The following is a 56658-nucleotide window of genomic DNA, read 5'->3' on the forward strand; positions in this document are numbered from 1 at the left end:
CGAGCAGGCGCATGTCTCCGCTCTGGATGTGCGGCATGGAGTCGGAGATATCGGTACTGCCGACCTGAATATGGCCGCCGAGCAGCGCCGTGGCGATTTCGCCGCCGCCTTCCAGGGCTACATAGCGCAGGTCGCGCGGGTTGATCCCGGCGGCCTTGGCGATCAGCGCGGTCTGCATCCAGTCCTGGCTGCCGACGGTACCGCCGGAGCCGATCACCACCTTGCTCGGGTCTTTTTTCAGGGCTGCGACCAGATCGTCGAGGGTCTTGTAGGGCGAATCGCTTTTCACTGCGATGGCACCGTAACTGGTGCCCACCGCCGCCAGCCAGCGCACGGCGTTCTCGTCGAAGCGGCCGAACTTGCCTTGTGCCAGGTTCAGCAGCGAACCACTGGACCAGGCCACCAGGGTGCCGGCATCGGCCGGACGCTGGGCGACCACAGCGTTATAGGCCACCGCGCCGACACCACCGGGCATGTAGGTGACGCGCATCGGCTTGCTGAGGATCTTCTCGTTGATCAGGGCGCTTTGCACCAGCTTGCAGGTCAGGTCGAAGCCACCGCCGGGCGAGGCCGGGGCGATGCATTCGGGGCGTTTCGGTTCTGCGGCCAGGACGTTACCGGCAAGCAGCAGGCAACCGGTGGCGAGGGCAATACGGCGCAGTGAAAAAGTCATCGTCTATCTCCGTGAGCATTATTGTTGTCGGGGATTACCACAGCGCAAGGCTGTAACTCACCAGCAGTCGCACTTCGTCGGCATCGCGGGCGAAGTTGGAACGGAAGGTGGCGTTGCGCAGGCGCACGGCGACGTTTTTCAGGGCGCCACTTTGCACCACGTACTTGAACTCGGTGTTGCGTTCCCACTCCTTGCCCTCACCGCCATCGGCCAGGCTGACATTATCGCCGCTGATGTAGCGGGTCATGAAGGTCAGGCCGGGGATGCCCAGCTTGGTGAAGTCATAGTCGTAACGAGCCTGCCAGGAGCGCTCGTCGGCGCCGGCAAAGTCGTTGATCTGCACGAAGTTGACCAGGTACGGGTCGGCGCCATCGACATAGGGGAAGGCCGTGTCGCCGGACAGGTGCTGGTAGCCGGCGCTGAGCTTGTGGCCATTGAGGCCGTAGCTGAGCATGCCGTTGAGCGCGGTGTTGTCGATGTTGCCGCCGCGAGCCTGGCCCTGGTCGTCACTGAAGGCCATGCGCAGGTCGGCGCCGAAGGTCCCCGGGCCCCAGGGCTGGGAGGCGATCATGCCGACGAAGTGCTGACGGTAGACATCGTCGAGCTGGGCCCAATGATAGCTGCCGGTGATCTTGTCGGTGAATTTGTAGTCCAGGCCGGCCATGTCGAAATGGTTACCGGCGACGGTGCCGAGAAAGCGGCTGTTCTTGTTGTTGAGGGCAATGTCTTCGTTGTTGGTGCTGTCGCGGTCACGGGCTTTTTCCAGGCGCCCGCCGGTGAAGGTCAGGTTCTTGATCTCGCCCGAGGTCAGCAGGCCGCCCTCGAAGGTCTGCGGCAGGATGCGCCCGTCGTTGGGCTGCAGGGTGGGCAGTTCCGGGATCAGGGTGCCGACCTTCAATTCGGTCTCGGAGAGTTTCACCTTGCCGGTCAGGCCGAGCTTGGAGTACTCGTCGGCGGCGCGGCCATCGTCATGGGTCGGCAGCAGGCCGGTGCCGGTGCGGTCGGGGCTGGAGTCGAGCTTGATACCAAGCATCCCCAGGGCATCAAGGCCAAAGCCTACAGTACCTTCGGTATAACCTGACTCGAAGTTGAGCATGAAGCCCTGGGCCCACTCGTCCCGTTTGGACTGCTGGGCGCTGGTACCGTCGCGAAAGTCGCGGTTGAAGTACATGTTGCGGGTTTCGAAGCTCGCCTTGCTGTCATCGAAGAAGGCGGCCTGGCTCAACGGGGCGACGCCGGCAAGGGCGAGGGCGCTGGCAACTGCGGTCTGGCGGGAAGGGCGTCGGGTAGGCGCGTACGCCTGCGGCTGCATGGACAGCATCGTGGAGTGACTCCGTTATTGTTCTTATTAGTTCGGACCTTGGGTCCGGTTTTACGGCAAGCAGAGTGAGCCGTGAGAGGATGCTAGGACGTGAACCTTTCGCTAACCTTTCAGCAGCTTTTGATTGCTGCGAAGGCTTCACAGGCGGGCTGTCGGCTGTACACTCCGCGCCATTGAACGCGACGCAAAGGGGAGAGATCGATGCGTGTGCTGCTCGTCGAAGACCATCTGCAACTGGCCGAAAGCGTGGCCCAGGCCCTGAAAAGCACCGGTCTGACCGTGGATGTGCTGCATGATGGCGTGGCCGCCGACCTGGCCCTGGCCAGCGAGGAATACGCCGTGGCGGTGCTCGATGTCGGCCTGCCGCGCATGGACGGTTTCGAGGTGCTGGCGCGCCTGCGCGCCCGCGGCAAAACCGTGCCGGTGCTGATGCTGACCGCGCGCAGCGACGTCAAGGACCGGGTCCATGGCCTGAACCTGGGCGCCGACGATTACCTGGCCAAACCCTTCGAACTGACCGAGCTGGAAGCGCGGGTCAAGGCCCTGTTGCGCCGCAGCGTCCTCGGTGGCGAGCGCCAGCAGCGCTGCGGGCCGCTGGTCTATGACCTCGATACCCGGCGTTTCACCCTCGGCGAAGAGCTGCTGACCCTGACCTCCCGCGAGCAGGCCGTGCTCGAAGCGCTGATCGCCCGGCCCGGGCGGGTGATGAGCAAGGAGCAACTGGCCGCCCAGGTGTTCGGCCTGGATGAAGAAGCCAGCGCCGACGCCATCGAAATCTACGTGCACCGCCTGCGCAAGAAGCTCGATGGCCATCCTGTGGCCATCGTTACCTTCAGGGGGCTCGGCTACCTGCTCGAGCATAAAGATGCGTGACAGCGGCAGCCTGCGCGGGCGGCTGCTGTGGAACCTGGCGATCCTGCTGGTGGTGCTGATGCTGGCCAGCGGCCTGAGCGCCTACTGGAACGGTCGCGAAGCCGCCGATACCGCCTACGACCGTACCTTGCTGGCCTCGGCGCGGACCATTGCCGCCGGCCTGTCGCAGCGCGACGGCACCCTCAGCGCCGATGTGCCTTATGTGGCCCTGGACACCTTCGCCTACGACAGCGCCGGGCGCATCTACTACCAGGTCAACGATATTCATCAGCGCTTGATCTCAGGCTACGAAAACCTGCCGGCACCGCCGCCCAATACCCCGCGCACTGACGACTACCCGGCCCTGGCACGCTTCTACAACGCCCGCTACCTGGGCCAGGACGTGCGTGTGGTCAGCCTGCTCAAGGCGGTCAGCGAGCCGAACATGAACGGCATGGCCGAAATCCGCGTGGCCGAAACCGAAGAAGCGCGGGTGCGCATGGCCCGCAGCCTGATGGCCGATACGTTGCTGCGCTTGGGCATGCTCGCCCTTGGCGCCCTGATGCTGGTGTGGTTTGCCGTCAGCGCTGCCCTGCGCCCGCTGGAGCGCTTGCGCAGTGCCGTGGAAGAACGTCAGCCCGATGACTTGCGGGCCTTGCCGGTGGTTCAGGTGCAGCGCGAACTGAGCCCGTTGGTACGCGCGCTGAACCACTTTACCGAACGCCTGCGCGGTCAGTTCGAGCGGCAGGCGCAGTTCATTGCCGAAGCCGCCCATGAGCTGCGCACGCCCCTGGCGGCACTCAAGGCACGGGTCGAATTGGGTTTGCGCTCGAATGAGCCGCAGGTCTGGCGCGAAACCCTGGAGTCCGCTGCGCAAGGCACCGATCGCCTGACCCATCTGGCCAACCAGTTGCTATCGCTGGCGCGGGTCGAGAACGGCGCGCGGGCGATTGCCGAGGGCGGCGCGCAACGCCTGGACCTCAGCCAGCTGGCCCGTGAACTGGGCATGGCCATGGCGCCGCTGGCCCATGCCCGTGGCGTGGCCCTGGCGCTGGAGGCCGAGGTGCCGGTGTGGGTGCGCGGCGAGCCAACGCTGCTCAACGAGCTGCTCAGCAACCTGGTCGACAATGCCCTGGCCCATACACCCAAGGGCGGCAATGTGATCCTGCGGGTCAGCGCCCCCGGCATTCTTGAGGTTGAAGACGACGGCCCGGGCATTCCTGAGCACGAGCGGGAAAAAGTCTTCGAGCGTTTCTACCGGCGCAGTGCCCAGGGTACCGGCCTGGGCCTGGCGATTGTCGGCGAGATCTGCCGCGCGCATTTGGCGCAGATCAGCCTGCATGATGGCGAGCGTGGTGGCTTGAAGGTACGGGTCAGCTTCAGCGCCGACTAGCGGAACATCGCCTTGGCGTCGAGCAGGTCGCTGGCCTGCAACTCGGTGCCGGTGGGCAGGCGCAGATGGCGGTAGGCGGGCAGGGCGGCCAGTGGTCGTTCCTTGCTGTTGCTGCTGAGCACCTGGGCGATCTGCACGATATCGACGTAATCGACCTTGTCGGTGCCGCGGTCCAGGTCCTGGATCAACCCGGGCAGGTGCACCAGTTGCTCGGGGAACTCCCACACGCTGAGGATCTTGTCGCCCAGTGCCGGATGGATCTGCTCGATCACATAGTTCAGGCTGACCGGGTCGGAAAGCAGCTCGTTGTGCTCTTCGGCATACAGCAGGATCGGCAATACACCAATCTGGTGAACCAGCCCGGCCAGTGCCGCCTGGTCCGGCTTGAGCTGGGTGAAGCGCAAGCACAGTTCATAGCTGATGCCGGCTACTTCCAGGCTTTTCGCCCAGATCTCGCGCATTTTTTGTTCAACGACATCGGAGCGGGCGTGGAAGATCTGTTCGATCACCAGGCCGATCGCCAGGTTGCAGCTGTAGTTGATGCCCAGGCGGGTGATGGCCGTGTGCAGGTCGGTGACCTCGGTGGCGGCGCGCAGCAAGGGGCTGTTGACCACCTTGATCAGGCGCGCCGAGAGCGCCGCATCGCGGCCGATCACCTTGCTCAGGGTGCTGACGCTGATCTCGCTGTCTTCGGCGGCTTCGCGAATGCTCAAGGCCACTTCCGGTAGGGTTGGCAGCACCAGGTCATCGTTGTCGATGGCGCTCAGCAGGTGGGCCTGGATCATCTCGGCCATCTTGTTCATGGTGATTCTCTACCGCAATTGAGGAGTGCCCCGCCCATAAAGGGCGGGAGCAGGCTCAGCGCTGGATTTCGCGATCGCGATCCAGTTCGTAAGGGAGCGTCAGCAGCGCCAGGCGCGGGCCTTCGGGGCTGCCCAGGTGCAGGTTGTCGTCTTGCACGGCATCGGCGCTCAGCACGGCCAGCAGTTCGCTGCCCTGCTCGCTGCGGGCGGCCAGCACCACTTCACCGACAGAGGAGTTATGGGTTGGCGAGAACACTTCGATCCCGGGCTCCGGCAGGCTGCCCTCGGCCAGGGCCAGGCGGTACTGGCGGCGCTTGAGCTTGCCCAGGTACTGCATGCGCGCGACGATTTCCTGGCCGGTATAGCAGCCTTTCTTGAAGCTGACGCCACCAACGGCTTGCAGGTTGATCATCTGCGGGATGAACAGTTCGCGGGTTTGCGGCATGACCTGGCCAATGCCGGCACGGATCTGGCCGAGCAGCCAGTCGTTGAGGTCGGCGTTGGCAAGCTTGGCGGCCAGTTGGGCTTGCACCGCTTCGGCCTGCTCGGCAGGTACCCACAACTCGACACGAGCGGCCGATACCGCGATGGCGATCAGGCCGTTGTGACGACTGACGGCGTCGGTCTGCGTCGGCACTTCCAGGCCCAGGGCCTGCAGGGCAGCTTCACCGTCGTGCAGGCCGAAGCGCACCCAGGCGGCACTGTCGTCGGTCAGCTTGGCCTTGGAGAACACCGCGTACTTCTTGAGGTCGGCCAGTTGCGGCTCGAGCAGTTCGCGGGTCATCGCCAGCAGGTAGCCATCACCCTCGGCAAGGATGCGAAAGCTCGACTGCATGCGGCCTTTGACCATGCAGCGGGCGCCGAGGCTGGCGGTATGGTCGTTGAGGTAACTGATATTGCAGGTCAATTGGCCTTGCAGGAACTTGCCGGCGTCCGAGCCGCGGACGGCGAGAACGCCTTCGTGGGAAAGGGTGCAGTAAAAAGCGGAGTCGGCCATGGTTTATCGCAAGGTGATAGGACTGGGGCCCATGATAGAGCGCTGTCGGCAAAATAGGTAGTTGAGTGCAGGCCTCTGTCATTATTTGCTCACATGTCCGGACCAACGTCGCGTGTCCCTCGGGCGCGGGCTCTGTATACTGGCGGCCTATTTTAGGAGGGCTTCATGGTCGAACAATCTGAACTCAACCGGCTCTTTTGGCACAGCCGCCGCGGCATGCTTGAGCTCGATGTATTGCTGGTCCCGTTCAGCGCGGAGGTCTACCCAACCCTGAGCGAGGCCGATCGTGAGTTGTACAAGCGCCTGCTGAGCTGCGAAGACCAGGACATGTTCGGCTGGTTCATGGAGCGCAGCGAGTCCGAAGACCCGGAGCTGCAACGCATGGTTCGCATCATCCTGGACCGTGTCCAGCCCAAGTGAGCGCTTCGAATGTCGCTGGCAGGGCTCAAGGGTTCTGCTGGCGGCTTACCTCGCCAGTCTGCTGCTAGCCCTGTTGGCGCTTGGCCTGCTGCAGGTGCCACTGTGGTTGCGCCTGGTAGCCATTGCCCTGTGCCTGTTACACGCGCTGTGGACTATTCCCCGGCGCATTCTGCTGACCCACCCCCAGGCCATTACCGCACTGCGTCGCGATGCTCACGGCTGGCAGTTGTTCAGCCGCGCCCAGGGCTGGCAGGCGGTGCAGCTCAAGCCCGACAGCCTGGCCTTGCCCGGGTGGGTGGTGCTGCGCTTTCGCAGGGACGGGCGGCGTTTAACCGAAGGCCAGTGCATCGCCTTTGACGCGCTGGAGCCGGTGCAGCACCGGCGCCTGCGTTTGCGCCTGAAGTTCAGTCGGCGTAGGTGGGCGGCTGCAGGATAGTGTCATGGGCCTCACTGAGCATGCCCGGGTAATCCAGGGTGTAGTGCAGGCCACGGCTTTCCTTGCGCTGCATGGCTGAGCGAATCATCAGCTCGGCAACCTGGGCCAGGTTGCGCAGCTCGATCAGGTCGCGGCTGACCTTGTAGTTGCTGTAGAACTCGTCGATTTCGTCGAGCAGCAGGCGCACTCGGTGTTCGGCACGCTGCAGGCGCTTGTTAGTGCGCACGATACCCACGTAGTCCCACATGAAGCGCCGCAGTTCGTCCCAGTTGTGGGCGATGATCACGTCTTCGTCCGAGTCGGTTACCTGGCTTGCGTCCCAGCACGGCAGCGCCTGCGGCATCTCGACTTGGTCCAGGCGGGCGACGATGTCGTTGGCGGCCGAGCGCCCGTAAACGAAGCATTCGAGCAGCGAGTTGCTGGCCATGCGGTTGGCGCCGTGCAGGCCGGTGAAGCTGGTTTCGCCGATGGCGTACAGGCCCGGCACGTCGGTCAGGCCTTGTTCGTCGACCATCACCCCGCCGCAGGTGTAATGGGCGGCCGGCACCACCGGGATCGGCTGGCGGGTGATGTCGATGCCGAAGGTCAGGCAGCGCTCGTAAACGGTGGGGAAGTGGCTTTTGACGAACTCGGCCGGTTTGTGGCTGATGTCCAGGTAGACGCAGTCCACCCCCAGGCGCTTCATTTCATGGTCGATGGCGCGGGCGACGATATCGCGCGGGGCCAGTTCTTCACGGGGGTCGAAGCGCGGCATGAACCGCTCGCCGTTGGGCAACGTGAGCAGGCCGCCTTCACCACGCAGGGCCTCGGTGATCAAAAAGCTCTTGGCCTGCGGGTGATACAGGCAGGTCGGGTGGAATTGATTGAATTCAAGGTTGGCCACCCGGCAACCGGCGCGCCAGGCCATGGCAATGCCATCGCCGCAGGCACCGTCGGGGTTGCTGGTGTACAGGTAGACCTTGGCCGCGCCGCCGGTCGCCAGCACGGTGAAACGGGCACCGAAGGTGTCGACTTCGCCGGTATTGCGGTCCAGTACATAGGCCCCCAGGCAGCGATCGCCGTCCTGGCCCAGACGCCGCTCGGTGATCAGGTCGACTGCCACCCGCTGCTCCAGCAGCTCGATGTTCGGGCGCAGTTGTGCTTGTGCCAGCAGGGTAGTGAAGATCGCCGCACCCGTGGCATCGGCGGCGTGGATGATGCGTCGATGGCTGTGGCCGCCTTCGCGGGTCAGATGAAATTCAAAACCGCTTTCTTCGTCGCCGGCGTGTTCGTCACGGGTGAAGGGCACGCCCTGGTCAATCAGCCACTGAATCGCTTCGCGGCTATGCTCAACGGTGAAGCGCACGGCGTCTTCATGGCACAAGCCGCCGCCGGCATTGAGGGTGTCCTCGACGTGGGACTGCACCGTGTCGGTATCGTCCAGTACCGCGGCCACGCCGCCCTGGGCCCAGAAGGTCGAGCCATTGGCGAGGTCGCCCTTGCTGAGCACGGCGACGCGCAGGTGGCCGGGAAGGGTCAGGGCCAGGCTGAGGCCGGCGGCACCGCTGCCGATCACGAGAACATCATGTTGGAATTGTTGGCTCATGTCAGGACACTAGTATCTGAAGGGGGGGATCGGCACAATAGTCAGGCGCTTATGGCATTGTGAAACTATCGTGAATCTGGACCGGCTGCCTTTATAGCAGTCACAAGGCCCTGATTTCCAATGGCGCTTGCACAGTCCTGGTAGCCTTTTGTGGGAACTTTCCGTGATGTATGGATATCCATAGAAGGCTGCCCGCACGCCATAATGCCGCGGCGACGCACGACAGGCGCCCCATGAAGGCACTGTTTGCGTATTCGAGACCCGATTATCGACGCAGGCGGCCGTGACCGCGCTGCGTTTTTCGTGCGAGCCGACCAAGGGCCGCAGGAAACTTGCTTGGAGGGGAGAACTTTTGCGCAAAGCCCGAGTCTATGGTTGCAAGCCTGAACGGTGGCGGGTGCGACGCTCCTTCGAGTTCACTGAGGAGTGTTCATGCTAACCCAGGAAGAGGATCAGCAGCTTGTCGAGCGCGTGCAGCGTGGCGACAGGCGAGCGTTCGATCTGTTGGTGCTGAAGTATCAGCACAAGATTCTCGGGTTGATCGTGCGTTTTGTCCACGACACCCATGAAGCCCAGGATGTGGCGCAAGAAGCTTTCATCAAGGCTTACCGCGCGCTTGGTAATTTTCGCGGTGACAGCGCCTTTTATACCTGGCTGTACCGTATTGCTATCAACACGGCAAAGAACTACCTGGTGTCCCGCGGTCGGCGGCCACCGGACAGTGATGTAAGTTCCGAGGATGCGGAATTTTACGACGGCGATCACGGCCTCAAGGATCTGGAGTCCCCCGAGCGCGCGTTGTTGCGAGATGAGATCGAAGGCACCGTCCATCGGACCATCCAGCAGCTGCCAGAAGATTTGCGTACGGCGTTAACTTTACGTGAATTCGATGGTCTGAGTTACGAGGACATTGCGAGCGTCATGCAGTGTCCGGTGGGTACCGTGCGCTCTCGAATCTTCCGCGCTCGGGAGGCCATAGACAAAGCCCTGCAGCCGTTGTTGCAGGAAACCTGAGACAGCGGCGACAGCCAAGAGAGGAACCGCCATGAGTCGTGAAGCTTTGCAGGAATCGCTGTCCGCGGTGATGGATAACGAAGCGGACGAGCTGGAGTTACGTCGGGTATTGAATGCCGTCGACGATCCTGAAACCCGTGCTACCTGGTCGCGTTACCAGGTTGCCCGTGCAGCCATGCACAAGGAGCTGGTGCTGCCACGGCTGGATATCGCCTCGGCCGTATCCGCCGCCCTGGCCGATGAAGCCGCTCCTGCCAAGGTCAGCCGTGGCCCGTGGCGCAGCCTGGGCCGCCTGGCCGTCGCCGCTTCGGTGACTGTCGCGGTACTGGCCGGCGTTCGTCTGTACAACCAGGATGAGATCAGTGGTGCCCAGCTGGCTGCCCAGCAACCGGCCCAGCAAGGTCTGAGCCTGCCACAGGCGCAAGGCCCGGCCGTATTGGCAGGCTATAGTGAGAATGCAGAACAGCCGGGCCCGATGGCCAATGGCGTGCTGCAAGGGCAAACCGGCTGGCATGACCAGCGTCTGCCTGGCTACCTGCGTCAGCATGCTCAGGAAGCAGCCCTCAAGGGTACCGAGAGCGCTCTGCCGTATGCACGTGCAGCCAGCCTGGAAAATCGTTAAGTAAGGAGGATCATGCGCGCGCTACCTCTCATACCGCTGCTGCTTGGTGGCTGGTTGACGGTGCCGGCCCTTGCCGCCAACTCCTCGCCGCAGGCAAGTGACTGGCTCAAACGTCTGGCCCAGGCCGAGCAACAGCAGAGTTATCAGGGTACTTTCGTTTACGAGCGTAACGGTAGTTTCTCCACCCACGACATCTGGCATCGCGTCCAGGACGGCAAGGTCAGCGAGCGGTTGTTGCAGCTCGACGGCTCAGCCCAGGAAGTCGTGCGTGTCGATGGCCATACCCAGTGCGTAAGCGGGGCCCTGGTCCCGGGTGTGGCCAACACCCCGGAAGCGGCGGCGCGAGTGCTTGACCCTTTGAGGTTGATGAGCTGGTACGACCTCGGGGTCGCCGGCAAGTCCAGGGTGGCAGACCGCGAAGCGGTCATCGTCACCCTTACCCCGCGTGATCAACACCGCTATGCCTTCGAGCTGCACCTGGATCGCCAGACCGGGCTGCCGCTCAAGTCGTTGATGCTCGATGATGGTGGACGTTTGCTCGAACGCTTCCAGTTCACCCGTCTGGACACCCGTGACGCGCCATCCGACGATCAGCTCAAAGCCAGCGATATCTGCAAGCCGGTCGCGCAACTGACCGCTCAGGCCGCGCAGCCTGCCACCGGTTGGCGTTCGGACTGGCTACCCCCGGGCTTTGAACTGATCAACAGTTCGGTGCGCAAGGATCCGCAAAGCAAGAACGCCGTCAGCAGCCTGATGTTCGACGATGGCCTGGCGCGCTTCTCGGTGTTCGTCGAAGCCCTGGACAAAGGCACTGCCGCTGATATCCGCACGCAACTGGGGCCGACCGTTGCCGTCTCGCGGCGCCTGACCACGCCCAAGGGCGAAATGATGGTCACCGTGGTGGGCGAGATCCCTATCGGTACTGCCGAACGCATTGCGCTGTCCATGCGCGCCCAGGATGCCCAGGCAAAAAAATGAGGCGCAGGCAATGAGGCTGACAAGGCGAGGATTGCTTGGCTGACATGATTGGCAAGCTTTGCAGTTTGCAAAAACTCCAGAATTTTTCTATAGGTCAGTCCTTTCGGGGGCTGGCCTTTCCTGCTTCTGCAGGTCCCTACTGCTAACCACGCTCGTTGTGACGGGAGCCGTATGTCAATACCACGCTTGAAAACCTACCTATCGTTGTTCGCCGCCGTGTTCATGCTCGGTCAGGTGCTCACCGCCCAGGCCGAAGCCCTGCCGGACTTCACCACCCTGGTCGAGCAGGCGTCGCCTGCGGTAGTGAACATCAGTACCAAGCAGAAACTGCCTAACCGCACGTACGCGGCGGGCCAGGTGCCAGATCTTGAAGGCCTGCCGCCGATGTTCCGCGAATTCTTCGAGCGCAACATGCCGCAAGCCCCGCGTTCGCCGCGCGGCGACCGTCAGCGCGAAGCGCAATCGCTGGGTTCGGGTTTCATCATCTCCAGTGACGGTTATGTGCTGACCAACAACCACGTGGTTGCCGACGCCGACGAAATCATCGTCCGCCTGTCGGACCGCAGCGAGTTGCAAGCCAAGCTGGTCGGCACCGACCCGCGCACCGACGTAGCCCTGCTCAAGGTCGAAGGCAAGGACCTGCCGACCGTCAAGCTGGGTGATTCCGAGAAGCTCAAGGTCGGTGAGTGGGTGCTGGCCATCGGTTCGCCGTTCGGTTTCGATCATTCGGTGACCAAAGGTATCGTCAGTGCCAAGGGCCGTACCCTGCCCAACGACACCTACGTGCCGTTCATCCAGACCGACGTGGCGATCAACCCGGGTAACTCTGGTGGCCCGCTGTTCAACATGAACGGTGAGGTGGTCGGTATCAACTCGCAGATCTTCACCCGTTCCGGCGGCTTCATGGGCCTGTCCTTCGCCATTCCGATCGACGTGGCGCTGGATGTTTCCAACCAGTTGAAGAAAGACGGCAAGGTCAGCCGCGGCTGGCTGGGCGTGGTGATCCAGGAGGTCAACAAGGACCTGGCCGAGTCCTTCGGCCTCGACAAGCCGGCCGGTGCCCTGGTGGCCCAGGTCCTGGAAGACGGCCCGGCGGCCAAGGGTGGCCTGCAGGTCGGTGACGTGATCCTGAGCATGAACGGTCAGCCAATCGTCATGTCCGCCGACCTGCCGCACCTGATCGGTGGTCTCAAGGATGGTGCCAAGGCCAAGCTGGACATCATTCGCAACGGCAAGCGCCAGTCCCTGGATGTGACCATCGGCGCACTGCCGGATGATGACGCCGAAGTCAGCACCAACCTCAACGGCGGTGTCGAGCGCAGCAGCAACCGTCTGGGCGTATCGGTGTCCGACCTGACCGCCGAGCAGAAGAAGGCCCTTGAACTCAAGGGCGGCGTGGTCATCAAGGAAGTCCAGGAAGGTCCGGCGGCGCTGATCGGCCTGCGTCCGGGCGATGTCATCAGCCACCTGAACAACCAGGCGATCCTTTCGGCCAAGCAGTTCACCGAAATTGCCAAGGAACTGCCGAAGAACCGTTCGGTGTCCATGCGTGTCCTGCGTCAGGGGCGCGCCAGCTTCATCACCTTCAAACTGGCTGAATAAGTCGGGTTGAACAAAAAAGGGCAGCCTCGGCTGCCCTTTTTGCTGGGCGCCGCCCCAGGCCCCCGCAGGTTTTCCTGGCTCATTTGCGGGTCAGGTTGCCAGCATGCAAGCATTTCCCACAGCTCCCGTGCCCACAGTTCACGTGACGCCAACGTCAAGCTTCAGGTACAATTCCCGGCTATTTTTCGGTGGGCGTCCGGCCCGCAGCCTTTTTGAGTGTTGATCCGTGAGTGATTTGAGTCATATCCGCAATTTCTCCATCATCGCCCACATTGACCATGGCAAGTCGACCCTGGCCGACCGCTTCATTCAGATGTGCGGTGGCCTGACTGCGCGTGAGATGGAAGCCCAGGTACTCGATTCCATGGACCTGGAGCGTGAGCGCGGTATCACCATCAAAGCCCACAGCGTCACCCTGCACTACAAGGCGCAGGACGGCAAAACCTACCAGCTGAACTTCATCGACACCCCCGGCCACGTTGACTTCACCTACGAAGTCAGCCGCTCGCTGGCAGCCTGTGAAGGTGCCTTGCTGGTGGTCGATGCCGGCCAGGGCGTAGAAGCCCAGTCGGTCGCCAACTGCTATACCGCCATCGAGCAGGGCCTTGAGGTCATGCCGGTGCTGAACAAGATGGACCTGCCCCAGGCCGACCCGGACAAGGTCAAGGACGAGATCGAGAAGATCATCGGCATTGACGCCACCGACGCCGTGGCCTGCAGCGCCAAGAGCGGCATGGGCGTGGACGAGGTGCTCGAGCGCCTGGTGCACACCATTCCAGCCCCTACCGGTGACATCGAGGCGCCGCTGCAGGCGCTGATCATCGACTCCTGGTTCGACAACTACCTGGGCGTCGTCTCCCTAGTGCGCGTCCGTCACGGCCGGGTGAAGAAGGGCGACAAGATCCTGGTCAAGTCCACCGGCAAGATCCACCTGGTCGACAGCGTCGGTGTGTTCACCCCCAAGCACACCCAGACCGCCGACCTCAAAGCCGGTGAAGTAGGCTTCATCATCGCCAGCATCAAGGACATTCACGGTGCGCCGGTGGGTGACACCCTGACCCTGAGCACGACCCCCGAGGTCGAGGTGCTGCCCGGTTTCAAACGTATTCAACCGCAAGTCTATGCCGGCCTGTTTCCCGTCAGTTCCGATGATTTCGAAGATTTTCGTGATGCATTGCAGAAACTGACCCTGAACGACTCGTCGCTGCAGTACCTGCCGGAAAGCTCCGATGCCCTGGGCTTCGGCTTCCGTTGCGGCTTCCTCGGCATGCTGCACATGGAGATCATCCAGGAGCGCCTGGAGCGCGAATACGACCTGGACCTGATCACCACCGCGCCAAGCGTAATCTTCGAGGTCAAGCTCAAGACCGGCGAAACCATCTACGTCGACAACCCGTCGAAACTGCCGGATGTGTCCTCGGTCGAAGACTTCCGTGAGCCGATCGTTTCGGCCACCATCCTGGTGCCGCAGGAGCACCTGGGTAACGTCATTACCCTGTGCATCGAGAAGCGTGGTGTGCAGCGCGACATGCAGTTCCTCGGTTCGCAGGTGCAAGTACGCTACGATCTGCCGATGAACGAAGTGGTACTGGACTTCTTCGACCGTCTGAAGTCCACCAGCCGCGGTTATGCTTCGCTGGACTACCATTTCGACCGCTACCAGTCGGCTAACCTGGTCAAGCTTGACGTACTGATCAACGGTGACAAGGTCGACGCCCTGGCGCTGATCGTGCACCGCGACAATGCGCACTACAAGGGCCGCGCATTAACCGAGAAGATGAAGGAACTGATTCCTCGGCAGATGTTCGATGTGGCAATCCAGGCCGCCATTGGCGGGCAGATTGTTGCGCGTACCACTGTCAAGGCGCTCAGAAAGAACGTACTGGCCAAATGCTACGGTGGCGACGTTAGCCGTAAGCGCAAGCTGTTGGAGAAGCAGAAGGCCGGTAAGAAACGCATGAAACAGGTCGGCAACGTGGAAATCCCACAAGAAGCCTTCCTCGCCGTGCTCAGGTTGGATAGTTAGGTCCTATGTCGCTAAATTTCCCGCTGTTGCTTGTCATCGCCGTTGCCGTCTGCGGTCTGTTGGCCCTGGTCGATCTGCTGTTCCTGGCCCCGCGCCGGCGTTCGGCAATCGCCAACTATCAGGGCAGCGTCAGCCAGCCTGAAATGGCAGTGGTCGAGCGTCTGAACAAGGAACCGTTGCTGGTCGAGTACGGTAAATCGTTCTTCCCGGTGCTGTTCATTGTCCTGGTGCTGCGTTCGTTCCTGATCGAACCGTTCCAGATCCCTTCGGGGTCGATGAAGCCGACCCTGGAAGTGGGCGATTTCATCCTGGTGAACAAGTTCTCCTACGGGATTCGCCTGCCGGTGATCGACAAGAAGGTCATCGAGGTGGGTGACCCGCAGCGCGGCGATGTCATGGTGTTCCGCTACCCGAGCGATCCGAACGTCAATTACATCAAGCGGGTGGTTGGCCTGCCGGGCGACCAGATTCGCTACACCAGCGACAAGAAGCTGACCGTCAACGGTCAGGCGATTGCCGAGCAACTGGTCGGCACTGAGCCTGGGACCCTGGGCAGCGCCGAGCTGTACAAGGAAAAACTGGGCGAAGCCGAGCACCTGATCCGCAAGGAAATGAGCCGCTATCGCATGCCGCCTGACCAGCAATGGACAGTCCCGGCCGGCCATTACTTCATGATGGGCGACAACCGCGACAACTCCAACGACAGCCGTTACTGGGATGACCCGAGCATTCCCAAGGCACTGCACGGCATGGTTCCGGACAAGAACATCGTCGGCAAGGCCTTTGCGGTCTGGATGAGCTGGCCAGAGCCTAAACTGAGCCACTTCCCGAACCTGTCGCGGGTCGGGTTGATCAAGTAACACCACAACGGCGCTGTCCTGGGACAGCGCCGAATGCGTTTCTGGCATAGGCTGTGTTCAGGGATCTCGCGATTCCACCGAGCATCGCGGCCAGCGAGCATGAGCCAAACAGTCTTTCAGGATGTTGATTTGAACAACGCGTTAAATCCGACGGTAGCCCCGATGGCGGCGTACCGAGCTGTAAAGTGTGAGCCTGGTGCCCTGGCGCGCGGGCTGAATTTCGACCACGAACTGCGCGTGGGTACACTGTGAGCGTTTCCTTGAGCCGCCTCGAGCGCCAGCTCGGTTATACCTTCAAGAACCAGGAGCTGATGCTGCTGGCCCTGACGCACCGCAGTTTTGCCGGGCGTAACAACGAACGCCTCGAGTTTCTCGGCGATGCGATCCTCAACTTCGTCGCCGGTGAAGCGCTGTTCGAGCGTTTCCCCCAGGCCCGCGAAGGCCAGCTGTCGCGCTTGCGGGCGCGTCTGGTCAAGGGCGAGACCCTGGCGGTACTGGCCCGTGGCTTTGACTTGGGCGAATACCTGCGCCTGGGCTCGGGCGAGCTGAAAAGCGGCGGTTTCCGCCGCGAGTCGATCCTTGCCGATGCCCTGGAGGCGCTGATTGGCGCCATCTACCTGGACTCGGACATGCAAACCGCCCGCGAGCGGGTGCTGGCATGGCTGGCAGGCGAATTCGAAAGCCTGACCCTGGTCGATACCAACAAGGACCCGAAAACCCGTCTGCAGGAATTCTTGCAGTCGCGGGCCTGCGAACTGCCGCGCTACGAAGTGGTGGATATTCAAGGTGAACCCCATTGCCGGACGTTTTTCGTCGAATGCGAAGTGACCCTTTTGACTGAAAAAAGCCGAGGGCAAGGCGTCAGCCGGCGTATCGCCGAGCAAGTCGCGGCCGCCGCAGCACTGATCGCCCTGGGCGTGGAGAATGGCAATGACTGATACCAACACTACCCGCTGCGGCTATGTCGCCATTGTCGGCCGCCCGAACGTGGGCAAGTCGACCCTGCTCAACCACATCCTCGGGCAAAAGCTCGCGATCACCTCGCGCAAGCCGCAGACCACTCGCCACAACATGCTAGGGATCAAGACCGAAGGTGATGTCCAGGCGATCTACGTCGATACCCCGGGCATGCACAAGAGCAACGAAAAGGCGCTCAACCGCTACATGAACAAGACCGCCTCGGCCGCCCTCAAGGACGTCGACGTGGTGATCTTCGTCGTTGACCGCACCAAGTGGACCGACGAAGACCAACTGGTGCTCGAGCGTGTGCAGTACGTGCAGGGGCCGGTGATCCTGGCGATCAACAAGACCGACCGGATCGAAGAGAAAGCCGACCTGATCCCGCACCTGCAGTGGCTGCAGGAACAACTGCCAAACGCTGAAATCGTGCCGATTTCGGCCCAGCAGGGGCACAACCTCGACGCCCTTGAAGGGCTGATCGCCAAGCACCTGCCGGAAAACGATCACTTCTTCCCGGAAGACCAGATCACCGACCGCAGCAGCCGCTTCCTGGCCGCCGAACTGGTGCGCGAGAAGATCATGCGTCAGCTCGGCGCGGAGCTGCCATACCAGATCACCGTGGAAATCGAAGAGTTCAAGCAGCAGGGCAAGATCCTGCACATCCATGCGCTGATCCTGGTCGAGCGTGACGGCCAGAAGAAGATCATCATTGGCGACAAGGGCGAGCGGATCAAACGCATCGGCTCCGAGGCGCGCAAGGACATGGAAGTGCTGTTCGACGCCAAGGTCATGCTCAACCTCTGGGTCAAGGTCAAGGGTGGCTGGTCCGACGACGAACGCGCCCTGCGTTCGCTGGGCTACGGCGACCTCTGATTGCTCCAGGCCCGGTAGCGTTCGCTGCCGGGTCGAACCTCTTCTGAAGCGCCGCTCATGGAACTGCCAGTTGGCCAACCGGCCTATGTGCTGCACAGCCGGGCCTACCGTGAAACCAGTGCGCTGGTGGATTTCCTCACCCCGCAAGGGCGCCTGCGCGCCGTCATGCGCCGTGCCCGTGGCAAGGCCGGCAGCCAGGTGCGCCCCTTCGTCCCCCTGGAAGTCGAGTTTCGCGGCCGCGGCGAGCTGAAAAACGTCGGCCGTCTGGACAGCGTCGGCGTGGCCGCCTGGCTGCATGGCGATGCGCTGTTCAGCGGGTTGTACCTCAACGAGCTGCTGATTCGCCTGCTGCCGGCTGAAGACCCGCATCCGGTGGTGTTCGAGCACTATGCGGCGACCTTGCAGGCCCTGGCGGCGGGACGGCCGTTGGAGCCACTGCTAAGGGCGTTCGAATGGCGCCTGCTGGACGAGCTGGGCTATGCCTTTGCGCTCGATCAGGACATCAACGGTGATCCGCTGGTGGTCGATGGCCTGTACCGCTTGCAGGTCGATGCCGGGCTTGAGCGGGTCTACCTGTTGCAGCCGGGGCTGTTCAACGGTGCCGAGCTGTTGGCCATGGCCGATGCCGACTGGGAAATTCCTGGCGCCCTGAGCGCGGCCAAGCGCCTGATGCGCCAGGCCCTGGCCGTGCATCTGGGCGGTCGGCCGCTGGTCAGTCGCGAACTGTTTCGCAAGCGCTGAACAACGTCGTATGCTGTGGGGCTCAATCTTCAGGAGAGCCTCTTCGTGACTCAAAGCAACCGCATGCTGCTCGGCGTGAACATCGACCACGTGGCGACCCTGCGCCAGGCGCGTGGCACCCGCTACCCGGACCCGGTGAAAGCCGCGCTGGACGCCGAAGAGGCCGGTGCCGATGGCATTACCGTGCACCTGCGCGAAGACCGCCGGCACATCCAGGAGCGCGACGTGCTGCTGCTCAAGGACGTGCTGCAGACGCGCATGAACTTCGAAATGGGCGTCACCGAAGAAATGATGGCGTTCGCCGAACGCATTCGCCCGGCGCATATCTGCCTGGTACCGGAAACCCGTCAGGAGCTGACCACCGAAGGCGGCCTGGATGTCGCTGGCCAGGAGGCGCGGATCAAGGCCGCAGTCGAGCGCCTGTCGCGCCTGGGCTCGGAAGTGTCCTTGTTCATCGATGCCGACGAGCGTCAGATCGAAGCCTCGCGCCGTGTCGGTGCGCCGGCCATCGAGCTGCACACCGGCCGTTATGCCGATGCGCAAACCCCCGGCGAAGTGGCCGAAGAGCTCAAGCGCGTGGCCGATGGCGTAGCCTTTGGCCTGGGCCAGGGGCTGATCGTCAATGCCGGTCATGGCTTGCATTACCACAACGTTGAGGCAGTGGCGGCGATCAAGGGTATCAATGAACTGAACATCGGCCATGCGCTGGTGGCTCATGCACTGTTCGTCGGCTTCAAGTCGGCGGTGGCAGAGATGAAGGCGTTGATCCTGGCGGCCAGTCGGCACTAACAGATTCGACGCCCATCCTGTGGGAGCTGGCTTGCCAGCGATCGAGCGCGTAGCGGTCGCCTAATAGGCAGTGGATGTGCTGCCTGTACTGGCCTCATCGCTGGCAAGCCAGCTCCCACACGATTGGGTGTAGGTCCATTTATTCGGTAGTATCGGCAAACACCAGGCTGAACCGCGTCACCCCCTGCAGTTCGCTGTGCACCTCAACCCGTCCGCCATGCACCTGCATGATCGAGCGCACGATCGCCAGCCCCAGCCCCGTCCCGCCTTCCAGGCGTGAGCGCCCCGAACCCACGCGGTAAAAGCGTTCGAACAGATGCTGCAAATGCGCCTGGGCAATGCCCGGCCCGTGATTAACCACCGACACCCACACCGAACCGTCCCGGCGTTCTATGCCAATGTTGATCGGCTGCCCCTCATCGCCATGACGGATCGCATTGCTGAGCAAGTTGGACAGCGCCCGCTGCACCATCAACCGCTCACCCATCACCGTGCCCCAGCCCTGCACATGCAAGGTAATGCCCTTTTGCTCGGCATTGCATTCGAACAGTTCGCACACCCGCTGCACCTCGTCGGCCAGCACCACCGGTTTGAGCGGCACCTGCGCCTGCGGCTGGCTGACCTGGGCGAGGAACAGCATGTCGTTGATGATGCGGTTCAGCCGGGTCAGTTCCTCGATGCTGTTCTCCAGCGCTTCGCGGTACTCGTCGTTGGAGCGCTCGCGGGTCAGGGTGACCTGGGCCTTGCCCATCAGGTTGCCGATGGGGGTGCGCAGTTCATGGGCAAGGTCGTCGGAAAATTGCGACAGCCGCTGCACGCCGTCGTCCAGGCGGTCGAGCATGATGTTGATTCCGCCCGCCAGGTCACCCAGCTCTTGCGGCAGGCCGGCTTCCGGCAGGCGGTGGCTGAGGGTTTGCGCCGAGACCTGTTCGGCAACCCGGCGAAAGCGGCGCAATGGCAGCAGACCGCGCTGGACCAGCTTCCAGGCGCCCAGGCCAATCAGCAACAGCAGCAGCGGCAAGGCCCAGAGGGTCGAGCCCAGATAGGCCTGGAGCAGGGCATGGTCGTCGGCACGGTTGACCGTCAGCAGCACCCGCACCAGGGTGCCGTCCTGCAGGCGCATCAGCCGCGAAGCGGTCAGCAGATGGTCGCCATCCTGATCGCGCCACGGGCTGAAGCTTAGCTGCGGGCCGCTCTCAATCTGCAGCAAGGCGCTGGCTTCCAGGGCCGGGCCCAGGGTCAGCAAGGCCGAATGGCGGCCGGTCAGGGCAATCACGCTCAGGCTCAGGTTGTCGTGGCCCATGATCACATCCAGCAGCGGATGCACCGGTGTGCGCAGGTCGGCGGCTTTCAGGTCAATCGTCAGGCTATGCTCGATCTGCACCATCTTGTTGGCCAGGTGCTTGCGTGCCCGGCTGTCCAGCTCGTGGTCGAGGGCAAATACCGCCAGGCAAGCGAGCAGCAGCACCAGTGCCGCGCCCATCAGGCTGACGCTCAGGCCCAGGCGCAGCGACAGGCGCGCAGGTTTCATTCGCGAGCCTCAAGCACATAACCGACGCCGCGCAGGGTGTGGATCAGCTTGTCGTCGAACGGGTCGTCGATTTTCGCCCGCAGGCGGCGGATCGACACTTCCACCACGTTGGTGTCGCAGTCGAAGTTCATGTCCCAGACCAGCGAAATGATCTGCGTGCGCGACAGCACCTCACCGCTCTGGCGCATCAGCAGGTGCAGCAGGGCGAACTCCTTGGCGGTCAGGTCGATGCGCTGGCCGTTGCGGTAGGCGCGATGGCGGCTAGGGTCCAGCTCGAGGTCGGCGACCTTGAGCGTATTCGGTTGCAGTGCCTGGTCGTTGCGCCGCAGCAGGCTGCGGATGCGCGCCAGCAGCTCGGGGAATTCGAAAGGTTTGAGCAGGTAGTCGTCGGCACCCAGGTCCAGGCCCTTGACCCGGTCGGCCAGCCGGCCGTGGGCCGTGAGCATCATGATCCGCGTACTGGATTCTGCACGCAGGCGCTGCAGTACGGTCCAACCATCGAGCTCGGGCAGGTTGACGTCGAGAATGACCAGGTCATAAGCCTGCTGGCGAGCCAGGTGCAGGCCGTCGGCACCGGTGTGGGCGCAATCGACGATGTAACCGTTCTCGCGCAGGCCCTGTTGCAGGTATTCGGCAGTGCGCAGTTCGTCCTCGACAATCAGTAGACGCATGGGGTGACTCGTTGGTAGTGAAAGACGCTGATTCTCAACCCTATAGTTACTGCAAGGTCAAGCGGTGAAGTGCATCGAGCGGCGGATACTAAGCCATCCGGGCGCACGGTTTACCTGGATTACAGATTTGTAATACTTGAGTCATCCTGGCGATAAACCCCGATTACTAGAGTGCGGGCTCCGATCAAGGCGCAGGAGTCCGCCATGTTTTGCACCCTCGACAGGCCAGGCACAGGCCCAGGCCGAATAGTGCTGGCCCTGCTGTTGCTGGCCTTGCCGTCGCTGGCCCTGGCGCAAGCGCGCGTACTGACCCTGGAGTCGGCCCTGCAGGCGGCCCGCGACAACAACCCCGAGCTTGCCGCGGCGCGCTGGGGCATCGACATTGCCGCAGGCGAACGGCGCCAGGCCGGCGTGTTGCCAAACCCGGCGCTGAGTTGGGAGGTGGAAGATACCCGCAAGGGTTCGCAAACCACCACCGTCGGTGTCAGCCAGCTGTTCGAGCTGGGCGGCAAACGCGGTGCGCGCCTGGACGTTGCCGACCGCGATGCGCAGCTTGCAGCGCTGGAACTGGAGCGCCAGGGCAACGCGCTGCGTGCCGATGTCATTGGCGCCTTCCAGGCCGCTGCCCAGGCCCAGGAAGGTTTGCAACTGGCCGAGCAGTCACTGCGCTTGAGCGAGCGCGCACTGCAGGTGGTGCAAGGCCGGGTCAAGGCCGGCAGCGCCTCGCCGGTCGAGGCAACCCGTGCCCAGGTGCAGTTGTCCGAGGTGCGCCTGGAGCAGGGCCGGGCTGAACAGAGGTTGACCATTGCCTACCAGCAACTGGCAGCGCTGACCGGCGCGCCAATGGCCCCGTTCAGCCGGGTCGACGGCGGCCTGGGCGCTGACAGCTCTCTTCCAAGTCGCACACTGTTGCTCGATCGCCTGGAGCAGACCGCCGATCTGCGTCTGGCCCGTCTGCAGATCGACCAGCGCGAAGCGGCCCTGGGTCTGGCCCGCAGCCAGCGCATCCCCGACCTGACCGTCAGCGTTGGCAGCCAGTACAGCGAAACCGACCGTGAGCGCATCAATGTGGTCGGCCTTTCGGTCCCGATCCCCTTGTTCGACCGCAACCAGGGCAACGTCCTCGCCGCCGCCCGGCGCGCCGACCAGGCCCGCGATCAGCGCAATGGCGCCGAACTGCGCCTGCGCAGCGAAGTGGTCCAGGCCCTGACCCAGTGGAGCACGGCGGCCCAGGAAGTGCAGACCTTCGAACGCTCGATCCTGCCCTCGGCGCAGCAGGCGCTGGATGCCGCCACCCGTGGCTTCGAGCGCGGCAAGTTTGCTTTTCTCGATGTCCTCGATGCTCAGCGCACCCTGGTGGCGGCACGCCTGCAATACCTGCAGGCCCAGGCCCAGAGCAGCGAGGCGCGGGTTCGCCTGGAGCGGATCTTTGGCGACCTGAGCCTCGCCACTCGTTGAACGCGACCTTCACCTGACTATTTGCTGAGGAACCTGCATGAACAAGAAGTCCACCACGCTGCTGGTCGCGGCCCTGCTGCTCGGCCTGGGCCTGGGTGTGCTGCTGGCGCGCCAGGGCGGCCCGGTTGCCGCCGCCCCCGCATCCGCTCACGCCCATACCGAAGGCGATCACGAGGAAGAACAACATGGCGAGTCGGAAAAAACTGAAGACGGTCATGAGGAAGAGGGCGCGCTGACCCTCAGTCAGGAGCAGATCGACCTGGCCGGCATCGAGCTGGCTGCCGTCGGCCCGCGCCAGTTGCAACGCAGCCTGTCGCTGCCGGGCGAGATCCGTTTCGACGAAGACCGCACCGCGCACCTGGTGCCGCGCGCTGCCGGGGTGGTCGAGTCCGTCGCTGTGGTGCTTGGCCAGCAGGTCAAAGCCGGTGACCTGCTGGCAGTGATCGCCAGCCCGCAGATCTCCGAGCAGCGCAGTGAACTGGCGGCCAGCCAGCGTCGCCTGGAATTGGCGCGCAGCAGCTACCAGCGCGAGAAGGACCTGTGGCAGGAGGGCATCTCCGCCGAGCAGGATTACCAGCAGGCCCGCCAGGCCCTGCAGGAGGCGGAAATTGCCCAGGCCAACGCCCGGCAGAAGATCAGCGCCCTGAGCGGCAGCGTGGTCCTGGCTGGCGGCAACCGCTATGAGTTGCGTGCACCCTTTGCCGGGCAGATCGTCGAGAAGCACCTGGTGCCGGGCGAGGTGGTCAACGAAACCAGCGCGGCCTTCACCCTCTCGGACCTGTCGCGGGTCTGGGCGAGCTTCGGCGTGGCCCCCCGTGACCTGCCCAAGGTGCGCGCCGGCATGCCGGTGACCCTTGTCGCCAGTGAGCTGGGCGAGCAGGTCAGCGGCACGGTTACCCACGTGGGCAGCCTGCTCGGCGAGCAGACCCGTACCGCCACCGTGCGCGTCACCCTCGACAACCCACGAGGCGCTTGGCGCCCGGGCCTGTTCGTTGCCGTGCAGGTGCCCACAGAGCAGTACACCGCCGCCCTGAGCGTACCGGACCAGGCCCTGCAGACCCTGGAAGAAAAGCCCACGGTGTTCGTGCGCAGCGCCGCGGGCTTCATCGCCCAAACGGTGGAGCCGGGGGCCAGCGCCAACGGTTTTGTCGAGATCCGCAAAGGCCTGCAAGCCGGCCAGCAGGTCGCGGCGCAGGGCAGCTTCATCCTCAAGTCGGAGCTGGGCAAGGCCAGCGCCGAACACGCCCACTGACCGGGAACCTCACATGTTCGAACGCCTCATACAATTTGCCATCGAGCAGCGCCTGATGGTGCTGCTGGCGGTGCTGCTGATGGCCGGGCTGGGGGTTGCCAGCTACCAGAAGCTGCCGATCGATGCCGTGCCGGACATCACCAACGTCCAGGTGCAGATCAACACCCAGGCCGCGGGCTTTTCGCCGCTGGAAACCGAGCAACGCATCACCTTCGCCATCGAAACCGCGATGGCCGGCCTGCCGGGGCTGGAACAGACCCGTTCGCTGTCGCGTTCGGGGCTGTCGCAGGTGACGGTGATCTTCGAGGAGGGCACCGACCTGTTCTTCGCCCGGCAACTGGTCAACGAGCGCCTGCAGCAGGCTCGCGAGCAACTGCCTGAAGGCGTTGAAGCGGCCATGGGGCCAATCTCCACCGGCCTTGGCGAGATCTTCCTGTGGACGGTCGAAGCCGCCGACGATGCGCGCAAGGCCGATGGCAGCCCCTACACGCCGACCGACCTGCGCGAGATCCAGGACTGGATCATCAAGCCGCAACTGCGCAATGTGCGCGGGGTGGCGGAGATCAACACCATCGGTGGTTTCGCCAAGGAATACCAGATTGCCCCGGACCCCAAACGGCTGGCGTCCTACAAGCTGACCCTGAGCGATCTGCTCACCGCCCTTGAGCGCAACAACGCCAACGTCGGTGCCGGTTACATCGAGCGCCGTGGCGAGCAGTTGCTGATTCGCGCCCCGGGGCAACTGGCCGGCATCGATGACATTGCCAATATCGTCCTGGCCAACGTCGACGGCACGCCGATCCGCGTGCGCAACGTCGCCGAGGTCGGTATCGGCCGTGAACTGCGCAGCGGCGCGGCGACCGAGAACGGCCGCGAAGTGGTGCTCGGCACGGTGTTCATGCTGATCGGCGAGAACAGCCGCACGGTATCCCGGGCGGTGGCGCAAAAGCTGGTGGAGATCAACCGCTCGCTGCCTGAAGGGGTGAGTGCGGTCACTGTTTACGACCGCACCAACCTGGTCGACAAGGCCATTGCCACGGTGAAGAAGAACCTGATCGAAGGGGCGATCCTGGTCATCGTCATTCTGTTCCTGTTCCTTGGCAACATCCGCGCGGCGCTGATCACCGCCATGGTCATTCCGCTGTCGATGCTGTTCACCTTCACCGGCATGTTCAGCAACAAGGTCAGTGCCAACCTGATGAGCCTGGGCGCATTGGACTTCGGCATCATCGTCGATGGCGCGGTGGTGATCGTCGAAAACGCCATTCGCCGCCTGGCCCATGCCCAGCAACATCACGGCCGCCTGCTGACCCGCTCCGAGCGCCTGCACGAGGTGTTCAATGCCGCCCGCGAAGCGCGCCGGCCGCTGATTTTCGGCCAGTTGATCATCATGGTGGTGTACCTGCCGATCTTTGCCCTGAGCGGGGTCGAGGGCAAGATGTTCCACCCGATGGCGTTTACCGTGGTGATCGCCTTGCTCGGCGCCATGCTGCTGTCGGTGACCTTCGTGCCCGCGGCCATCGCGTTGTTTGTGACCGGCAAGGTCAAGGAAGATGAAAACCTGCTGATGCGCAGCGCCAAGCGTGGTTATGCGCCGCTGCTCAAATGGGTCATGGGCCATCGGCCGCTGGCCTTTGCCCTCGCCGCTATGACTGTGCTGCTTTCGGGCATGCTGGCCAGCCGCATGGGCAGCGAGTTCGTGCCGAGCCTGAGTGAGGGCGACTTTGCCCTGCAGGCCCTGCGCGTACCCGGCACCAGCCTGAGCCAGTCGGTGCAGTTGCAGCAGCGCCTGGAGCAGAGCGTGCTCAGCCAGGTGCCGGAGGTAGAACGGGTGTTTGCCCGCACCGGTACGGCCGAGATCGCCTCGGACCCGATGCCGCCAAACATTTCCGACAGCTATGTGATGCTCAAACCTAAGGATCAATGGCCCGACCCGAGCAAGAGCCGCGAGCAACTGATCGCCGATATCCAGCGCGCCAGCGCGCGGGTGCCGGGCAGCAACTATGAGCTGTCGCAGCCGATCCAGTTGCGCTTCAACGAGCTGATCTCCGGGGTGCGCAGTGATGTCGCGGTGAAGGTGTTCGGCGATGACATGGCAGTGCTCAACAGCACCGCGGCGAAGATCGCCAGTACCTTGCAGGCGGTGCCGGGGGCGTCGGAAGTGAAGGTCGAGCAGACCTCCGGCCTGCCAGTGCTGACCATCGACGTCGACCGGGACAAAGCGGCGCGTTATGGCCTCAACGTTGGCGACGTGCAGGACACCATTGCCGTGGCCGTGGGTGGGCGCCAGGCTGGAACCCTGTATGAAGGCGATCGGCGTTTCGACATGGTCGTGCGCTTGTCCGATAACCTTCGGACCGACATCGACGGTTTGTCGCAACTGCTGGTTCCGGTACCGGCCTGCACGGGCAGCGGCGGCCAGATCGGCTTTATTACCCTCGCCGATGTCGCCAGCCTTGAGCTGGTGCAGGGGCCCAACCAGGTCAGCCGTGAGGACGGCAAGCGCCTGGTGGTGGTCAGCGCCAACGTGCGCGGCCGCGATATCGGTTCGTTCGTCGACGAGGCGGCGGCGCGCATCGATAGCCAGGTGAGCATCCCGGCCGGTTACTGGACCCGCTGGGGCGGGCAGTTCGAGCAGTTGCAGTCGGCGGCGCAGCGTCTGCAGGTGGTGGTGCCGGTGGCCTTGCTGCTGGTCTTTGGTCTGCTGTTCATGATGTTCAACAACCTCAAGGACGGGTTGCTGGTGTTCACCGGTATTCCTTTCGCCCTGACTGGCGGGGTGGTTGCCCTGTGGCTGCGGGATATCCCCCTGTCGATCTCGGCAGGCGTGGGGTTTATTGCCTTGTCCGGGGTCGCGGTGCTCAACGGCCTGGTGATGATTGCCTTTATCCGCGGCCTGCGCGAGCAGGGGCGTTCGCTGCATCAGGCCATCGACGAAGGTGCACTGACGCGCTTGCGGCCGGTGTTGATGACCGCGTTGGTGGCCTCCCTTGGCTTTATCCCCATGGCCCTGGCCACCGGCACCGGCGCCGAAGTGCAGCGGCCGCTGGCCACCGTGGTGATTGGCGGCATCCTTTCATCAACGGCGTTGACCCTGCTGGTACTGCCCGCGCTGTATTACTGGGCTCACCGCAAAGACGAGGAGGAGGTCGTATCTGAGGTGACGAAACTGTAATTCGCCGCTCATCTTCGGGTTATTCAGCCCTTGTCAGGATACCCATGGCGCCCGCATTGCGGGCGCCTTGCGTATTTCTGCGAAAAATCAGGAGTTGAAGATGGGGAACAAATCCACAGCCTGTTTGACCGGCGCCCTGGCCCTGGCCAGTTGTGCGACCGCCAGTGCCGTCAGCCAGCCCGAGGGCGGGGGCTTTATCGAAGACAGCAGCCTGACGGTGCTCAGCCGTAACTTCTATTTCAACCGCGACTACCGTAAAGGCGAACAGTCGCCCACCGGCAAGGCGGGCTACGCCGAAGCCTGGGCCCAGGCCTTTATCGCCCGCTTCGAGTCGGGCTATACCGAGGGCACGGTCGGTTTTGGCCTGGATGCCCACGGCATGCTCGCGCTCAAGCTCGACAGCGGCGATGGCCGCAGCGGCGGGCGCAGTTCGTTCGACATGTTGCCGGTGGACCGCAATGGCGATACCGCCAGCAACTTCAGCAAGCTGGGCGGTGCGATCAAGGCGCGCTTGTTCGACACCGAGCTCAAGTTTGGTGACGTGTTCCCGACCACGCCGGTGGTGCATTTCGGCGACTCGCGCCTGTTGCCGGAAAGCTTCACCGGCTGGACCCTGGAGAACACCAGCCTGGCGGGCCTGAAAGTGCAGGGCGGGCGCTTGCACGCCATGAGCCAGCCGCTGTCGAGCAACAACCGCGACGGCTTCGTAACCTTTTACGCCGGCCCCGTCGATTCGCCCTGGCTGGGCTACTTCGGTGGCGATTACCAGGCCAGCGACAACCTCAGCCTGAGCCTCTACAGCAGCCGTTTGAAGGACGCCTGGGATCAGTACTACGCCGGTATCAGCTACAAGTACCCGATCACCGACGAGCTGACCGGTTTCACCAGTTTCAACTACTACAAGGCCAAGGATGAAGGCCAGCAACTGCTGGGCAAATTCGACAACGATATCTGGAGTGCCCGCGTCGGCGTGAGCTATGGCGCCCATACCCTGGCCCTGTCGCACCAGCGCAACCAGGGCGACAACGATTTCGATTACCTGCGCCAGTCCGACTCGATTTACCTCGACAACTCGATCCAGTACAGCGACTTCAACTCGCCGAAAGAGCGCTCGTGGATGTTGCGCTATGACCTCGACATGGCCGCCTATGGCGTACCGGGCCTGTCGTTCATGAGCCGTTACGGACGTGGCAGCGGCATCGATTACTCCGATGCCAATGGCGTGTACATGCGCCGCGATGCCGAGGGTAATCCGCTGACCGGGCAGAAGCGTTGGGAGCGCGATATCGAAGCGAAGTACGTGGTGCAGTCCGGCAGTCTCAAGGACTTGTCGCTGCGTGTGCGTCAGGCCACGACCCGGGCCTCGGCCTTCGAATCGGACCTCGATGAAGTACGCCTGATTGTCGAGTATCCGCTGACCCTGCTGTAGGGCGAATCTTGCAGCACTGTAATGTGCGGCTCACCTTGGCGTTAGCTTGCCCTGCGTAAGATTGAACTGTCCTGAAATTCAATCACGAGGTGAGCAACATGAGCCTGAACAAGTATGTGCTGATGGCTGTATTGGCCCTGGGCAGCAGCGCGGCGCTGGCTGAAGGCGGAGCGGAGCGGTCGAAGCAATTCTGGGAAAACTTCCGCCTCAGCCAGGAACAGATTCACGGCAAGAAGGACCAGGCGCTGGCCGCGTCCGACTCGCAAAAGCGTGACACGGCGACCAAGCAGGTCGCCAAGGAGTAGCTCCATTCACCTTGGAAGCTCCCCGCTCCTTTGGAAAAGGTGAATTTTTGGCGCCCATTTGGGCGCCTGTTTTATTTGCGTGCCACCAGCACCGCGCGCCGTGGTGCCGGCAGGCCTTCGAGGGTGCGGCTATGGTCGTTGGGGTCGAGGAAGTCGCTGAGCGACTGGTAGCGCATCCACTCGGTGCTGCGCTGCTCTTCGACGCTGGTGGTGCTGACATCGACGCAACGCACATCGCTGAACCCGGCGCGGCGCAACCAGCGTTCCAGGGCTGGCACCGACGGCAGGAACCAGACGTTGCGCATTTGTGCGTAGCGATCTTCCGGCACCAGCACCTGATTTTCATCGCCTTCGATCACCAGGGTTTCCAGCACCAGTTCGCCGCCCTTGACCAGGCAGTCCTTGAGCGCCAGCAGGTGCTCGATGGGCGAGCGGCGATGGTAGAACACGCCCATGGAGAACACCGTGTCGAAGCCTTCGAGGTTGGCCGGCAGGTCTTCGAGGGCAAACGGCAGGTGCCAGGCCGGTAGCTCCGGCAGGTAGCGCTGCACGGCCTGGAACTGGCAGAAGAACAGCCAGTTGGGGTCGACACCGATGACGCTGTTGGCCCCGGCGCCGAGCATGCGCCACTGGTAGTAGCCGTTGCCGCAACCGACATCCAGCACCCGCTTGCCCTTGAGGTCCAGGTGCGGGGCGACCCGCGACCACTTCCAGTCCGAGCGCCATTCGGTATCGACGTGCACGCCGAACAGGTCGAACGGCCCCTTGCGCCACGGTGACAGGCCCATCAGGGCCTGCTGCATGCGCGCTCGGGTGTTGTCATCGCAGTCGCAATCCAGATTGAGGCCGTTTTGCAGGTCGATGTGCGTAGGCACCAGTGCCGGCAGGGCGTCGAGTGCAGCCTGCCAGCGTTCCAGGTCGCCATGACTTTTTTCCATCTTGGCGTCGAGTTGCGCTTGCAGGCCTTGCGCCCATTGCGCCAGGGGGGTGCCCGCCAAGCGGCGGACCAGGGGGGACAGATCAATCATGGCAGGGCAATCAACGAGGCAAAGTTTAGGCATTGGAACCAGGGCACGACCTTGGAGAAACCGGCCGCCAGCAGGCGTTCGCGGTGCTCTTCAAGGCTGTCGGGTTTCATCACGTTCTCGATGGCGCTGCGCTTCTGGGCAATTTCCAGTTCGCTGTAGCCATTGGCGCGCTTGAAGGCCACGTGCAGGTCGGTGAGCAGCGCGTGTTCATCGGCATCTTCAAAGCGCAGCTTCTCCGAAAGGATCAGCGCACCGCCCGGCAGCAGCGCCTGGCGAATACGCGTGAGCAGTTCCAGGCGTTGTTCGGGGGCAATGAACTGCAGGGTGAAGTTCATCGCCACCACCGAGGCCGGCTGGAACTCAAGGGCAAGGATGTCGCCTTCGATCACCTCGACCGGCAACAGCTCCTGGAACATCGAGTCCTGGGCATTGAGGTACTGCCGGCAGCGCTCGACCATGGCCGCCGAGTTGTCGATGGCAATCACCCGGCAACCCTCGCTACGCACATGCCGGCGCAGGGCCTGGGTCACGGCACCGAGCGAGCTGCCCAGGTCGTACAGGGCAGTGTTGGGCTGGGCGAACTGGGCGGCGAGCACGCCGAGGTTCTCGACAATGGTCGGGTAACCGGGCACCGAACGCTTGATCATGTCCGGGAACACCCGCACCACGTCTTCGTTGAAGGCGAAGTCGGGCACCTGGCCAAGGGGCTGGGCGAATAGGCGGTCGGGTTCTTTGCTCACGGGGGCAATCCAGGCGTTGGGCGGTAAAGGGCCGGCATTTTAGCCAAACTGGCCGCAGGATGCATGGCCCGCTGACCAGCGCGGCCTACTTGACCGTGATTGCGCAATCGAAGGTCTGCACCGGGCGCACTTCCGGGGCCCAGGGTTGCTGGTAGACCAACAGCAGATGGCTTTCACCGGCGGCCTGGGCCTGGAAACGCCACAGCGATTGCCCGGCGCTACCGACGATGCCGGCATCTTCCGGGTGGCTGTAGACCTCGGGGCCAAGGCTACGCAGGATGCCCGCGGCCGGGTTCTGTAGCAGCCAGCGATAGCCGGTACTGGGGTTGCTGGGCAGGGTCAGGGTCAGGGTCTGGCCCAACTGCAGATGTACAGGGCACTGGCTGGCCTTTTCCAGCACCACATTCTCGTGCCGGCCTGGTGTTTGTGAACAGGCTGCCAGGAGTGACAGGCCAAGGACCAACAGCTTGCATTTGGTGTTCATCGACAATTCTGTCCGTCAGGTTGGTATTGGCTTTCAGGAAAGCCTGCCCTCTGCAGGGCACTTCACAGCGGGATTAGTTTGAAGGTCCCCGCCGAGTCGGCGTTTTAACAGGGACGTGGTCATGAGCAGTACACAGATCAATTTTGACACATTGCAGACTGAGGCTGAGCACCTGCCTGGCAATCTCATTCAGGCAATGGCGGAACGCGATGGCCCCGACGAGGGTGGGTTGACGCTGACACGAGAGCATATTGTCACCCTTAACCAGTATGCCAACTATACCTTCCAGCTTCCTGTTACCAAGGATGCAGTGATTCGCTGGTTGGGCTATTCCACCATCAAAGAGCCGGACCTGATGCCGGACAAGATGGAGGCGATGCACAAGCAGTTACAGAAACACGGACGCCGTTGGACAGTACTTGCCGACAATAGCAAGAAGCTTGGCTTCGAGTTGGCGGCCAGTGCCAATGGCATCAATACCACTGGCGACGAGATATTGGTCATTCTCGAAAACAGCCGTGCGCTGGGCAAGCGCAGGGACGCGTGGGAAACCATCAAGTTCGACAAGGCGATCAGCCTGGGGACAGAAGACCGCCACAGGGTTCTCGACCTGGTGGACTACATGGAGATACTGCGCGAAGACGTGGACCTGTTTTCTCGGCGTGTGGGCGCTGTCCGGGAAGAGACTGAACAGTTTCGCGATACCGCGCGTGAACAGCTGATCCCCTTGGTCGCGGTAAAAACCCAGGCGATCAAACGTCAGAAGGCGAGCGGGGCAGTACAGCAGCTGCGTGAAGATCTCGCCGAGCTGGACAATGAAATCAAAAAACTTGAAGCCGAGTATGACCAGTATGTCAAAGCCGCGCTGAGTGGCCTGGCTGCGGGGCCGCTGGGCGCGGCTATAACCGGCGGCATCTATGGCAGCAAGGCGGCGAAAGTCCGCAAGGAACGTAACAAGCTGCAGGGCCAGCGCGGTGAACTCAGCCAGAAACTCAAGGCGGCCGTTCACCTGGAAGGGCTGGTGGAAGACCTCGGCACTCAAATGGGACAGCTGGATACTCGACTCAGGGATGTGGTGACAGCCGCCTCTCACCTGCAATCGGCCTGGCAGTTGATCGGGGTGTACATCGATACATCGATTGAGCACCTCCAGCGTATCGAATCCAATCAGGAGTTGTTCAAGTTTGCGATATTTTTCAAACGCTTCATTGGGCAATGGAAAGACATTGAGAAGTTTGCCCAGCATATGAATCGTGTCTTTGATGACGCCGCAGCCGCCAAATAAGGATATAACGTAATGAATGATAATGTTGTCGCTTTGAGTGCTTCGCTTAATGTCCCGAATATGGACAAGATTCTCTCGGTCGTGTCGGCATACTCGGCGTTTTGGGAGCAACGTAGATTTGGCTTTCTGCCATTGCTGCATGAATCAGTTGAACGGCACTACAAAGGGATGCAACGGTACGTTGATGGCTTGGCTAAAAATTCGGAAGTGCTGGCGGTCACCATAAAGTCATACCAGCTTGATGAGCTGATTGACGATTTTCGAGAGGCCTCGGGAGACCCTGAAGAAGAGGAGTTCTTCCTGGAGGAACTGCAGATCTCAAAAAATAAGATCGCTGCAGAACTGGATGTCGTGGTCTCTGGGGTGATGACCGCTACAAAGTCCATCGCCAGCCTGCCGGTTTATGATGCGAGCCGCGACCAGGCCAGTTACCTGGAGACTCAGGAGCGCCTGGCCAGCAGGCTACAGGCGCTAACCGATACGCTCAACGGTAAACGCGAAAACCTTGCCGAGCTGGAAAAAGCCATCGGTGTGTTTGAGGCCAATGGCATCGAGCAGCTGTTCCAAGGCAAATTGCCAACGGTTGAACAGCTTCAGGGGCTGGTCGCTCAGGGCGCCACAACGGCCGGCGCTGCCGTAGCGGTCGAGCAGGCACTGGAGGCGCTGGGCAAACTGATGGAGGGCGTGCAGCAAGGCATGCAGTATTCACGGCTGCAAGACCAGCGTCGGGCGCTGCGCACGGAAGTAAACGAACTGATCGCTGAACAACGCGAAAAGGAGCAACGAGCGACTCAAGTGAAGGGCTATCTGCAAGCCCTGGTGGAGTATTCCGTGCTGAAACCAAAGCGCCTGGAATGGCTGGCTGAAAAGCAGAAGATTCATGTGCAACTGGAGACAGTGGCCAGTCAACTACGCAGGATAGAACTGGACAGTTTTGAGGGCGCGCAGGCGTTCAATCAGTTGCTGAAACAATTGCTTGCCTATGTTCAACATATAGTTTTCCAGTTCCGTCGAGCCTTTTAATCATTGCCGTGTCTCAGTGCGCCACCCATTGTTAGTTAAACCGGGTGGCGCGCTGAATGGCGAGCAGGAGAGCGCTAATGATGACTGCAAATGGAATGCTGGATAAAAACTGGCAAGTACAAGCTTCACGTCTTCCCGGCGCGTTGTTGAGCGCCATGGCGTCAGGGCAGGACACCGGTGCCCTGAGTTTGTCGCCAACACACGTGCGTGACCTCAATGAGTATGTCGCCTATACACGGGGATTGCCCAACTCACCGGCTGGCATTTATCAGTGGATGGGTGGAGGGCAGGCGAACCCTTGGACATTGATTCTCAGCGCGTTGATGTCCTCGAACCCTGAGCTGAATGGTAACGCCATGCTGACATTCTCTCGCCAGGTGAAACAGCATGCCAACGGCTGGGAGGTGTTGTATGGGAAAAACCTGCAGCTGACCCATACGTTGGTCACTGTCGCCAGCAACATCAACCGTTCAGGGGAGGTCATTCTGGATGTGTGCGCACAAACCAAGGCATTGGGTAAGCAACGTGAGGCCTGGGATGCTTTGCTGGGCGGTGAGGCGCTGGCGCTTAGTGTGGCCGATAGGCAAATTGTGTCGTCCTTGCCCATGTACGTGAATGCACTCAAGGAGCAATTGAAGGGATACGCCCGCGAGGTCGAGCGTGTGCGCATCGAGGCCACTCGGTTTCGCGATGAGGCTCGGATACAGGTCATTCCTGCGGCGACGAGAAAGGTCAATGAAATTGGCAAGTTGGTAAAACCAGCGACCCAGGGCGGTATCGCGGGGATTCTCGGGCAGATACTGCAATCACGTTTCCTGGAACTCTCAGGAAAACTGCGGAAACTGGAACAACTGCTCAGAGCCGTGGTGACGGCTTCGTCTCATGTTCATTCAGCCTGGCAAAGCCTCACTGCTTACATCGATGCGTCGAGTAATCAGCTGCAGCTCGTTACCTCAGGCCAGCAACTGGCCCGGTTTGCGATCTACTTCGGGCGGTTCCTGGGGCTATGGAAGACAATTGAACAAAGCGCGGTGCAGATGAACCGCACGCTGACCCGGTATCAGCCGTGAGCGTTAGGTAGCCGTACTCGAGCAGGTTGACGCGGGCTCTCAGAGCCCGCGTCTTCCAGAACCCCTTCAGGTGAACAACACCTTCGCCACATCACTGAAGCGCTTGGCGAAGTGCACGCTCAAGCCTTCCTTGAGGTAATCCGGCAACTCCTCGAAGTCTCCCCGGTTGGCTTCCGGCAGGATCAGCTCGAAGATCTTCTGCCGCCGCGCGGCAATGACCTTCTCGCGCACCCCGCCAATCGGCAGGACCTTGCCGGTCAGGGTCAACTCGCCGGTCATGGCCACGCCTTTCTTCGGCGCCTGGTCGCGAGCCAGCGACAGCAACGCACTGGCCATGGTCACCCCGGCGCTGGGGCCGTCCTTGGGTGTGGCGCCTTCGGGCACGTGCAGGTGTATGAAAGCTTCATTGAAGTAGCTTGGATCACCGCCGTATCGCTTGAGGTTGGCGCTGACATAGCTGTAGGCGATTTCGGCAGACTCCTTCATCACATCACCCAACTGACCGGTCAGCTTGAAGCCGCGGTTGAGGGTGTGGATGCGCGTCGCTTCGATCGGCAAGGTGGCGCCGCCCATGCTGGTCCAGGCAAGACCGGTGATCACACCCTTGCCGGAGAGCACCTGTTCGCTGCGAAACACCGGCATGCCCAGTGAGGCTTCGAGGTCCTTGGGGCCGATCTTGATCTTTTTCTCGGGGTCCTCGAGCAGTTGCACTACCGCCTTGCGCACCAGCTTGCCCAGCTGTTTTTCCAGCTGGCGTACACCGGCTTCGCGGGCATAGCCCTCGATCACCGTGCGTAGGGCGCTGTCACTGATGCTCAGGCTGGTCTTGGCCACCCCGGCTTTTTGCAACTGCTTGGGCCACAGGTGGCGCTTGGCGATGGCCAGCTTTTCTTCAGTGATGTAGCCGGACAGGCGAATCACTTCCATGCGGTCGAGCAATGGTCCGGGGATTGAGTCCAGCGTGTTGGCGGTACACACGAACAGCACCTTGGACAGGTCCAGGCGCAGGTCCAGGTAGTGGTCGAGGAAGTCGACGTTCTGCTCGGGGTCGAGGGTTTCCAGCAGCGCCGAGGCCGGGTCGCCCTGGTAGCTCTGGCCCATCTTGTCGATCTCGTCGAGCATGATCACCGGGTTCATCACCTCGACGTCCTTCAGTGCCTGCACCAGCTTGCCCGGCTGGGCACCGATGTAGGTCCGGCGATGGCCCTTGATCTCGGCCTCGTCGCGCATGCCGCCGACGCTGAAGCGATAGAACGGCCGGCCCAGGGATTCGGCGATGGACTTGCCAATGCTGGTCTTGCCGACGCCTGGCGGGCCTACCAACAGCACGATGGAACCGCTGATCTCGCCCTTGTAGGCGCCAACGGCGAGGAACTCGAGGATGCGTTCCTTGATGTCACCCAGGCCGGCGTGATGCTGGTCGAGCACCTTGCGCGCGTGCTTGAGGTCGAGTTTGTCCTTGCCGTACACGCCCCAGGGCAGGGCGGTGGCCCAGTCCAGGTAGTTGCGGGTGACGGCGTATTCGGGCGAGCCGGTTTCGAGGATCGACAGCTTGCCCAGCTCTTCGTCGATGCGCTTTTGCGCGGCGGCGGGCAGGGTCTTGCCTTGCAGGCGCTGCTCGAACTGTTCGAGGTCGGCGCTGCGGTCGTCCTTGGTCAGGCCCAGCTCCTGCTGGATGACCTTGAGCTGCTCCTTGAGGAAGAACTCGCGCTGGTGCTCGCCAATCTGCCGATTCACTTGCGCAGAGATCTCGTTCTGCAGGTGCGCGACTTCGACTTCCTTGCGCAGCATCGGCAGGACCTTTTCCATGCGCTTGAGCATGGGCACGCAGTCGAGCACCTCCTGCAACTGGTTGCCGGTGGCCGAGGTCAGCGCGGCGGCAAAGTCGGTCAAGGGCGATGGGTCGTTGGGGCTGAAGCGGTTCAGGTAGTTCTTCAGCTCTTCGCTGTACAGCGGGTTGAGCGGCAGCAGCTCCTTGATCGCGTTGATCAGGGCCATGCCGTAGGCCTTGATCTCGTCGGTCGGCTCGCTGGGTTGATGCGGGTACTCGACCTCGACCAGGTACGGCGGGCGATGATGCTTGAGCCAGGTGCGGATACGTACCCGGGTCAGGCCCTGGGCGACGAACTGCAGCTTGCCGTTTTCGCGGCTGGCATGGTGAACCTTGACCAGGGTGCCGTACAGCGGCAGGGCCGAGGTGTCGAAATGACGATGGTCTTCTGGCGGCGAGTCCATGAAGAACAGGGCCAGGGAGTGATGCGGGGTCTTGGCTACCAGATCCAGGGTTTCGGCCCAGGGTTCTTCATTGACGATCACCGGCAACACTTGCGCGGGGAAGAACGGGCGGTTGTGGATCGGGATGATATAGACCTTGTCCGGCAACTGTTGGCCCGGCAAGGCAAGGTTTCGGCCGCTGTGTTCGGAGGCTTCGAGATGCTCGACTTCGGCGGTTTCCTCGGGACGTTCCGGTAGATCCTGCTGATCGCTCATGGCGCACCTGCTCAATGACTATGGTGCTTAGATGGGGCGGGTGGAGGAAAGATTCAAGCTTCAAGCTTCAAGCTACAAGCCGCAAGTGGGGAGCGCGGTGCTTGCAGCTTGAAGCTTGCAGCTAGCAGCTAAGGTCTACTCAGCCAATTTGTAAGCGATGACGTAATCGCCCATCTTGGTGCCCAGCGAGCCGTGACCACCGGCGGTCACCAGCACGTACTGCTTGCCGTCCTTGCCGGTGTAGGTCATCGGCGTGGCCTGGCCACCGGCCGGCAGGCGCGATTTCCACAGCTCCTTGCCGGTGTTGGTGTCATAGGCACGCAGGTACTGGTCCAGGGTGCCGCTGAGGAAGCCCAGGCCGCCAGCGGTGACGATCGAGCCGCCCATGCTTGGCACGCCAATCGGCAGGCCGATCGGGATCGGCGAGCTGTCACGGCTGGTGCCGTTTTTGTGCTTCCACACCACCTGGTTGGTGGTCAGGTCGATGCCGGCCACGTAGCCCCAGGCTGGCGCCTGGCATGGCACGCCCAGAGGCGACATGAACGGGTGCATGATCACCGCGTAGGGTGCGCCGGTGTTCGGCTGCACACCGCTGGTTTCGCTCTCGCGCTTGCTGCCGGCGGCGACATCGGCGCGCGGCACCATCTTCGAGACGAAGGCCATGTAGTTCGGGCTGGTGAACAGCAACTGACGCACCGGGTCGACCGAGACGCTGCCCCAGTTGAACACGCCGACGTTACCCGGGTAGACCAGGCTGCCCTGTAGCGATGGCGGGGTGTACTGGCCTTCGTAGCGCAGTTCGCGGAACTGGATGCGGCAGAGCATCTGGTCGAACGGGCTGGCGCCCCACATGGCCTGTTCGGTCAGCTCCGGGCCGAGCAGGTTGAGGTCCGAGCGGGCCTGGGTTGGCGCGGTGCGGTCGCCTTCGACGGCACCTTGTGGTACCGGGATTTCGCGGATCGGTACGATCGGCGTACCGTCGCGACGGTCGAGCACGTACAGGCTGCCCTGCTTGGTCGGGGCGATCAGCGCAGGCTTCACGCCGTCGGCGGTTTTCAGGTCAAGCAGGGTTGGCTGGCTGCCGACGTCCATGTCCCACAGGTCGTGGTGGGTGAACTGGTAGTTCCAGCGTACCTTGCCGTTGGCCAGGTCCAGGGCGACGATACCGGCGCTGTACTTCTCGGCGCCCGGGGTGCGGTCAGCGCCCCACTGGTCCGGGGTCTGGTTGCCCAGCGGCAGGAAGACCATGCCCAGCTTCTCGTCGACACTGGCCAGCGACCACATGTTTGCCGAGTTGCGGCTGTAGGTCTTGCCGGGTGCCAGCGGTGCGGTGTCGTCGGGGTTGTTGCTGTCCCAGTTCCACACCAGGCGACCGTCGTGCACGTCGTAGGCGCGGATCACGCCGGACGGTTCGTTGGTCGACTCGTTGTCGGTAACATGGCCGCCGATGATTACCAGTTCGCGGGTGATCGCAGCAGGCGAGGTGGAGTAGTAACCGCCAGCAGTGAACGGGCCGATGCCGGTGGTGAGGTCGATCACACCCTGGTTGCCGAAACCTTCACAGACCTTGCCAGTGTCGGCGTTCAGGGCGATCAGGCGGGCGTCGGCGGTCGGCAGGTAAAGGCGGCGCGGGCAGGCGACGGCAACGGCCTGGCCGGCGTCGCTGATTTTGGGGGCCGGGCTGCCGTCGGCATTGACGTAGTTGTTCTCGTCGTAATACGACACACCACGGCAGGTCATGTGGGCGAAGCCCTTGAAGCCTACCGGGCTCTTGATCTGCGGGTCGAAACGCCAGATCTCCGCACCGGTGTCCGGGTCCAGGGCCAGCACCTTGCTGTGGGCGGTGCAGGCATACAGCTTGCCGTTGACCTTCAGCGGGGTGTTCTGGTTGGTCAGCTCGACCGGGTCGTTGTCGGTTGGCAGGTCGCCAGTGCGGATGCGCCAGGCTTCCTGTAGCTTGTGCACGTTCTGCGGGGTGATCTGGCGTAGCGGCGAGTAGCGGTCGCCGAATTCGGTGCGGCCATAGGCCTGCCACTCGCCATCAGGCATTTGCGGCGCGGTGCTGCTCATCTCGGCGCTTTCGCGGCCCAGCTCGCCCTTGACTTCACCCGGGTGGGTGAACTGGCTGGCCACCGCCGTGGCACCGGACAGCGCCACGGCCAGGCTCAGCAGGCCGATGTTGGCCTTGGACGGGTTGCCCAGCAGTGGGCGGCGCGCCCACGGCAGCAGCAACACTACGCCCAGGGCGAACCACAGGGCCAGGCGCGGCACCAGTTGCCACCAGTCCAGGCCCACTTCCCACAATGCCCACAGGGTGCTGCCCAGCAGCACCAGGCCATACAGACCCAGGGCGTTGCGGCGCAGGGCCAGCAGCAGGATGCCGGACAGGGCGAAGCCGATACCGGCGATCAGGTAATACAGCGAACCGCCCAACTGGCTCAGTTTGATACCGCCAGCCAGCAGGGCCAGGCCCATCAGCAACAGCAGCACACCGATCAGTCGCGGCAGCCAGCGGGTTCTACTCAAGGCACCATCAGTGCTCATCGTGTGTTCTCCGTTAGGTGAAAAGGGGGGTTAGAAACTGCTCTGGATCTTGATCCCGCCGATCAGTGCGTCATCGACCTGGCTCACGCCACCGGGATGGCGGATGTACTGCAGGTTCGGGCGCACGGTCAGCCAGTCGGCCAGGTGGATGCCGTAATACAGCTCGGCGCTGTACTCGGTGTCCTGGATCGGACGGAACAGGGGATCGTTGTAGTCGCTGACGCCGCGAGCCTGATTGATGGCCTGGGCGTTCTTGCGGTAGGCAGGGTTGACGTGCACGCGTGCCAGGGCGAAACCGATGTCGTCCTTGGCGCGGGCATCGAAGGGCCCCTTGTACACCACACCTGCCTGAACATAGTTGTCGATGGCATTGGTCTTCTTGTCGTGCAGCGTGGCGTTGGCGAATACGCTCAACCCTCGCGAGTGGTCTGATGCCAGCGACGTCACCTGTTGCTGGGCACCGAGCCAGAAGCCGTGCTTGCTCGAACTGCTGCGATAAGCCTGGCCGCTCAGTGCTGCCGGTTGTTCGTTGCTGTCCTTGTAGACATCGCTTGCCTTGGCATTACTGTAGTAGTAACCGGCGCGATATTCCCCTTTCAGGCCGTTAACCGCCGGGCTCCAGACCAGTTCGACCGGAATCACCGCGCCCTGGGTACCGCTGCCGCTGAGCTTGAAACCGTTGCCGCGATCGAGGTTGGAGGGGTTCTGCTCATAGGCGCCGATTTGCGCGTACAGCTCTGGGGTCAGGTTGTACTTGACCCGCAGCGCCCACTGGCTGACTGGCCAGTTGTACCAGATGTCACCGACCCAGTTGCCCACCTGGGAGCCGCAGAACGCCAGGTTCTGAAAGTCGCACGGGAAGCTGTTGAAGTCCTCGCCCTGGCCGAAACGGCCGAATTTCACATCCAGCGCGCCGTCGAAATACTTCTGCTTGATCCACATCTGGGTCAGCCGCCAGGTCTGGCCACGGCCCCAGATTTCCTGGGCCGAGGTAAAGCCACCGACCCGTGGGTCATTGATGCGGTCGTTGCTGATGTTGTCGCCGTGGCGCTGGGTAACGGTCAACTGAAACTCGGCGTCGTGCCAGCCGAGGATCTTCTGCAGGTCCAGGTGGCTGCCGAGGGCGAACTGGCCGCTGTAGCGCGCGGTTTCGTCATCGTCGTAGCCACCATGCAGGTTGGCGCCCATCTCGCCGGTGTAACCGAGGGTGAAGTCGTAGCCGCGTTCAGCCAGCTCCGTGCGGGTGCCGCCCCAGTCGCCAAGCATCCATGGCGAGTCGCTGGCGAACATCGCCGCGGCCTGGGCGCAAGGCGCGAGGCTGGCGATGGCCAGACCCGAAAGCAGTGTCCGGGTGGCGGGGGAAAAGCGGAAACGATCATTCTGAGGCATGAGATAGCGCTATCTTTTGATTATTGAAAAAACGGCAAGGCCACCGAGTTCCGAGGATCATCGGCGATAAGGCTGCAGGGAAATAAACTGAAGCGGTTCAGCTTGCGGCGGGGAGGATATAGCTGAACTTGTAAGAAAAAAAGTCAATTCAGCAAGAGTCACCGTTGCCGGATCGGTAACAGTCCGGCTGAGGCAGGTGACACTGATCCCTTGTGGGAGCCGGCTTTGCCGGCGATGAGGCTGGCACAATCAGCACATCAGGCGCTGACTGGGCGCAGACCAATACGACCAATACGACCAATCGCCGGCAAGGCCGGCTCCCTCGGGATGGGTGTTGACTTAGAAGGTGGTACGCAGGCCAACCTCGACACTACGCCCTGGTGCCGGGGCGATGTCGCGCAGGATCGAGCTTGAGTAGCGCACGGTCTGGTCAGTGAGGTTCTCGCCGCGGACAGAGGCCAGCCACTGGCTCTGGCCGATGTCGAAGCGGTAACCCACGCTGGCGCCGAGGGTGGTGTAACCGTCGGTGCTGGTCTCATTGGCCGGTTTTTTGTGCTGGGCGCTGGCGTGTTGCACATCCACCCGTGCCTGCCAGCGGTCCAGTTCCCACAGCAGGCCGCTGTTCAGGCGCAGCGGGGCGATGCGCGGCAGGTCTTCGCCAGTGTCGAGGTTCTTGGCCCGGGTGTAGTCGCCGGACAGTTCCAGAGCAAAGCTGCCGTAGCGGTTTTGCGCCAATTGCCAGCGGTCCTGGGCCTCGATGCCGTAGAAGCGCGCGCGAACCCCGTGGTAGAGGTATTCGGGCACATCGCCGCCGTGGTCATGATCATGGTCGTGATCGTGCTCTTCATCGCCGTGATCATGGTCGTGGTCATGGCCTTCGCGCAGGTTGCCGCTGGCCAGCAGGCCGATGTAGTTGCGGAAATGACTGTAGAACACGCCGACGCTGCCCTTGTGCGTGCCATTGTCGAAGCGCAAGGCCAGGTCGCTGGAGATGGCTTTCTCCTTGCTCAGGTTCGGATCGCCGACCTCGTAGGTGCCGGTGGCGACGTGGGCGCCGTTGGCGTACAGCTCATAGAAGGTCGGTGCGCGCTCGGTGTAGCCCAAGGTTGCGGCCAGGGACCAGACCGGGGTCAGCTCGTAGACTGCGCCAGACGACAGGCTGGCGGCGGTGAAGCTGCTCGAGCGATCGGCCTCGGCAAAGCGCTCGCTGCCCTTGCTGTCGGGTTCGACCCGGGTGTGTTCCAGGCGTCCGCCCAGGCTCAGGTTCAGGCGTTCGGTGGCTTGCCACTGCTCGAGCATGAACAGCGCCAGGCTGTTGGTGTCGGTCTGCGGTACAAAGGCTTCTTCGCCGAGGGCGGAAAACTCGTTGCGGCTGACCTGGGCGCCAATCACCCCTTCGACCGGCCCCAACGGTTGGTGCCGGGCCTCGACCCGCGCCTCGTAGCCCTTGTTCTTGAACGTGGTGTGCACCTCGCCGCTCTCAAGCTCGCGGTGCTGGTAGTCGGTGTAGCCGAGGTCGACCTTCACCGAACTGAACGGGCCGTCGAGGTCGCGCAGTTCCGAGGCGAAGCCGTAATGATCTTGCTGCATGTCCAGGCGTACGCCCGGCTCGGCCACCGAACCGTAATTGGAGTCGTAGCGGCTGTAGGAAAGGCCGGCGTAGCCGTGATCCCAATGATAGGAACCGCCCAGCGCGCCACCGTCCTGGCGACCGTCGCTGTTTTCCAGGCGATGCTTGCTGCCCGGTTCGTCGGCGTCGCGCACTTTCGAGCTGCGGGCGTAACCGGGAATACGCAGGTCATTGAACTGGCGGCTGTTGGCGTCCAGGTGCAGGGCGAAGCGGCCGTCACCCGCTTCCAGCTTGCCGGCGCTGCTGCGGGTGGTGTCGGCGCCGCCGTAGCGCAACTCACCGGCACCGTGAATGCCGTCGATGGGCGAGGTCGGGATGCGGTTGTCGAAGCTGTTGACTACCCCGCCAATAGCGTTGCCACCGTAGAGCAGGGCCGCCGGGCCGCGGACGATTTCGATGCGTTCAACGGTGGCCGGGTCCAGCGGCACGGCGTGGTCATAGGACAGCGACGAAGCATCCAGAGCGCCGACGCCGTTGCGCAGGATGCGGATCCGGTCGCCGTCCAGGCCGCGGATCACCGGGCGGCTGGCGCCGGGGCCGAACCAGGTCGAGGCAACACCGGGCTGGTTGTTCAGGGTCTGGCCGAGGCTGCCTTTCTGTTGCAGGGTCAGGTCGTCGCCGTCGAGCACGGTGCTGGGCGCGGCCAGTTCACTGTTACCCAACGGGTTGGCGGTGATCACCTGAGGTTGCAGCTCGACGGCTTGGCTCAAGGGTGAAGCCAGCCAGAGCGCGGCGGCGAGGGGGGAGAGGCGCAGGGGTAAGTGACGCATGGAGGGAAGGGGTCCTTGGCAGTGTTATAGTATTGATACAGTATAACATTACCGTTAAAGATAAAACGCCCATGCGCTGGCTAGAGCCTTTGCCCACACTAGAATGTCTGTAAGCAGCACCTTGAATGCGAAAAGTCTGAAGACTTGCAGCCGTGCCTCGGCTAAGGTGCGCACCTTTCGTTGGCTGGAGCACAGGCATGACCGCCGCTAATCAGAACCCGCTGCATGGCGTGACCCTGGAGCAGATCCTTACCGCGCTGGTAGCGCACTACCAATGGGACGGCCTGGCTCAGCGCATCGATATCCGCTGCTTCAAGAGCGACCCGAGCATCAAGTCGAGCCTGACCTTTTTGCGCAAGACGCCCTGGGCCCGGGAGAAGGTCGAGCGCCTGTACCTGAAAATGCAACGCGGCCGCTGAGCCGGTGAGCCGGCGCAGGCTGTTCATCGCCCTGGCCGCGTGCCTGGGCTGGAGCGCGCTGGCGATCCAGATGTACCTGCTGTTGCTGGCGCGCTGGCAAGAGCAGGCCAGCTTGCTGGGCGGCCTGGTGACGTTGTTCAGTTTTTTCACCGTGCTCAGCAACACCCTGGTCGCCGTAGTGCTCAGTCACGCGGCATTCGGCCGCGACTCGCCGCTGCGCCGCTTTTTTCTCGCGCCCTGGATCAGTTCCGGGATTGCCGCGAGCATTATTCTCGTGGGCCTCGCCTACAGCCTGTTGTTGCGTCACCTGTGGCACCCGCAGGGCTGGCAATGGCTGGCGGACGAGCTGCTGCACGACGTCATGCCGCTGCTGTTCGTGGCTTATTGGTGGTGTTGTGTAGAAAAGGGCAGCCTGCGTTTCAGGCATCTGCTGGCCTGGCTGCTGTACCCGGCGGGGTATTTTGCCTACACGCTGCTGCGTGGGCATGTGATAGGGGTCTATCCCTACCCGTTCATCGATGTTGCCGAATTGGGTTACGCGCAGGTGCTGCTCAATGCGCTGTCGATCCTGGGCGGATTTGTCGCCATCAGCCTGCTGTTGCTCGGCCTCGATCATTGGCAGGGCGGGCGCCTGGCCAAGGCCAGGACGCAACCCTGAGGTAGCCTGTTACTCGTCGTCGTGCGGGTCGAGGCGCCAGTAGGCGACAGCCTTGATCAGCTCTTCCTTCACGCCTTTTTCATCGACCAGCAAACGCTTGGCCTGGCGCGTCAGCGATTTCTCCAGAGCGACCCAGGTGTACAACTGACCGCCTGGCAGCGACAGCCCCTTGATGACCTCAAGCAAGGCCTGCTGGTGGCGTTGCACCCAGATGACCTCGACTTGCGCTGCGCTCGGCAGCGGTTGTTGTTCCCGGGCATCTTCGATTTCTATCAGCGCCAGTACCTTGCGCCCGGCCGGCAACTCTTCCAGGCGTCGGGCAATGGCCGGGATGGCGGTTTCATCACCGATCAGCAGGTAGCTGTCGAAGATGTCCGGGACCACCATCGATGCACGAGGCCCGGCGATGTTGAGTACCTGGCCGACCTGCGCCTGGGCCGCCCAGGTCGAGGCAGGGCCGTCGCCGTGCAGGACAAAGTCGATATCCATTTCGCCGTTCGTCAGATCAATGCGCCGTGGCGTGTATTCGCGCATGGTCGGGCGCACGCCATCGCGGCTGAAATCGAGGTTGTCGAGCGCAGCCTGCTCTTGTTCCGAGCAGGCAAACATCAACTTGACGTGATCGTCGCTACCGACGCTGGTAAAGCCTTGCAGCTCCGGCCCGCCGACGGTGATGCGGCGCATGCGCGGGGTCAGCTCGGTGACCCGCAGCACGTTCAGGCGACGGTGTTTGATCTCGTGGTTGACGCGGTGAATGGTGGTGTTTTCGCTAACAGTCATTCGGCTTTCTCCGTTGAGGTCGCAATAGGCCCTGCGACGATGGCTTTGGCGGTGTCGTTCAGTAGCGTACGGACCCGCTCGATTTCCGTTGGGTTCCAGCGCCCGCTATGCATTTGCAGGGCATGACGCAGGTTGTGCACGGCTTCGTGGATTTCTGCCGGGCGATCGTGGCCACGCAACGAGCGTTTGCTGACTTCAATGCGCATGCGCACGCCGTCCAGGGCAATAGCTTGGTCCGCGAGGGATTTCTGGCCCGCTGCAGTGATGCCGTAAAGACGCTTGCTGCCTTGGGTTTTGCCGCTGATCAGCTCGGCTTCTTCCAGAAAATTAAGGGTCGGGTAGATCACCCCGGGGCTGGGGCTGTAGCTGCCATCGAAAAGGGTTTCGATCTGGCGGATCAGGTCATAGCCATGGCAAGGCTGCTCGGCCAGCATCGACAACAGCAGCAATTTCAGGTCGCCGGGGGCAAAGACGCGGGGGCCGCGGTCGCCACGTTCGCGGCCGTGACGACGCTCGAAGCCGTCGTGCCGCTCGCCATGCTCGCGGTGATGGGAATGATGGTCACGCATTGGGTGTCTCCGTTTGGGTTAGATGTATCTTCAGATATTACTCAAGATATATCTTAAATCAAGCGGGAGAATAGGAATATTTCTCATGAAGTAAAGGCGGTAACCGGAAAAACGCGTAGGAACTCTTAAGGTTTTTCTTACAGAACTCTCGGATTGCCTTGATCTACACGCGCGCAAGTCATCCCTAAGATTCGCCACGTTTTCTTCATCCGTGAGTATTTCACCGTGGCACCTTCCATTTTTTTCATCGGGCTGCTCTGGGGCCTGTCATTTTTTGCCCAGGCCAATTTCTCGCTTACCCAGACTGCACGTGAGCACAGTGTGCGGCATGAGCTGGACACCAACCTCGATCGTCTGGTCGAGCGTGCACACCAACTGATCGGCGTGCCCTATCGCTGGGGCGGCATGTCGGTAAAGGGCGGGTTCGATTGCAGCGGCCTGCTGGTCTACCTGTTTCGCCATGAGGCCGATATCAAGATACCGCGCACCACGACGGCCATGCTCCAGTCCGCTGCCCGGACCATCAGGCAGAGCCAGCTCAAGCGCGGTGATGCAGTATTCTTCAATCGCAACGGCCAGGGCCGGATCGGCCACGTTGGCCTGTATATCGGCGAAGGGCGTTTCATCCACGCCCCCCGCGCCGGCAAGAACATCCGTATCGATTCGCTGCGCAACATCTACTGGAGCAAAAGCTTCATGACCGCCAAGCGCTTTCACGGTGGCTAGCGCTGCACCATCCGCGGCGGTTTGCACAGGGTGTGACTGCCAGGCTCCAGGTACGGCATCAGGAGCGGCGCCATGCCCTTGAGCACCTGCACCGGCAGCGCCGAGGTAAAGCGGAAGGATTCCGCCGCTCTGCCGGGCACGAAGGCGGTGAGGGTGCCGAAGTGGTTTTCGCCGAGGAAAAACACAAAGGTCGCGGTGCGGTTCAACGAGCGTGAGCCAATCAGCCGTCCGCCGGCACCGAAGCTTTCGATGCGGTTGTCACCGGTGCCGGTCTTGCCGCCCATCACCAGCGGGGTGCCGTCGGCCAGTTTGAAGCTGCCCGACACCCGCCGCGCGGTACCGGCATCCACCACTTGCGAGAGGGCGCCGCGCAGAGCCCGGGCGACTTCTACCGAGAGCACCCGTTGGCCGAGGTCGGGGTCGCTGGTCAAGCGGGTTTCGTAAGGGGTATCGGCAGCAAAGTGCAGGGTATCGATGCGCAGCACCGGCAGGCGCACGCCATCGTTCTGGATGATGCCGATCAACTCGGCGAGGGCTGCCGGACGGTCGCCGGAGCTGCCGATGGCTGTGGCCAGCGATGGCACCAGGTGGTCAAAGGGGTAGCCGACGCGTTTCCAGCGTTGATGGATATCGAGGAAGGCTTCGATCTCCACCAGGGTGCGAATGCGGCTGTCGCGCGCACCCTTGTGTCGGCTTTTGAACAGCCAGCCATAGACTTCCTGGCGCTCGAAGTGGCTGGCATCGGCCGCTTGCTGGAAGGTGGCGCTGGGGTGTTGCAGCAGGTAGCCGAGCAGCCACAAATCCAACGGATGGACCTTGGCGATAAAGCCCTGGTCGGGCAGGTCGTAAGCGCCGGGCCGGTAGGCTTCGTACAGATCTTGCAGACGTTTCTCGGTAACGGTGTTCTGCTTGGTGGCCGGGGTCTTGTTTTCGATCCGGTCTTTTTTCAGGTGCGCCTGGACGAAGGCGTTGAAGGTGGCCTGGTCGGCCTCCGGAAACAGATAACGGTGCACCGCGGCCAAGCGGATCGGCGTGACCCGCAGGCTGTCGAGGAAGGTATCCAGACGCTGTTGCGACGTTTTGCGCTGGTACTTCTTCCAGAACCTGCGCATGTAATCGGTGCCTTCCTTGTCGGCAAAGCGTGCCAGGTATTCCTGGCGGCGCGGCTCGGCATCGTCCTTGAGCAGGCTGGCGCTATTACCCGGCTGCTGATAGGTGCTGTAACGCACCAGGTCGCGCATCAGACGAATGAACGGCAGGTTGATCGATTCACGCAGGGCGTCCTTGAGCGTCGGAATGCGGCCGTTGTCTTCCTTGCGAAAGTTGTTGAACACATGCAGGCCACCGCCGGTGAAAAAGGCTTCTCCGGGGCTGGCGGAGTACTTGCGCTCCAGCGCGGCGTTGAGCATGGCGCTGAGGTCGCGGTCCTTGTTCTGGATCAGGTAGTCGATGGCCCAGCGGGTGATGAAGTCCAATTCGGCCACCGGGACTTTCTTAAGCTCCGCAGCCGGGGTGTTGGCGTACTTGTCGTGCAGTTCGCCGATGATTTCCAGGTAGCTGGTCAGTACCCGCAGCTTGGCGGTCGAGCCCAGTTCCAGCTTGCTGCCTTCGTTGATGTCGAACGGTTGGTCGGTGCTGTCGGTCTGCACCCGCACCCTTGAGCCGTCGGCAGTGCGCTCGAGCAGGGTGAAGCTGTAGCGCACCTGGGTGGTACTGGTCGGGGTCAACAGGCGTTCGCCGAACAGGCCCATTTTTTCTGCAAAGGCCGGGTCGGCCAGGTCTTTCAGGTACTGACTGACCTGGCCCTGCAAGTCCGATTGCAGGGTGCTGGTGGCCGACAGATCGAGACGGTCCAGGTCGTACAGCGGTCGGCCGAGGGCCGAAGACAGACGGCTGCGGGCAACGCTGATGCCCTTGTTGGTGACGATCGGCTGAATGGTCGGCTGGGCCACCCAGTCGCGGTAAATGGTCTTGCTGGACAGGGCGGCATCGGCCAATGGCTTGTCGATGATGTTGCTGGCCGAGAGGACGCGGATATGGCTGTCGGTCAGCAGCGCCAGCTCGGCACGGCCCTTGGATAAAAAGTGCGAGGGCCGGCGCTGGGCGATCATCAGCGACAGCACCTGGCGCAGGGCCAGACCACGGGCAGCCAGGCTTTGCGGATCACTTGCGGTGGACGACAGAGCCTGGTTGACCTGAGCAAAATCGGCGCCGTACCAGACCCGCAGGCCTTCGGCCATGCCATGCACTTCACCATGCCCGGGTACCGCCGACAGCGGCACGCTGTTGAGGTAATCGCGCACGATGCGCTGGCGTGCTTCCAGTGTCTGCGGGCCGCCTTGATAAGCGCGCACGCTGGCGGAAATCATCTGGCGGATCTTCTCGCTCCCCGAGGCCGTCAGGCCGTCGGGCGAATGCCGGTACTTTTCCAACTGGGTCGCCAGGGTGCTGCCGCCCGCCGACTGGCCGGGCAGGGCCAGGTACTTGGCGACCTGGGTGTAGGCCGCCTTGGCAAAGCGCGGCCAATCCACGGCAGGGTTGTTCAGCGGGTCGTTGGGATCAAGCAGGTCGCGGTTCTCGATGAACAGCAGGCTGTGGACGATGATGGGTGGAATCGAGGCGAAGTCCGGGTACAGGTATTGCGGATAGTGGAACTGATACAGCGCATCGCCTTTGCAGTCGGTGATCGACAGACCGGCCTGGATCTTCTCGGCGTACGGTACGAAAAAACCGTGGTCAACATAGTCCATAAGCGCAGGCGAAAAGCGCGTCTGCTCGTTGATCACGTAGTCACGCTTCAGCAGGCGCGGTAGGAATTCACCCAGTGAGCTGTAGCCCAGGCGCTTGTCGAACGGGCCGTCGCCGGGGTAGCGGATGGCATCGCTGGGGCCTGGCTGCATGGAATAACTGAGGGTCGCGGCAAATTGGCTGAATTCCCGTGATTGCAGGCGCGAGGTGTGCATTTCGGCGGTGGCGGCATACCCCAGGGCGATCAGGGCGAGCAGCAGCACCAACCACAACAGCCGCCACCACAGACGGCGCTGGCGTGGGCTTTTCGGCAATGGCGAAGGATCGAGGTGTTCAGAGGGAGTTTCCGTACTGTCTGCTTCCGATTGCCACAATGCGCCCATAGTCTTCAGCTCGGCTACGTATTTTCGTCTTGCTTGCCTGAAGCTTAGACGGTGGCCGGGTTTGGTGAAAAATTTGTAGTCATATGGCAGGGATTTCCCAAAACCGTGTCAGAAATGCGCCTTTGGTGGAGCTTGAATTGCCCCGTTTTGGTGCTATGTTAGCCGCCTTGTTTCCTGCAGTGGTAAAAAGCACGGGGAATGCCCCTCCGTAGAAGCGGTTTTTGCCGAGAGTTCTCGCCAAATAACGGGCTTTATATAGTGAAATACCCTGCAGGGGCCTTTCTATACTGCTCGCCCCTTTCGCTCTGCCGGTTTTGCACACCCGGCAGACGGGGCCGCTCACAAGGCGGTGCCCGGCGAGGCAGCGCATCCAGCCTATCGGCGGTGCCAGGCCTGCACGAATGGTCATATCCAATAACAAAATGAGGTTGTATTTCTATGCCAGTCGGCAACCACCCTTCTCATGGTGAGACCGCCCAAGGCGGCCCACTCAAGCGAGAACTCGGCGAACGCCACATTCGCCTGATGGCGCTGGGCGCCTGTATCGGTGTCGGCCTGTTCCTGGGTTCGGCCAAGGCCATCGAAATGGCCGGGCCAGCTATCATGCTGTCCTACATCATCGGCGGCCTGGCGATCCTGGTGATCATGCGCGCCCTTGGCGAAATGGCCGTGCACAACCCGGTAGCCGGCTCCTTCAGCCGCTACGCCCAAGACTACCTCGGCCCGTTGGCGGGTTTCCTCACCGGCTGGAACTACTGGTTCCTGTGGCTGGTGACCTGCGTGGCGGAAATCACCGCAGTGGCCATCTACATGGGCATCTGGTTCCCGGAAGTGCCGCGCTGGATCTGGGCCCTGGCAGCCCTGGGCAGCATGGGCGCGATCAACCTGATCGCGGTCAAGGCCTTTGGTGAGTTCGAGTTCTGGTTCGCCCTGATCAAGATCGTCACCATCATCGCCATGGTGTTGGGTGGCGTCGGCATCATCGCCTTCGGTTTTGGCAACGACGGCGTGGCCATGGGCATCTCCAACCTCTGGAGCAACGGTGGCTTCATGCCCAATGGCGTGACCGGCGTGCTGATGTCGCTGCAAATGGTGATGTTCGCCTACCTGGGCGTCGAGATGATCGGCCTGACCGCCGGTGAAGCGCGCAACCCGCAAAAGACCATTCCGCAGGCCATCGGCTCGGTGTTCTGGCGCATCCTGCTGTTCTACGTCGGTGCATTGTTCGTGATCCTGTCGATCTACCCGTGGAACGAAATCGGCAGCCAGGGCAGCCCGTTCGTGATGACCTTCGAGCGTCTGGGCATCAAGACCGCTGCGGGTATCATCAACTTCGTGGTGATCACCGCTGCACTGTCGTCGTGCAACGGCGGCATCTTCAGTACCGGGCGCATGCTTTATAGCCTGGCGCAGAACGGTCAGGCGCCGGCCACCTTCGCTCGTACCTCGAGCAACGGCGTACCGCGCAATGCCCTGCTGCTGTCGATCGCAGCCTTGCTGCTGGGCGTGCTGGCCAACTACCTGGTACCAGAGAAAGTCTTCGTCTGGGTCACTGCCATTGCCACCTTCGGTGCGATCTGGACCTGGGTGATGATCCTGCTGGCCCAGCTGAAGTTCCGCGCCGGCCTGAGCAACGCCGAGCGTGCCGCCCTGAAATACCGCATGTGGCTGTGGCCGCTGAGCTCCTACCTGGCGCTGGCGTTCCTGATCCTGGTGGTCGGCCTGATGGCATATTTCGAGGAAACCCGCGTGGCCCTGTACATCGGCCCGGCGTTCCTGGTAATGCTGACGGTGCTGTTCTACGTGTTCAAGCTGTCACCAAGCACCATGGAGCAGCGTGCCGCAGGTTCGGCGTCCTGATCTTCCCGCGATAAGTGAAAAGCCCGTATCTATGGATACGGGCTTTTTTTTGCCTGCGGTTATCAGGTGGCAACCGCACGCATCGGCTGGGTCAGGCGTTTATTGAAGTCCAGCCAGGCACCGAGCAGGGCCATGATTGCGACGCCCACCAGCGCGGTGAAGATCTGCATGGCAAAGGCATCGCCGGCCATGGCATTGATCATGTCCGCCAAGGGCGCCAGCAGTACCCCCAGGCAAAACACTTCAAGCGAGTAGCGGCCCATGCGGCAGGTTTGCTGCGCCAGCCAGTTCTGCGTCCAGCCGCTGCCCGGCAGCAGCTTGGCCGTGACGTAGGCCAGGGCCAGGAAGTGCAGCAGGCGCACCGGCGACAGATCGGTCTTGCTGATCGGGTAGAGCAGGGTGTTGAGACTGGCCGGCATCAGTTCATCGTGAAGCTCTGGCCAGCGCCAGGACAGGGTAACGATGCCAGCCGCCAGCGAATAGGCGGCTGCCGCCAGAAACAGCGGTTGGCGCCGCAACGGCCGGGTTTGCGGCGGCCGAGCCCGTTGCCCGTAAAGCGCCGCGGCGCCGCCGAGCACAAACAGGAACTGCCAGGTAACCGGGTTGAAGTACCACACGCCATCGGAAAAATTCGCCAGGTTCCAGCCGAGTCCGGGCGCCACCAGGTACACCGCCATCGACACACCAACCACGGCCAGGGTGTTGCGCATCAGCAGCGGCAGCAGCAGAGACAAACCGGCCAGCAGCACGATGTACAGCGGTAGCGGGTCCATCAGGTTGGGTTTGAAGCGCAGCAACAGCTCGTCTGTCAGCGCTTGCTGGGGGTTGGTGATGAAATGCACCAGGCCCATTTCCTCAACCAGGTCGCGGGTCTGCACGTGGCTGTTGGCAAAGAACACGATGCCCATCAGCATCGCCAGCAGAAAGATATGCACCACATACAGCACCCAGGTACGCCGCAGGATCTTCACGCAGGCGATCAGGTAACCGTCTCGCTGCAGGACTTTGCCATAGGCCAGTACTGCGGCGTAGCCGGCGAGAAATACGAAGACTTCAGCGGCATCGCTAAAGCCGATGTTACGCAGGGTGACCTGGCCTAAAGGGTTGTGGGGGACGTGATCCCAGAAAATGAAGATCAACGCCAGGCCTCGAAAAAAATCGATGCGCGGGTCGCGTCCGTTAAACATGGCAGCGGGCTCTTGAACAGTGGGTTTAGTAATGACCGGCGGACGACGGCAATCGCTCGCGCCGCACCTCGGGCGGGGGGCAGGGTGGCGGTAATCGTTGGCAATTGCAAAGGGGGCTTATTACTGAATGTCTCTATTCGCCCGTTGCGCGGCAGACCGTTGATCGAAAATCACCCGTACCTGTCAGTTTGGGTAGTAGACGAATTTCGGCTTACGTGGCCTGCTTGGATTCAGCCGCAACAGCCATCGAGGCGCGACGCGCAATGGCCAACGTATGGAAAGGATTTTCCACCTATGCCGTGATCGGTATTGCCAATACCCTGGTCCATTGGCAGCTTTTTTTCGTGCTCAGGGTAGCGTTCGAGTTCAGCCAGGCCTTGAGTAATTTTCTGGCGTTTTGCGTGGCGGCGACGCTGTCCTTTTACGTCAATACCCTCTACACCTTCGTCGTCCCGCCCTCGATCGGGCGCTATCTGTTGTTCATGTCCTGCCTGGGAGGTGTCAGCCTGGCAGTGGGGTGGCTGGGCGACCACTGGCGGCTGCACGGGATGATCACAGTCGTGAGCTTTTCCCTGATCAGCCTGACCTGCGGCTTCTTGCTGTCCAAGTGGGTGGTCTTTCACAGGTCCGAGCCATGAAGGTTTCACTGATCGTGCCAGTGTTCAACGAAGAGCAGGCCGTCAGCCTGTTTTACCAGGCGGTGCGTCAGGAGACCTCGTTGCAAGCCCACTGCATCGAAATCGTGTTCATCAACGATGGCAGCAGCGACGGCACGGCTGAAGTCGCCCGCTCCATCGCCCTGGCCGACAGTGACGTGGTGTTGATCAACTTCTCGCGTAACTTCGGCAAGGAACCGGCCCTGTTCGCCGGCCTGGAATATGCCAGCGGCGATGCCGTGGTACCCATGGATGTCGACCTGCAAGATCCGGTTGAAGTGATATCGCAACTGATCGAGCAATGGTGCAAGGGCGCTGATGTGGTATTGGCCAAACGCCGGGATCGCTCCAGCGATGGTTACCTGAAACGCCGCAGTGCCTCGCTGTTCTATCGCCTGCTCAATCGCATCGCCTATACCCATATAGAAGAAAACGTCGGCGATTTCCGCTTGATGGACCGCAAGGTGGTGGACGTAATCAAGACCCTGCCAGAACAGCAACTGTTCATGAAGGGCGTGCTGTCGTGGGCAGGGTTCAACGTTGCCATTGTTGAATACGACCGTGCGCCGAGGGCTGTGGGCCGCAGCAAGTTCAACGCTTGGCGGCTATGGAACCTGGCGCTGGACGGCATTACCTCGTTCAGCACCTTGCCCTTGCGCCTGTGGAGTTACCTCGGCGCGTGCATCTCGTTGCTGGCGTTGCTGTATGCCGGTTACCTGGTGCTGGACAAGATCCTGTTTGGCAATGATGTGCCCGGGTATCCGTCCTTGATGACAGCCATTCTATTCCTCGGCGGGGTGCAACTGATCGGCATCGGCATATTGGGGGAATACATCGGCCGAATTTACATGGAGGCCAAACATCGGCCCCGCTACGTGGTGAAAGAGATCGTGAAGGCCAATGTCACGACCTATCGAAAGGAGACCAAGCGTGCAGGGGAATGAGCGGGCGTTAAGTCAGAGCCACGTGCTGTTGTTTTTTGTCGTTCTGTCCTTTGTTTACGTGTTCCCCATTGTTCGCGCCGATTATGCCTATGTGGATGATAATTGGCGGGCATTGCTCCAGGCTCAGGACGCCTGGCGCAACCAAGGCAGGATCTTGCTTGAGGGTCTGTACCGGGCGCTGACCTTCAGCGAGGCAACGATCAATATTTTCCCGCTGCCCTTGTTGATCAGCGTTTTTGCCCTGGCCTTGGCGATGGCGCGCCTGACCTTCTGGCTGTTTCCGCGTCCCGGGATTACCAGCTGCCTGGTGATCCTGCCGGTGTTATGCAACCCGTTTTTCCTCGGCAACCTGACCTACCAATATGATGGTCCAGGGATGGTGCTGGCGCTGGTCGCGGTCATTTGTGCAATCACCTGCCGGATTGAGCGGCGCTCTGTTCGCGGGTTGCTGGCGGCCCTGTTGATTGCCGTCGCGCTGAGCCTCTATCAGTTGACCATCAGCCTGTTTATCGGCTTGTGTATTGTCGAGTATGTCCGTGGCGTAAAAGACAAGGTTGCGGTCCAGGCATTGCTGGTGACGCTCGTGGAGCGTGTCGTGCAATTGATAGTCGGCGGCCTCATCTATTTTTTTACCGCTTACCAACTGGCTATCGATACGCGGGGCAACCCCCTGCCTTTTGATCAGCAGTGGTTCGAAGTGGTGTGGCAGAAGTTCTGCTTCTCCATGCAGATGCTGGGCTTGCTGACAGCGTCTGCCGGCAATGGAGTCGCGGTTGCCCTGCTACTGGGCGCAAGTGCCGGGTTTGTTTTGCTGATGAGCAATATCCCTCAGATGCAAGGGCGGCTATCAGGCAAGCTTGGTGTTGCACTGCTTTACCTGCTCGGCCTGGTGGTGCTGGTCTGCAGCGTGCCGGGCATGATGCTGTTTGTCGCCGAGCCCAACCTTGAGGCCAGAAACTTCATCGGCTTTGCGGCAGTCCTGGTGTTGCTGTTTTTTCTCAATCACGAGTTGTTTGGGCGGGTCTGGCCGGGATTGCGCTGGTTGTTGATCATGCCAACGCTGTTCATGTTTGCATTCAGCTATGCCTACGGGCAGGTCATCATTGCCAAGAAAGAGCTCGAGTCAGCCATGGCGCATTACATTGCCAATGACCTGGTATCGCGAAGTGAGCTACGCAGCGTAACCAAGTACTACTACCTGAGGGCGCCCGGTGACGGTAACTGGTTGCCTAGAGGTCACGGCGCCATGACCCAAATGCCGCTCCTGAGATACATTCTGAGTGGCTCCAACTCAGTGTTGCACGCTCAGTTTTTCCCGCGCTTGGGGATCAACAATGTCATCGGCGGTGAGCATTCGGTCTTTGCTCAACTGGCGGCGTCAGGACGCGTGGGGGCACCGTTGGTGGACAACAGGTTTTATTCGATCTACGTGGCCGGTGCGCAGGGCTTCATTGTCATGAAGCCCATACAGGAAGATGAAAACTACAATCAGCACTGGCCCGCTGTCCCCTAGCGCATTGCCGGTCCTCAGGCCGCAGCCACCTCCTGTGGCTCGAAACTGTCCGCCCGGGCCATCTGCCACATCCGCGAATAGAATTCGCCATTGACCTCGCCGCTGAGCAATTCCCCCGGTTTGAGGAACACGTGCATCTGCGAGAACAGCTTGATCTCGGTGGCCGAGATGCGCCGCACCAGGTGCTTGGCTTCCAGTTGCGAGGGGTGATCGAGGCCGGCGGCGGCGAGCATTTCGGCCAGGGCCTTGAGGGTGTTGTGGTGGAAGTTGAGCACCCGCTGGGCCTTGTCGGGTACCACCAGGGCGCGCTGGCGCAGCGGGTCCTGGGTGGCGACGCCGGTCGGGCATTTGTTGGTGTGGCAGCTTTGCGACTGGATGCAGCCGATGGCAAACATGAAGCCACGCGCCGAGTTGGCCCAGTCGGCGCCGATGGCCAGGACGCTGGCGATGTCGAAGGCGCTGACGATCTTGCCGCTGGCGCCAAGCTTGATCTTGTCGCGCAAATTCAGACCCACCAGGGTGTTGTGCACGAACAGCAGGCCTTCGCGCAGCGGCACGCCGATATGGTCGGTGAACTCGACCGGCGCGGCACCGGTGCCGCCTTCCTTGCCGTCGACGACGATGAAGTCGGGGAGGATGCCGGTTTCCAGCATGGCCTTGGCAATACCCATGAACTCCCACGGGTGACCGAGGCAGAACTTGAAGCCCACCGGCTTGCCGCCGGACAGCTCGCGCAACTGGGCGACGAACTGCATCATCTCGATCGGGGTGGAAAACGCGCTGTGACGCGACGGCGAGATGCAGTCTTCACCCATCATCACCCCGCGGGTTTCGGCGATCTCGCGGGTGACCTTGTGCTTGGGCAGGATGCCGCCATGGCCGGGTTTGGCGCCCTGGCTCATCTTGATCTCGATCATCCGCACCTGCGGGTTGCGCGCTTGTTCGGCGAAGCGCTCGGGGTCAAAGCGCCCGTCCGAGGTGCGGCAGCCGAAGGAG

At 62.1% G+C, this 56658-nt stretch carries 48 protein-coding genes; 29 read left to right on the plus strand and 19 right to left on the minus strand.

Translation table 11 applies throughout. The features are described 5' to 3' along the window. Both UW3_RS26465 and UW3_RS0103860 read right to left on the minus strand, forming a co-directional pair. Positions 1–673, minus strand: a 673-nt coding sequence (locus UW3_RS26465; RefSeq protein WP_010220962.1) for a Bug family tripartite tricarboxylate transporter substrate binding protein, incomplete at its 3' end; no start/stop codon positions are given. Positions 674–707: 34 nt separating this feature from the next. Then, on the minus strand, positions 708–1994 hold the full coding sequence (locus tag UW3_RS0103860) for an OprD family porin (RefSeq protein ID WP_010220963.1): 1287 nt from the start codon (positions 1992–1994) through the stop codon (positions 708–710). 201 nt (positions 1995–2195) lie between these two features. Between UW3_RS0103860 and UW3_RS0103865 the strand changes: the two genes are divergently transcribed. Both UW3_RS0103865 and UW3_RS0103870 read left to right on the plus strand, forming a co-directional pair. After that, a complete protein-coding gene (locus tag UW3_RS0103865; protein ID WP_010220964.1) occupies positions 2196–2867 on the plus strand; it encodes a response regulator in 672 nt (223 codons plus the stop codon). Next, positions 2860–4239 (plus strand): sensor histidine kinase, encoded by a 1380-nt coding sequence (locus UW3_RS0103870; protein ID WP_010220965.1) that lies wholly within the window; start codon positions 2860–2862, stop codon positions 4237–4239. The genes UW3_RS0103865 and UW3_RS0103870 overlap by 8 nt, the downstream gene beginning before the upstream one ends. Here the strand turns inward: UW3_RS0103870 and UW3_RS0103875 are convergent. Both UW3_RS0103875 and ygfZ read right to left on the minus strand, forming a co-directional pair. Then, positions 4236–5042: an HDOD domain-containing protein gene (locus UW3_RS0103875; protein ID WP_010220966.1), complete on the minus strand. Its 807-nt coding sequence runs from the start codon at positions 5040–5042 to the stop codon at positions 4236–4238. The two genes, UW3_RS0103870 and UW3_RS0103875, sit on opposite strands and share 4 nt — an antisense overlap. 55 nt (positions 5043–5097) lie before the next feature. Then, positions 5098–6039: a CAF17-like 4Fe-4S cluster assembly/insertion protein YgfZ gene (gene ygfZ, locus UW3_RS0103880; RefSeq protein ID WP_010220967.1), complete on the minus strand. Its 942-nt coding sequence runs from the start codon at positions 6037–6039 to the stop codon at positions 5098–5100. A gap of 165 nt (positions 6040–6204) precedes the next feature. Here ygfZ and UW3_RS0103885 point away from each other — a divergent pair, with 165 nt between their 5' ends. Both UW3_RS0103885 and UW3_RS0103890 read left to right on the plus strand, forming a co-directional pair. Then, complete coding sequence (locus UW3_RS0103885) at positions 6205–6459, plus strand: FAD assembly factor SdhE (protein ID WP_010220968.1); 255 nt, start codon at positions 6205–6207, stop codon at positions 6457–6459. Continuing rightward, entirely contained in the window at positions 6443–6895 is a 453-nt protein-coding gene (locus UW3_RS0103890) for a protein YgfX (RefSeq protein WP_010220969.1), read from the plus strand. Before UW3_RS0103885 ends, UW3_RS0103890 begins: the two co-directional genes overlap by 17 nt. Here the strand turns inward: UW3_RS0103890 and nadB are convergent. After that, the gene (nadB, locus tag UW3_RS0103895) at positions 6864–8480 is read right to left on the minus strand and encodes an L-aspartate oxidase (RefSeq protein WP_010220970.1); all 1617 of its coding nucleotides are present in this window, start codon (positions 8478–8480) and stop codon (positions 6864–6866) included. The genes UW3_RS0103890 and nadB overlap by 32 nt on opposite strands. 432 nt (positions 8481–8912) lie before the next feature. On the opposite strand from nadB, the gene rpoE reads away from it, so the two are divergent. The 10 genes from rpoE (at position 8913) to pdxJ (ending at position 18945) form a co-directional block, all read left to right on the plus strand. Next, complete coding sequence (rpoE, locus tag UW3_RS0103900) at positions 8913–9494, plus strand: RNA polymerase sigma factor RpoE/AlgU (RefSeq protein ID WP_010220971.1); 582 nt, start codon at positions 8913–8915, stop codon at positions 9492–9494. Between the two features lie 31 nt (positions 9495–9525). Then, positions 9526–10116 carry an RseA family anti-sigma factor gene (locus UW3_RS0103905; RefSeq protein WP_010220972.1) on the plus strand — a complete coding sequence of 197 codons (591 nt, stop codon included), beginning with the start codon at positions 9526–9528 and terminating at the stop codon, positions 10114–10116. Between the two features lie 12 nt (positions 10117–10128). Further along, entirely contained in the window at positions 10129–11094 is a 966-nt protein-coding gene (locus UW3_RS0103910) for a MucB/RseB C-terminal domain-containing protein (RefSeq protein ID WP_010220973.1), read from the plus strand. 222 nt (positions 11095–11316) lie between these two features. Further along, the gene (locus tag UW3_RS0103915; protein WP_162835468.1) at positions 11317–12696 is read left to right on the plus strand and encodes a DegQ family serine endoprotease; all 1380 of its coding nucleotides are present in this window, start codon (positions 11317–11319) and stop codon (positions 12694–12696) included. Positions 12697–12922: 226 nt separating this feature from the next. Beyond that, the gene (gene lepA / locus UW3_RS0103920; RefSeq protein WP_026001187.1) at positions 12923–14722 is read left to right on the plus strand and encodes a translation elongation factor 4; all 1800 of its coding nucleotides are present in this window, start codon (positions 12923–12925) and stop codon (positions 14720–14722) included. 5 nt (positions 14723–14727) lie between these two features. Then, complete coding sequence (gene lepB, locus UW3_RS0103925; protein WP_010220976.1) at positions 14728–15582, plus strand: signal peptidase I; 855 nt, start codon at positions 14728–14730, stop codon at positions 15580–15582. Between the two features lie 248 nt (positions 15583–15830). Further along, a complete protein-coding gene (rnc, locus tag UW3_RS0103930; RefSeq protein ID WP_010220977.1) occupies positions 15831–16520 on the plus strand; it encodes a ribonuclease III in 690 nt (229 codons plus the stop codon). Next, on the plus strand, positions 16513–17415 hold the full coding sequence (era, locus tag UW3_RS0103935) for a GTPase Era (RefSeq protein WP_010220978.1): 903 nt from the start codon (positions 16513–16515) through the stop codon (positions 17413–17415). The genes rnc and era overlap by 8 nt, the downstream gene beginning before the upstream one ends. A 57-nt stretch (positions 17416–17472) precedes the next feature. Next, entirely contained in the window at positions 17473–18156 is a 684-nt protein-coding gene (recO, locus tag UW3_RS0103940; RefSeq protein WP_010220979.1) for a DNA repair protein RecO, read from the plus strand. A 63-nt stretch (positions 18157–18219) separates the two neighbouring features. Next, positions 18220–18945, plus strand: a complete 726-nt coding sequence (pdxJ, locus tag UW3_RS0103945) for a pyridoxine 5'-phosphate synthase (RefSeq protein WP_249684443.1) — start codon at positions 18220–18222, stop codon at positions 18943–18945. A gap of 139 nt (positions 18946–19084) precedes the next feature. On the opposite strand, the gene UW3_RS0103950 is transcribed toward pdxJ, so the two are convergent. Beyond that, positions 19085–20476 (minus strand): heavy metal sensor histidine kinase, encoded by a 1392-nt coding sequence (locus tag UW3_RS0103950; RefSeq protein ID WP_010220981.1) that lies wholly within the window; start codon positions 20474–20476, stop codon positions 19085–19087. Then, on the minus strand, positions 20473–21147 hold the full coding sequence (locus UW3_RS0103955; RefSeq protein WP_010220982.1) for a heavy metal response regulator transcription factor: 675 nt from the start codon (positions 21145–21147) through the stop codon (positions 20473–20475). The genes UW3_RS0103950 and UW3_RS0103955 overlap by 4 nt, the downstream gene beginning before the upstream one ends. Positions 21148–21351: 204 nt before the next feature. Here UW3_RS0103955 and UW3_RS0103960 point away from each other — a divergent pair, with 204 nt between their 5' ends. The 5 genes from UW3_RS0103960 to UW3_RS0103980 all read left to right on the plus strand — a co-directional run bounded on the left by UW3_RS0103960 (position 21352) and on the right by UW3_RS0103980 (position 28766). Continuing rightward, complete coding sequence (locus tag UW3_RS0103960; protein ID WP_050989986.1) at positions 21352–22605, plus strand: TolC family protein; 1254 nt, start codon at positions 21352–21354, stop codon at positions 22603–22605. A gap of 37 nt (positions 22606–22642) precedes the next feature. Then, a complete protein-coding gene (locus tag UW3_RS0103965) occupies positions 22643–23857 on the plus strand; it encodes an efflux RND transporter periplasmic adaptor subunit (protein ID WP_010220984.1) in 1215 nt (404 codons plus the stop codon). A gap of 13 nt (positions 23858–23870) precedes the next feature. Then, complete coding sequence (locus UW3_RS0103970) at positions 23871–27032, plus strand: CusA/CzcA family heavy metal efflux RND transporter (RefSeq protein ID WP_010220985.1); 3162 nt, start codon at positions 23871–23873, stop codon at positions 27030–27032. A gap of 100 nt (positions 27033–27132) precedes the next feature. After that, entirely contained in the window at positions 27133–28461 is a 1329-nt protein-coding gene (locus UW3_RS0103975; RefSeq protein WP_010220986.1) for an OprD family porin, read from the plus strand. A 98-nt stretch (positions 28462–28559) separates the two neighbouring features. Next, positions 28560–28766 (plus strand): hypothetical protein, encoded by a 207-nt coding sequence (locus UW3_RS0103980; RefSeq protein ID WP_010220987.1) that lies wholly within the window; start codon positions 28560–28562, stop codon positions 28764–28766. 71 nt (positions 28767–28837) lie between these two features. Here UW3_RS0103980 and cmoB read toward each other — a convergent pair whose 3' ends face one another. The 3 genes from cmoB to UW3_RS0103995 all read right to left on the minus strand — a co-directional run bounded on the left by cmoB (position 28838) and on the right by UW3_RS0103995 (position 31018). Then, on the minus strand, positions 28838–29794 hold the full coding sequence (cmoB, locus tag UW3_RS0103985; protein WP_010220988.1) for a tRNA 5-methoxyuridine(34)/uridine 5-oxyacetic acid(34) synthase CmoB: 957 nt from the start codon (positions 29792–29794) through the stop codon (positions 28838–28840). Next, positions 29791–30534 carry a carboxy-S-adenosyl-L-methionine synthase CmoA gene (gene cmoA / locus UW3_RS0103990; protein ID WP_010220989.1) on the minus strand — a complete coding sequence of 248 codons (744 nt, stop codon included), beginning with the start codon at positions 30532–30534 and terminating at the stop codon, positions 29791–29793. The genes cmoB and cmoA overlap by 4 nt, the downstream gene beginning before the upstream one ends. A gap of 85 nt (positions 30535–30619) precedes the next feature. Next, positions 30620–31018 (minus strand): protease inhibitor I42 family protein, encoded by a 399-nt coding sequence (locus tag UW3_RS0103995; RefSeq protein WP_010220990.1) that lies wholly within the window; start codon positions 31016–31018, stop codon positions 30620–30622. Positions 31019–31139: 121 nt separating this feature from the next. On the opposite strand from UW3_RS0103995, the gene UW3_RS0104000 reads away from it, so the two are divergent. The 3 genes from UW3_RS0104000 to UW3_RS0104010 all read left to right on the plus strand — a co-directional run bounded on the left by UW3_RS0104000 (position 31140) and on the right by UW3_RS0104010 (position 34396). Further along, complete coding sequence (locus UW3_RS0104000) at positions 31140–32303, plus strand: alpha-xenorhabdolysin family binary toxin subunit A (RefSeq protein ID WP_010220991.1); 1164 nt, start codon at positions 31140–31142, stop codon at positions 32301–32303. Between the two features lie 12 nt (positions 32304–32315). Next, positions 32316–33326 (plus strand): alpha-xenorhabdolysin family binary toxin subunit B, encoded by a 1011-nt coding sequence (locus UW3_RS0104005; RefSeq protein ID WP_010220992.1) that lies wholly within the window; start codon positions 32316–32318, stop codon positions 33324–33326. Positions 33327–33403: 77 nt separating this feature from the next. Beyond that, entirely contained in the window at positions 33404–34396 is a 993-nt protein-coding gene (locus tag UW3_RS0104010; RefSeq protein ID WP_010220993.1) for a hypothetical protein, read from the plus strand. 66 nt (positions 34397–34462) lie between these two features. Here UW3_RS0104010 and lon read toward each other — a convergent pair whose 3' ends face one another. From lon to UW3_RS0104030, 4 genes are all read right to left on the minus strand, one after another. Further along, the gene (gene lon / locus UW3_RS0104015; RefSeq protein ID WP_010220994.1) at positions 34463–36886 is read right to left on the minus strand and encodes an endopeptidase La; all 2424 of its coding nucleotides are present in this window, start codon (positions 36884–36886) and stop codon (positions 34463–34465) included. Between the two features lie 135 nt (positions 36887–37021). After that, on the minus strand, positions 37022–39430 hold the full coding sequence (locus UW3_RS0104020; protein WP_010220995.1) for a glucose/quinate/shikimate family membrane-bound PQQ-dependent dehydrogenase: 2409 nt from the start codon (positions 39428–39430) through the stop codon (positions 37022–37024). A gap of 30 nt (positions 39431–39460) precedes the next feature. After that, positions 39461–40819 (minus strand): carbohydrate porin, encoded by a 1359-nt coding sequence (locus tag UW3_RS0104025; RefSeq protein ID WP_010220996.1) that lies wholly within the window; start codon positions 40817–40819, stop codon positions 39461–39463. A gap of 339 nt (positions 40820–41158) precedes the next feature. Next, positions 41159–43219, minus strand: coding sequence for a TonB-dependent receptor (locus UW3_RS0104030; protein ID WP_010220997.1), 2061 nt, complete (start codon positions 43217–43219; stop codon positions 41159–41161). Positions 43220–43416: 197 nt separating this feature from the next. Between UW3_RS0104030 and UW3_RS0104035 the strand changes: the two genes are divergently transcribed. After that, entirely contained in the window at positions 43417–43638 is a 222-nt protein-coding gene (locus UW3_RS0104035; protein ID WP_010220998.1) for a VF530 family protein, read from the plus strand. A gap of 4 nt (positions 43639–43642) precedes the next feature. Next, entirely contained in the window at positions 43643–44296 is a 654-nt protein-coding gene (locus UW3_RS0104040; protein WP_010220999.1) for a Pr6Pr family membrane protein, read from the plus strand. A gap of 9 nt (positions 44297–44305) precedes the next feature. Here the strand turns inward: UW3_RS0104040 and UW3_RS0104045 are convergent, their stop codons facing one another. Further along, positions 44306–45076 (minus strand): siderophore-interacting protein, encoded by a 771-nt coding sequence (locus tag UW3_RS0104045; protein ID WP_010221000.1) that lies wholly within the window; start codon positions 45074–45076, stop codon positions 44306–44308. Next, a complete protein-coding gene (locus tag UW3_RS0104050; RefSeq protein ID WP_010221001.1) occupies positions 45073–45645 on the minus strand; it encodes a PadR family transcriptional regulator in 573 nt (190 codons plus the stop codon). Before UW3_RS0104050 ends, UW3_RS0104045 begins: the two co-directional genes overlap by 4 nt. A 225-nt stretch (positions 45646–45870) precedes the next feature. On the opposite strand from UW3_RS0104050, the gene UW3_RS0104055 reads away from it, so the two are divergent. Continuing rightward, the gene (locus UW3_RS0104055; RefSeq protein WP_010221002.1) at positions 45871–46371 is read left to right on the plus strand and encodes a C40 family peptidase; all 501 of its coding nucleotides are present in this window, start codon (positions 45871–45873) and stop codon (positions 46369–46371) included. Here the strand turns inward: UW3_RS0104055 and UW3_RS0104060 are convergent. After that, positions 46368–49502, minus strand: a complete 3135-nt coding sequence (locus UW3_RS0104060) for a transglycosylase domain-containing protein (RefSeq protein WP_026001191.1) — start codon at positions 49500–49502, stop codon at positions 46368–46370. The two genes, UW3_RS0104055 and UW3_RS0104060, sit on opposite strands and share 4 nt — an antisense overlap. A 438-nt stretch (positions 49503–49940) precedes the next feature. Here UW3_RS0104060 and UW3_RS0104065 point away from each other — a divergent pair, with 438 nt between their 5' ends. Further along, the gene (locus tag UW3_RS0104065; RefSeq protein WP_010221004.1) at positions 49941–51362 is read left to right on the plus strand and encodes an amino acid permease; all 1422 of its coding nucleotides are present in this window, start codon (positions 49941–49943) and stop codon (positions 51360–51362) included. Between the two features lie 62 nt (positions 51363–51424). On the opposite strand, the gene UW3_RS0104070 is transcribed toward UW3_RS0104065, so the two are convergent. Then, a complete protein-coding gene (locus tag UW3_RS0104070) occupies positions 51425–52549 on the minus strand; it encodes an OpgC family protein (RefSeq protein ID WP_010221005.1) in 1125 nt (374 codons plus the stop codon). 263 nt (positions 52550–52812) lie between these two features. Here UW3_RS0104070 and UW3_RS0104075 point away from each other — a divergent pair, with 263 nt between their 5' ends. The 3 genes from UW3_RS0104075 to UW3_RS26470 are packed head-to-tail and all read left to right on the plus strand — an operon-like array spanning position 52813 to position 55662. After that, on the plus strand, positions 52813–53187 hold the full coding sequence (locus UW3_RS0104075) for a GtrA family protein (RefSeq protein WP_010221006.1): 375 nt from the start codon (positions 52813–52815) through the stop codon (positions 53185–53187). Further along, positions 53184–54149 (plus strand): glycosyltransferase family 2 protein, encoded by a 966-nt coding sequence (locus UW3_RS0104080; RefSeq protein WP_010221007.1) that lies wholly within the window; start codon positions 53184–53186, stop codon positions 54147–54149. Before UW3_RS0104075 ends, UW3_RS0104080 begins: the two co-directional genes overlap by 4 nt. Next, complete coding sequence (locus UW3_RS26470) at positions 54136–55662, plus strand: glucosyltransferase domain-containing protein (protein WP_237716720.1); 1527 nt, start codon at positions 54136–54138, stop codon at positions 55660–55662. Before UW3_RS0104080 ends, UW3_RS26470 begins: the two co-directional genes overlap by 14 nt. Positions 55663–55676: 14 nt before the next feature. On the opposite strand, the gene UW3_RS29215 is transcribed toward UW3_RS26470, so the two are convergent. Beyond that, on the minus strand, positions 55677–56658 hold a 982-nt coding region (locus UW3_RS29215), incomplete at its 5' end, for an FMN-binding glutamate synthase family protein (RefSeq protein WP_010221009.1).

It is taken from the genome of Pseudomonas donghuensis (assembly GCF_000259195.1).
GTDB lineage: Bacteria > Pseudomonadota > Gammaproteobacteria > Pseudomonadales > Pseudomonadaceae > Aquipseudomonas > Aquipseudomonas donghuensis.

What these genes read in the sequence shown, in the direction of transcription:
- UW3_RS0103860 (WP_010220963.1), bottom strand. Translation starts at nt 1,994, where the DNA reads ATGCTGTCCATGCAGCCGCAGGCGTACGCGCCTACCCGACGCCCTTCC.
- UW3_RS0103865 (WP_010220964.1), top strand. Translation starts at nt 2,196, where the DNA reads ATGCGTGTGCTGCTCGTCGAAGACCATCTGCAACTGGCCGAAAGCGTG.
- UW3_RS0103870 (WP_010220965.1), top strand. Translation starts at nt 2,860, where the DNA reads ATGCGTGACAGCGGCAGCCTGCGCGGGCGGCTGCTGTGGAACCTGGCG.
- UW3_RS0103875 (WP_010220966.1), bottom strand. Translation starts at nt 5,042, where the DNA reads ATGAACAAGATGGCCGAGATGATCCAGGCCCACCTGCTGAGCGCCATC.
- ygfZ (WP_010220967.1), bottom strand. Translation starts at nt 6,039, where the DNA reads ATGGCCGACTCCGCTTTTTACTGCACCCTTTCCCACGAAGGCGTTCTC.
- UW3_RS0103885 (WP_010220968.1), top strand. Translation starts at nt 6,205, where the DNA reads ATGGTCGAACAATCTGAACTCAACCGGCTCTTTTGGCACAGCCGCCGC.
- nadB (WP_010220970.1), bottom strand. Translation starts at nt 8,480, where the DNA reads ATGAGCCAACAATTCCAACATGATGTTCTCGTGATCGGCAGCGGTGCC.
- rpoE (WP_010220971.1), top strand. Translation starts at nt 8,913, where the DNA reads ATGCTAACCCAGGAAGAGGATCAGCAGCTTGTCGAGCGCGTGCAGCGT.
- UW3_RS0103905 (WP_010220972.1), top strand. Translation starts at nt 9,526, where the DNA reads ATGAGTCGTGAAGCTTTGCAGGAATCGCTGTCCGCGGTGATGGATAAC.
- UW3_RS0103910 (WP_010220973.1), top strand. Translation starts at nt 10,129, where the DNA reads ATGCGCGCGCTACCTCTCATACCGCTGCTGCTTGGTGGCTGGTTGACG.
- UW3_RS0103915 (WP_162835468.1), top strand. Translation starts at nt 11,317, where the DNA reads ATGCTCGGTCAGGTGCTCACCGCCCAGGCCGAAGCCCTGCCGGACTTC.
- lepB (WP_010220976.1), top strand. Translation starts at nt 14,728, where the DNA reads ATGTCGCTAAATTTCCCGCTGTTGCTTGTCATCGCCGTTGCCGTCTGC.
- era (WP_010220978.1), top strand. Translation starts at nt 16,513, where the DNA reads ATGACTGATACCAACACTACCCGCTGCGGCTATGTCGCCATTGTCGGC.
- recO (WP_010220979.1), top strand. Translation starts at nt 17,473, where the DNA reads ATGGAACTGCCAGTTGGCCAACCGGCCTATGTGCTGCACAGCCGGGCC.
- pdxJ (WP_249684443.1), top strand. Translation starts at nt 18,220, where the DNA reads ATGCTGCTCGGCGTGAACATCGACCACGTGGCGACCCTGCGCCAGGCG.
- UW3_RS0103950 (WP_010220981.1), bottom strand. Translation starts at nt 20,476, where the DNA reads ATGAAACCTGCGCGCCTGTCGCTGCGCCTGGGCCTGAGCGTCAGCCTG.
- UW3_RS0103955 (WP_010220982.1), bottom strand. Translation starts at nt 21,147, where the DNA reads ATGCGTCTACTGATTGTCGAGGACGAACTGCGCACTGCCGAATACCTG.
- UW3_RS0103960 (WP_050989986.1), top strand. Translation starts at nt 21,352, where the DNA reads ATGTTTTGCACCCTCGACAGGCCAGGCACAGGCCCAGGCCGAATAGTG.
- UW3_RS0103965 (WP_010220984.1), top strand. Translation starts at nt 22,643, where the DNA reads ATGAACAAGAAGTCCACCACGCTGCTGGTCGCGGCCCTGCTGCTCGGC.
- UW3_RS0103970 (WP_010220985.1), top strand. Translation starts at nt 23,871, where the DNA reads ATGTTCGAACGCCTCATACAATTTGCCATCGAGCAGCGCCTGATGGTG.
- UW3_RS0103975 (WP_010220986.1), top strand. Translation starts at nt 27,133, where the DNA reads ATGGGGAACAAATCCACAGCCTGTTTGACCGGCGCCCTGGCCCTGGCC.
- UW3_RS0103980 (WP_010220987.1), top strand. Translation starts at nt 28,560, where the DNA reads ATGAGCCTGAACAAGTATGTGCTGATGGCTGTATTGGCCCTGGGCAGC.
- cmoB (WP_010220988.1), bottom strand. Translation starts at nt 29,794, where the DNA reads ATGATTGATCTGTCCCCCCTGGTCCGCCGCTTGGCGGGCACCCCCCTG.
- UW3_RS0103995 (WP_010220990.1), bottom strand. Translation starts at nt 31,018, where the DNA reads ATGAACACCAAATGCAAGCTGTTGGTCCTTGGCCTGTCACTCCTGGCA.
- UW3_RS0104000 (WP_010220991.1), top strand. Translation starts at nt 31,140, where the DNA reads ATGAGCAGTACACAGATCAATTTTGACACATTGCAGACTGAGGCTGAG.
- UW3_RS0104005 (WP_010220992.1), top strand. Translation starts at nt 32,316, where the DNA reads ATGAATGATAATGTTGTCGCTTTGAGTGCTTCGCTTAATGTCCCGAAT.
- UW3_RS0104010 (WP_010220993.1), top strand. Translation starts at nt 33,404, where the DNA reads ATGATGACTGCAAATGGAATGCTGGATAAAAACTGGCAAGTACAAGCT.
- lon (WP_010220994.1), bottom strand. Translation starts at nt 36,886, where the DNA reads ATGAGCGATCAGCAGGATCTACCGGAACGTCCCGAGGAAACCGCCGAA.
- UW3_RS0104020 (WP_010220995.1), bottom strand. Translation starts at nt 39,430, where the DNA reads ATGAGCACTGATGGTGCCTTGAGTAGAACCCGCTGGCTGCCGCGACTG.
- UW3_RS0104025 (WP_010220996.1), bottom strand. Translation starts at nt 40,819, where the DNA reads ATGCCTCAGAATGATCGTTTCCGCTTTTCCCCCGCCACCCGGACACTG.
- UW3_RS0104030 (WP_010220997.1), bottom strand. Translation starts at nt 43,219, where the DNA reads ATGCGTCACTTACCCCTGCGCCTCTCCCCCCTCGCCGCCGCGCTCTGG.
- UW3_RS0104035 (WP_010220998.1), top strand. Translation starts at nt 43,417, where the DNA reads ATGACCGCCGCTAATCAGAACCCGCTGCATGGCGTGACCCTGGAGCAG.
- UW3_RS0104045 (WP_010221000.1), bottom strand. Translation starts at nt 45,076, where the DNA reads ATGACTGTTAGCGAAAACACCACCATTCACCGCGTCAACCACGAGATC.
- UW3_RS0104050 (WP_010221001.1), bottom strand. Translation starts at nt 45,645, where the DNA reads ATGCGTGACCATCATTCCCATCACCGCGAGCATGGCGAGCGGCACGAC.
- UW3_RS0104060 (WP_026001191.1), bottom strand. Translation starts at nt 49,502, where the DNA reads ATGGGCGCATTGTGGCAATCGGAAGCAGACAGTACGGAAACTCCCTCT.
- UW3_RS0104065 (WP_010221004.1), top strand. Translation starts at nt 49,941, where the DNA reads ATGCCAGTCGGCAACCACCCTTCTCATGGTGAGACCGCCCAAGGCGGC.
- UW3_RS0104070 (WP_010221005.1), bottom strand. Translation starts at nt 52,549, where the DNA reads ATGTTTAACGGACGCGACCCGCGCATCGATTTTTTTCGAGGCCTGGCG.
- UW3_RS0104075 (WP_010221006.1), top strand. Translation starts at nt 52,813, where the DNA reads ATGGCCAACGTATGGAAAGGATTTTCCACCTATGCCGTGATCGGTATT.
- UW3_RS0104080 (WP_010221007.1), top strand. Translation starts at nt 53,184, where the DNA reads ATGAAGGTTTCACTGATCGTGCCAGTGTTCAACGAAGAGCAGGCCGTC.